The organism is Streptomyces sp. NBC_00448, assembly GCF_036014115.1.
In the GTDB taxonomy this organism is placed as follows: Bacteria; Actinomycetota; Actinomycetes; order Streptomycetales; family Streptomycetaceae; genus Actinacidiphila.
This window is the reverse complement of the sequence record NZ_CP107913.1, coordinates 7,188,173-7,242,500: the sequence shown is the minus strand read 5'-3', so window position 1 is coordinate 7,242,500 and position 54,328 is coordinate 7,188,173. Positions and strand designations below refer to the sequence as shown.

43 protein-coding genes and 1 pseudogene (2 of these 44 cut by a window edge) are annotated in these 54,328 nt (G+C 73.9%); 10 read left to right on the top strand and 34 right to left on the bottom strand.

The window, feature by feature from the left end; all coding sequences use genetic code 11:
- The 3 genes from OG370_RS31320 to thyX form a co-directional block, all read right to left on the bottom strand.
- Positions 1-155: the beginning of a ribonuclease J gene (locus OG370_RS31320; RefSeq protein WP_328470162.1), read on the bottom strand. It extends 1,531 nt beyond the left edge of the window; the window shows 155 of its 1,686 coding nt (coding positions 1-155); it begins with the start codon at positions 153-155; its stop codon lies beyond the left edge, outside the window.
- A 210-nt stretch (positions 156-365) separates the two neighbouring features.
- Positions 366-1,265 carry a 4-hydroxy-tetrahydrodipicolinate synthase gene (dapA, locus tag OG370_RS31315; RefSeq protein WP_328470160.1) on the bottom strand — a complete coding sequence of 300 codons (900 nt, stop codon included), beginning with the start codon at positions 1,263-1,265 and terminating at the stop codon, positions 366-368.
- 182 nt (positions 1,266-1,447) lie between these two features.
- Positions 1,448-2,194: an FAD-dependent thymidylate synthase gene (gene thyX / locus OG370_RS31310; protein ID WP_328470158.1), complete on the bottom strand. Its 747-nt coding sequence runs from the start codon at positions 2,192-2,194 to the stop codon at positions 1,448-1,450.
- A 168-nt stretch (positions 2,195-2,362) separates the two neighbouring features.
- Between thyX and OG370_RS31305 the strand changes: the two genes are divergently transcribed.
- Complete coding sequence (locus OG370_RS31305; protein ID WP_328470156.1) at positions 2,363-2,905, top strand: hypothetical protein; 543 nt, start codon at positions 2,363-2,365, stop codon at positions 2,903-2,905.
- Positions 2,906-3,008: 103 nt separating this feature from the next.
- Here the strand turns inward: OG370_RS31305 and OG370_RS31300 are convergent, their stop codons facing one another.
- From OG370_RS31300 to OG370_RS31275, 6 genes are all read right to left on the bottom strand, one after another.
- Positions 3,009-3,524, bottom strand: a complete 516-nt coding sequence (locus OG370_RS31300) for a hypothetical protein (protein WP_328470154.1) — start codon at positions 3,522-3,524, stop codon at positions 3,009-3,011.
- A gap of 4 nt (positions 3,525-3,528) precedes the next feature.
- Complete coding sequence (gene dapB, locus OG370_RS31295) at positions 3,529-4,326, bottom strand: 4-hydroxy-tetrahydrodipicolinate reductase (RefSeq protein WP_328470152.1); 798 nt, start codon at positions 4,324-4,326, stop codon at positions 3,529-3,531.
- Positions 4,327-4,440: 114 nt separating this feature from the next.
- The gene (locus OG370_RS31290; RefSeq protein WP_328470150.1) at positions 4,441-5,817 is read right to left on the bottom strand and encodes a M16 family metallopeptidase; all 1,377 of its coding nucleotides are present in this window, start codon (positions 5,815-5,817) and stop codon (positions 4,441-4,443) included.
- Positions 5,814-8,033 (bottom strand): polyribonucleotide nucleotidyltransferase, encoded by a 2,220-nt coding sequence (locus tag OG370_RS31285; protein ID WP_328470148.1) that lies wholly within the window; start codon positions 8,031-8,033, stop codon positions 5,814-5,816. Before OG370_RS31285 ends, OG370_RS31290 begins: the two co-directional genes overlap by 4 nt.
- A 345-nt stretch (positions 8,034-8,378) precedes the next feature.
- Complete coding sequence (gene rpsO, locus OG370_RS31280; RefSeq protein WP_033173003.1) at positions 8,379-8,666, bottom strand: 30S ribosomal protein S15; 288 nt, start codon at positions 8,664-8,666, stop codon at positions 8,379-8,381.
- 237 nt (positions 8,667-8,903) lie between these two features.
- The gene (locus tag OG370_RS31275; RefSeq protein WP_328470146.1) at positions 8,904-9,491 is read right to left on the bottom strand and encodes a chloramphenicol phosphotransferase CPT family protein; all 588 of its coding nucleotides are present in this window, start codon (positions 9,489-9,491) and stop codon (positions 8,904-8,906) included.
- 351 nt (positions 9,492-9,842) lie between these two features.
- Here OG370_RS31275 and OG370_RS31270 point away from each other — a divergent pair, with 351 nt between their 5' ends.
- The 5 genes from OG370_RS31270 to OG370_RS31250 all read left to right on the top strand — a co-directional run bounded on the left by OG370_RS31270 (position 9,843) and on the right by OG370_RS31250 (position 17,860).
- The gene (locus OG370_RS31270; protein WP_328470144.1) at positions 9,843-13,529 is read left to right on the top strand and encodes an SCO5717 family growth-regulating ATPase; all 3,687 of its coding nucleotides are present in this window, start codon (positions 9,843-9,845) and stop codon (positions 13,527-13,529) included.
- A 216-nt stretch (positions 13,530-13,745) separates the two neighbouring features.
- Entirely contained in the window at positions 13,746-14,675 is a 930-nt protein-coding gene (locus tag OG370_RS31265) for an ABC transporter ATP-binding protein (protein ID WP_328470142.1), read from the top strand.
- Positions 14,672-15,544, top strand: coding sequence for an ABC transporter permease (locus OG370_RS31260; protein ID WP_328470140.1), 873 nt, complete (start codon positions 14,672-14,674; stop codon positions 15,542-15,544). Before OG370_RS31265 ends, OG370_RS31260 begins: the two co-directional genes overlap by 4 nt.
- Positions 15,545-15,611: 67 nt before the next feature.
- Positions 15,612-17,063: a sensor histidine kinase gene (locus tag OG370_RS31255; protein WP_328470138.1), complete on the top strand. Its 1,452-nt coding sequence runs from the start codon at positions 15,612-15,614 to the stop codon at positions 17,061-17,063.
- Positions 17,064-17,191: 128 nt separating this feature from the next.
- Positions 17,192-17,860, top strand: coding sequence for a response regulator transcription factor (locus OG370_RS31250; RefSeq protein WP_328474603.1), 669 nt, complete (start codon positions 17,192-17,194; stop codon positions 17,858-17,860).
- Positions 17,861-17,938: 78 nt separating this feature from the next.
- On the opposite strand, the gene OG370_RS31245 is transcribed toward OG370_RS31250, so the two are convergent.
- The 15 genes and pseudogenes from OG370_RS31245 to rimP all read right to left on the bottom strand — a co-directional run bounded on the left by OG370_RS31245 (position 17,939) and on the right by rimP (position 35,909).
- Complete coding sequence (locus OG370_RS31245) at positions 17,939-18,502, bottom strand: DinB family protein (RefSeq protein ID WP_328470136.1); 564 nt, start codon at positions 18,500-18,502, stop codon at positions 17,939-17,941.
- An 84-nt stretch (positions 18,503-18,586) separates the two neighbouring features.
- Complete coding sequence (locus OG370_RS31240) at positions 18,587-19,546, bottom strand: bifunctional riboflavin kinase/FAD synthetase (protein WP_328470134.1); 960 nt, start codon at positions 19,544-19,546, stop codon at positions 18,587-18,589.
- Between the two features lie 178 nt (positions 19,547-19,724).
- Positions 19,725-20,525, bottom strand: a complete 801-nt coding sequence (locus OG370_RS31235) for a protein-tyrosine phosphatase family protein (RefSeq protein ID WP_328470132.1) — start codon at positions 20,523-20,525, stop codon at positions 19,725-19,727.
- A gap of 167 nt (positions 20,526-20,692) precedes the next feature.
- On the bottom strand, positions 20,693-21,622 hold the full coding sequence (locus tag OG370_RS31230; protein ID WP_328470130.1) for a hypothetical protein: 930 nt from the start codon (positions 21,620-21,622) through the stop codon (positions 20,693-20,695).
- Complete coding sequence (locus OG370_RS31225; RefSeq protein ID WP_328470128.1) at positions 21,619-23,112, bottom strand: PEP-utilizing enzyme; 1,494 nt, start codon at positions 23,110-23,112, stop codon at positions 21,619-21,621. The genes OG370_RS31230 and OG370_RS31225 overlap by 4 nt, the downstream gene beginning before the upstream one ends.
- Before the next feature lie 322 nt (positions 23,113-23,434).
- Positions 23,435-23,671: pseudogene (locus tag OG370_RS31220) on the bottom strand (PEP/pyruvate-binding domain-containing protein); the annotation flags it as partial.
- A gap of 148 nt (positions 23,672-23,819) precedes the next feature.
- Positions 23,820-24,062 (bottom strand): hypothetical protein, encoded by a 243-nt coding sequence (locus OG370_RS31215; protein WP_328470126.1) that lies wholly within the window; start codon positions 24,060-24,062, stop codon positions 23,820-23,822.
- A 267-nt stretch (positions 24,063-24,329) separates the two neighbouring features.
- The gene (locus tag OG370_RS31210) at positions 24,330-28,406 is read right to left on the bottom strand and encodes a serine protease (RefSeq protein ID WP_328470124.1); all 4,077 of its coding nucleotides are present in this window, start codon (positions 28,404-28,406) and stop codon (positions 24,330-24,332) included.
- 369 nt (positions 28,407-28,775) lie between these two features.
- Positions 28,776-29,672, bottom strand: a complete 897-nt coding sequence (gene truB / locus OG370_RS31205) for a tRNA pseudouridine(55) synthase TruB (protein ID WP_328470122.1) — start codon at positions 29,670-29,672, stop codon at positions 28,776-28,778.
- Positions 29,669-30,196 carry a 30S ribosome-binding factor RbfA gene (rbfA, locus tag OG370_RS31200; protein ID WP_328470120.1) on the bottom strand — a complete coding sequence of 176 codons (528 nt, stop codon included), beginning with the start codon at positions 30,194-30,196 and terminating at the stop codon, positions 29,669-29,671. Before rbfA ends, truB begins: the two co-directional genes overlap by 4 nt.
- A 44-nt stretch (positions 30,197-30,240) precedes the next feature.
- Entirely contained in the window at positions 30,241-30,537 is a 297-nt protein-coding gene (locus OG370_RS31195; protein ID WP_328470118.1) for a DUF503 domain-containing protein, read from the bottom strand.
- Between the two features lie 102 nt (positions 30,538-30,639).
- Positions 30,640-33,789, bottom strand: a complete 3,150-nt coding sequence (infB, locus tag OG370_RS31190) for a translation initiation factor IF-2 (RefSeq protein ID WP_328470116.1) — start codon at positions 33,787-33,789, stop codon at positions 30,640-30,642.
- A gap of 172 nt (positions 33,790-33,961) precedes the next feature.
- Positions 33,962-34,240 (bottom strand): YlxR family protein, encoded by a 279-nt coding sequence (locus OG370_RS31185; protein WP_328470112.1) that lies wholly within the window; start codon positions 34,238-34,240, stop codon positions 33,962-33,964.
- A 104-nt stretch (positions 34,241-34,344) separates the two neighbouring features.
- Positions 34,345-35,328, bottom strand: a complete 984-nt coding sequence (gene nusA, locus OG370_RS31180) for a transcription termination factor NusA (RefSeq protein ID WP_328470110.1) — start codon at positions 35,326-35,328, stop codon at positions 34,345-34,347.
- A gap of 2 nt (positions 35,329-35,330) precedes the next feature.
- Complete coding sequence (rimP, locus tag OG370_RS31175; protein ID WP_328470108.1) at positions 35,331-35,909, bottom strand: ribosome maturation factor RimP; 579 nt, start codon at positions 35,907-35,909, stop codon at positions 35,331-35,333.
- Between the two features lie 140 nt (positions 35,910-36,049).
- Here rimP and OG370_RS31170 point away from each other — a divergent pair, with 140 nt between their 5' ends.
- From OG370_RS31170 to OG370_RS31160, 3 genes are read left to right on the top strand one after another with little or no spacing between them, the layout of a single operon-like run.
- The gene (locus OG370_RS31170) at positions 36,050-36,583 is read left to right on the top strand and encodes a hypothetical protein (RefSeq protein ID WP_328470106.1); all 534 of its coding nucleotides are present in this window, start codon (positions 36,050-36,052) and stop codon (positions 36,581-36,583) included.
- A complete protein-coding gene (locus tag OG370_RS31165) occupies positions 36,549-37,010 on the top strand; it encodes a ferritin-like domain-containing protein (RefSeq protein WP_328470104.1) in 462 nt (153 codons plus the stop codon). The genes OG370_RS31170 and OG370_RS31165 overlap by 35 nt, the downstream gene beginning before the upstream one ends.
- Before the next feature lie 42 nt (positions 37,011-37,052).
- Complete coding sequence (locus OG370_RS31160) at positions 37,053-38,012, top strand: aminoglycoside phosphotransferase family protein (RefSeq protein ID WP_328470102.1); 960 nt, start codon at positions 37,053-37,055, stop codon at positions 38,010-38,012.
- Positions 38,013-38,432: 420 nt separating this feature from the next.
- Here the strand turns inward: OG370_RS31160 and OG370_RS31155 are convergent, their stop codons facing one another.
- From OG370_RS31155 to OG370_RS31110, 10 genes are all read right to left on the bottom strand, one after another.
- Positions 38,433-40,130, bottom strand: a complete 1,698-nt coding sequence (locus tag OG370_RS31155; protein ID WP_328470100.1) for a proline--tRNA ligase — start codon at positions 40,128-40,130, stop codon at positions 38,433-38,435.
- A 65-nt stretch (positions 40,131-40,195) separates the two neighbouring features.
- Complete coding sequence (locus OG370_RS31150; protein WP_328470098.1) at positions 40,196-40,741, bottom strand: GNAT family N-acetyltransferase; 546 nt, start codon at positions 40,739-40,741, stop codon at positions 40,196-40,198.
- Positions 40,742-40,809: 68 nt separating this feature from the next.
- The gene (locus tag OG370_RS31145; protein ID WP_328470096.1) at positions 40,810-41,655 is read right to left on the bottom strand and encodes a GNAT family N-acetyltransferase; all 846 of its coding nucleotides are present in this window, start codon (positions 41,653-41,655) and stop codon (positions 40,810-40,812) included.
- A gap of 130 nt (positions 41,656-41,785) precedes the next feature.
- The gene (ispG, locus tag OG370_RS31140) at positions 41,786-42,940 is read right to left on the bottom strand and encodes a flavodoxin-dependent (E)-4-hydroxy-3-methylbut-2-enyl-diphosphate synthase (protein ID WP_328470094.1); all 1,155 of its coding nucleotides are present in this window, start codon (positions 42,938-42,940) and stop codon (positions 41,786-41,788) included.
- A gap of 101 nt (positions 42,941-43,041) precedes the next feature.
- A complete protein-coding gene (locus OG370_RS31135) occupies positions 43,042-44,361 on the bottom strand; it encodes a M50 family metallopeptidase (protein ID WP_328470092.1) in 1,320 nt (439 codons plus the stop codon).
- Positions 44,358-45,608 (bottom strand): 1-deoxy-D-xylulose-5-phosphate reductoisomerase, encoded by a 1,251-nt coding sequence (dxr, locus tag OG370_RS31130; protein ID WP_328470090.1) that lies wholly within the window; start codon positions 45,606-45,608, stop codon positions 44,358-44,360. Before dxr ends, OG370_RS31135 begins: the two co-directional genes overlap by 4 nt.
- 316 nt (positions 45,609-45,924) lie before the next feature.
- Entirely contained in the window at positions 45,925-47,847 is a 1,923-nt protein-coding gene (locus OG370_RS31125; protein WP_328470088.1) for an acyl-CoA dehydrogenase family protein, read from the bottom strand.
- Between the two features lie 145 nt (positions 47,848-47,992).
- Positions 47,993-49,453 (bottom strand): aldehyde dehydrogenase family protein, encoded by a 1,461-nt coding sequence (locus OG370_RS31120; RefSeq protein WP_328470086.1) that lies wholly within the window; start codon positions 49,451-49,453, stop codon positions 47,993-47,995.
- A gap of 243 nt (positions 49,454-49,696) precedes the next feature.
- Entirely contained in the window at positions 49,697-51,265 is a 1,569-nt protein-coding gene (locus OG370_RS31115) for a PucR family transcriptional regulator (RefSeq protein WP_328470084.1), read from the bottom strand.
- An 85-nt stretch (positions 51,266-51,350) separates the two neighbouring features.
- A complete protein-coding gene (locus OG370_RS31110) occupies positions 51,351-53,714 on the bottom strand; it encodes an ATP/GTP-binding protein (RefSeq protein WP_328470082.1) in 2,364 nt (787 codons plus the stop codon).
- 272 nt (positions 53,715-53,986) lie between these two features.
- Here OG370_RS31110 and gabT point away from each other — a divergent pair, with 272 nt between their 5' ends.
- Positions 53,987-54,328: the start of a 4-aminobutyrate--2-oxoglutarate transaminase gene (gene gabT, locus OG370_RS31105; protein WP_328470080.1), read on the top strand. Its footprint extends 990 nt past the window's final position; only the first 342 of its 1,332 coding nucleotides appear in the window; it begins with the start codon at positions 53,987-53,989; its stop codon lies off the right edge, out of view.

Genomic DNA, 54,328 nt, shown 5'->3' with positions numbered 1-54,328 from the left:
AAGAGGACACCGCAGTCGACGATCAGCAGCCGGCCGGCGTATTCGAAGACGGTCATGTTGCGGCCGATCTCACCCAGGCCGCCGAGCGGTGTGATGCGCAGACCGCCCTCGGCGAGTGCCGGCGGGGGACCGAGTTCAGGGTGCGGATGACTCAAAGGGTTTCTCCTTACCGCGCATGCCAGAGGGCCCCTCGTGGGGGCCGTGGCCGGCGCGACGCTGTTCCGATGTTCGAATGGTGGTGCCGCGTTCGGATTTCTTTTCCGACGTTTTCGTGGTCCGCGCATGATCCGCTCGTGTCAGTGTCCGGCGGATTTCGCGAAGTGCTGCTGTATTCAGTTGTGAAGTCCTGTGTGCTCCGGGCGTGCTCAGAGGTGTACCCCGCCGGCGGCGAGATCCTTCCTGAGCTGCTCGGTCTCCTGGTCGCCGAGGGCGACCAGGGGGAGCCGGAGCGGGCCTGCGGGCAGCCCGCGCAGCGCGAGGGCGGTCTTCGTGGTGATGACGCCCTGGGCGCGGAACATGCCGGTGTAGACGGGCAGCAGGCACTGGTGGATCTCGGTGGCCTTGGCGACGTCGCCGCTGGTGTACGCCTCCAGCAGGGCGCGCAGCTCGGTGGAGACCAGGTGGCCGACGACGGAGACGAAACCGACCGCGCCGATCGACAGCAGTGGCAGGTTGAGCATGTCGTCGCCGGAGTACCAGGCGAGGTCGCTGCGGGCGATCGCCCAGCTCGCGGCGGCGAGGTCACCCTTGGCGTCCTTGTTCGCGACGATCCGGGGGTGGTCGCCGAGCCGCACCAGGGTCTCGGTGTCGATGGGGACGCCGCTGCGGCCGGGGATGTCGTAGAGCATGACCGGCAGGCCGGTGGCGTCGGCGATGGCGGTGAAGTGCCGGTACAGGCCCTCCTGCGGGGGCTTGCTGTAGTACGGCGTGACGGTGAGCAGGCCGTGGGCACCGGCCTGCTCGGCCTGGCGGGCGAGGGTGACGCTGTGCGCGGTGTCGTTGGTGCCGACGCCGGCGATGACGTGTGCGCGGTCACCCACCGCTTCGAGTACGGCTCGGACCAGCCGGTCCTTCTCGTCGTCGCTGGTGGTGGGCGACTCGCCCGTGGTGCCGTTGACGACGAGTCCGTCGTTGCCCTGGTCCACGAGGTGGGCGGCGAGCCGCTGTGCGCCGTCGACGTCGAGCGCGCCGTCGGCGGTGAACGGCGTGACCATCGCGGTCAGCACCCGCCCGAAGGGGGCGTCAGGGGTGGAAGTCGGAGCCATGCATCCCACGTTACTGGGTGTGTGTGCGGCTGTGCAGCCACGGTACCTGCGGGTGCGGGCGGCGGGACCCACGGTGAGGACTCCAGCGCTGCCTGCTCGGGGGTTCAAGCAGCACCGGAGTCCGTTTCCGCAGCCTAGATGAACTTCGCGAATGCCTGCAATCCGAACACTTCGGACATTTTCTACGGGGCGATTCGGCCGTTCGCGTTGAACGCGGCGTGGGTGAGCGGCATCAGCTTCGCCCACTCCGCCTCCATCAGCTCGCCGACCATCTCGATCTCCCGCTGCGGGAACGACGGGACCCGGGCGAGTTCGTGCTGGGTGCGCAACCCGAGGAAATGCATCAGCGACCGCGCGTTGCACGTCGCGTACATCGACGAGAACAGCCCCACCGGCAGCGTCGACCTCGCCACTTCCCGAGCCACACCGGCCGCCAGCAGCTCCTGATACGCCGCGTACGCCTGCTGGTACGACTCTGCCATCACGGCGAGTGCCGCCGTCCGCTGCTCCTCGCGCCCCTGGACGAACTCGTACTTGCCCGGCCGCCCCTGCTGCACCAGCTTCCGATCCGCCCCCGGCAGGTAGAACACCGGCTGAAGCTCGCGATACCTGCCGGATTCCTCGTTGTAAGACCATCCGGCCCTGTGGCGCATGAATTCGCGGAAGACGAAGATCGGGGCGCTGATGAAGAAGGTCATCGAGTTGTGCTCGAAGGGGCTGCCGTGGCGGTCCCGGATGAGGTAGTTGATCAGGCCCTTGGAGCGGTCGGGGTCCTTGGCCAACTCTTCGAGGGACTGCTCGCCCGCCGTGGAGACGCGGGCCGCCCACAGGACGTCGGAGTCGGACGCGCTGTGCTTGACGAGGTCGACGGTGACGTCGTCGCGGAAGCGGGCGGGGGCGGCCTCGGTGGAGGGCGGGTCGGTGGACACCGGCGGGTCCTTCCTGTTGTCTGTTGTGCGCCGCTCAGCTTATGGGGTGGGTCCGACCGGCGGTCGCAGGCACCGGGCCCGCCCCGGAGCTTGGCCACGGTGACCGGGACGGATAACCTCACCGGTCAGAGCCCCCGCACCTGACAGAAGCCGAAGAGGATTCTCCGCGTGTCCTTGCCCTTCCGCTCCGTAGCCACCGTCGACGACGAGTACGCGACCGGCCGTCCGCTGCCGCACGACGTCCGGGACCGCTGGATGCGCCCGTACCGCCCCGGACCCTGGCGGGTCGCGATCGCCGCGCTGGCGCTGATGCTCGCCGCGTATCTGCTGTTCGCCGCCCTGATCATGGTCGCGGCGAAGAGTGTGCAGGGCGGTGGTGTGCTGGTGCTGATCGCGGCGCTGGTGATCGCGGCCACGCTGCGGCTGCTGCGGATGGGGGTGTGGCTGAGCGGGAAGGGCCTGCGGCAGGTCGGGTACTTCGGCACGGTCACGGTGCCCTGGCAGCAGGTGACGTCGGTGCGTACGGCGCAGCAGCCGGTGCGGGTGCTGGGGCTGCCGCGCAGCGTGCAGGGGCAGGCGCTGCTGATCGGCCGGCGCGGGTCGACGCTGCGGCCCCTGATGACCGATCACAACGCGGATTTCCTCGGGCGGTCCGAGGCGTTCGACGTCGCGGCGGACGCGATCGAGGGCTGGTCCCTGGAGCTGCGCTAGCCGCTCCCCCGGTCGAGCCGTCCCGCCGGCGCCGATGCGTTCCCGATCCCCGCTCACCTTTCAGCGGGTGCGGCGCCGGACTCCTGAGGCCCTCGTCGTACGGTTACGCGCCGTTGGGGGTGCGGTCGCCGGTCCGGCCGGCGGCCGGGGACGCGCCAGGTGTGCGGGTGGCGGCGGTTGCCTCGGCGTCGTGGAGCCGAATGGCACGCTGCATCGCCTTGCGGGCACGAGGGGTGTCGCGGGCGTCGAAGTAGGCGACCGCGAGGCGGAACCAGTTGCGCCAGTCGTCGGGGGCGGCCTCGGTCTCGGCCTGGCGTTTGGCGAAGACCGCGTCGGCGGAGGCGCGGTCGATACGGCCGCTGGGGGTGCGGGCCAGTTCGTCGACGGGCAGGCCGCCCTCGGCTTCGAGTTCGCGGCCGAGCCGTCCGGCGTGTCGGGCGAACTGGGTGGTGTGCCACAGGAACCAGGCGCCGATCAGCGGAAGGACCAGGACCGCGATGCCGAAGGCGACGGTGACCGGCCGGCCGTCGGCGATCAGCAGCACCCCGCGGTCGCCGACGAGCACGAAGTAGAAGACGAGGACGACCGCGGAGACGGTGTAGCTGAGCTTGGCGCGCATCGGTTCAGGCTCCCTGGTGCCCGGTGGCCGGGGAGCCGTCCGCCGCGGCGGGCCCGTCGGCCAGGAAGTGCTCCAGGCCGAAGGTGAGGCCGGGCACGCCCGGTACCGTGCGGACCGCGAGCAGGATGCCGGGCATGAAGCTGCTGTGGTGCAGCGAGTCGTGGCGGATGGTGAGGGTCTCGCCGGCGCCGCCGAGGAGGACTTCCTGGTGGGCGAGGAGGCCGCGCAGCCGTACCGAGTGCACCGGGACGCCGTCGACGTCGGCGCCGCGGGCGCCGTCGAGGCCGTGGGTGGTGGGGTCGTGCTGCGGTGGGAGGCCGGCTTCGGTGCGCGCGGCGGCGATGAGCTGGGCGGTGCGGGTGGCGGTGCCGCTGGGCGCGTCGGCCTTGTTGTCGTGGTGCAGCTCGATGACCTCGACGGACTCGAACCAGGGGGCCGCCTGCTGGGCGAACCGCATGGTGAGGACGGCGCCGATGGAGAAGTTGGGGGCGATCAGGGCGCCGGTGCCGGGGGCGGCGTCGAGCCAGCCGCGGAGGGTGGCCAGCCGCTCGGGTGTCCATCCGGTGGTGCCGACCACGGTGTGGATGCCGTGGCCGACACAGAACTCCAGGTTGCCCAGGACGGAGTCGGGGTGGGTGAGTTCGACGGCGACCTGGGCGCCCGCGTCGGTCAGCGCCTCCAGCGGGTCGCCGCGGCCGATCGTGGCGACCAGGTCGAGGTCGTCGGCGGCCTCGACGGAGCGGGCCGCCTCGGAACCGATCCGGCCCTTCGCACCGATGACGGCCACTCGCAGCTTGCTCATCGTTGGGGAGTCCTCCGGGTGTAAGGGTCACGCAGCAGGGTGTGCGGTTGTTACACGGTGCCTGTACGTGCCGGGTGGCGGCCGACGGGCGGGGTGACAGGCGGGGGTGACGGGTTACGCGATCGCTTCGTGCAGTCGCGCGGCCTGCTTCTCCTTCACCGGCCCTATGACCGCCAGCGAGGGACGCTGTCCCAGTACATCGCGGGCCACCTCGCGCACCTCGCCCGGGGTCACCGCGGCGATCCGGGCCAGCAGGTCGTCCACGGACAGCTGCTCGCCCCAGCACAGCTCGCTCTTGCCGATCCGGTTCATCAGGGCGCCGGTGTCCTCCAGCCCCAGCACCGTGGAGCCGGAGAGCTGGCCGATGGCGCGGCGCAGTTCCTCGTCGCTCAGGCCGTGCTCGGCGACGTGGTGCAGTTCGTCGCGGCAGATCTTGAGCACGTCGGGCAGGCGGCGCGGCTGGCAGCCCGCGTAGACGCCGAACATGCCGCAGTCGGCGTAGGAGGAGGTGTAGGAGTACACGGAGTACGCCAGGCCGCGCTTCTCGCGGACCTCCTGGAAGAGCCGCGAGCTCATGCCGCCGCCGAGCGCGGTGTTGAGGACGCCGAGCGCCCAGCGGCGCTCGTCGGTGCGGGACAGGCCGGGCATGCCGAGGACGACATGGGCCTGCTCGGTGCGCCGGTCGAGGATCTCGACGCGTCCGCCGCCGCGGATCGTACGGCTGCCGGTTCGCGGCGGCCTGGGTACGGCGTCGGCGTCGGTCAGGGCGCCGGCGCGTTCGAAGGCGCGGCGGACCTGGCGGACGACGGTGGCGTGGTCGATGTTGCCCGCGGCGGCGACGACGAGCCGGGTGGGGTCGTAGTGCTTGCGGTAGAAGCGGGCGACCTGGTCGCGGGTGAGGCCGTTGACGGTCTCGACGGTGCCGAGGACGGGGCGGCCGAGCGGGGAGTCGCCGAGCAGCGCGGTGGTGAACAGGTCGTGCACCTGGTCGCCGGGGTCGTCCTCGGTCATGGCGATCTCTTCCAGGACGACGCCGCGTTCCGCGTCGATGTCCTCCTGGCGGATCAGGGACCCGGTGAGCATGTCGCTGACCACGTCGATGGCGAGCGGCAGGTCGGTGTCGAGCACCCTGGCGTAGTAGCAGGTGTACTCCTTGGCGGTGAAGGCGTTCATCTCGCCGCCTACGGCGTCGATCGCCGCGGAGATGTCGAGGGCGCTGCGCCGCTCGGTGCCCTTGAAGAGCAGGTGTTCCAGGTAGTGGGTGGCGCCGCCCAGCACGGGGGTCTCGTCGCGGGAGCCGACGCCGGCCCAGATGCCGAAGGTCGCCGAGCGCACGGTGGGCAGCGTCTCGGTGACGACGCGCAGGCCGCCGGGCAGCACGGAACGGCGTACCGTGCCGGTTCCGTCGGTGCCGGGCAGCAGGGTCCGCGTGCGGACGGCCCGCCCCTTGGTGGAGGGGCGGGCCGTCACTGCGGTGGAGCGGGTCGTCACTTGGCCGACTCGTCCTTCTTCTCGTCGTCGCCCTCTTCACCCTCGATGACCGGGATCAAGGAGAGCTTGCCGCGCTGGTCGATCTCGGCGATCTCGACCTGGACCTTGGCGCCGACGCCGAGGACGTCCTCGACGTTCTCGACGCGCTTGCCGCCGGCGAGCTTGCGGATCTGCGAGATGTGCAGCAGTCCGTCCTTGCCGGGCATCAGCGAGACGAAGGCACCGAAGGTGGTGGTCTTCACGACGGTGCCCAGGTACCGCTCGCCGACCTCGGGCATGGTCGGGTTGGCGATCTGGTTGATCGTCGCGCGGGCTGCCTCGGCCTGGGAGCCCTCGGTGGCGCCGATCAGGACGGTGCCGTCGTCCTCGATGGAGATGTCGGCGCCGGTGTCCTCCTGGATCTGGTTGATCATCTTGCCCTTGGGGCCGATGACCTCGCCGATCTTGTCCACCGGGATCTTGATGCTGATGATCCGCGGGGCGTTGGGGGACATCTCGTCCGGGACGTCGATGGCCTCGTTCATGACGTCGAGGATGTGCAGGCGGGCGTCGCGGGCCTGCTTGAGGGCCGCGGCCAGCACCGACGCCGGGATGCCGTCGAGCTTCGTGTCGAGCTGGAGGGCGGTGACGAACTTCTTGGTGCCGGCGACCTTGAAGTCCATGTCGCCGAAGGCGTCCTCGGCACCGAGGATGTCGGTCAGCGCGACGTAGTGCGTCTCGCCCTCGATCTCCTGGGAGATCAGGCCCATGGCGATACCGGCGACGGGGGCCTTGAGCGGCACACCGGCGTTCAGCAGCGACATGGTGGAGGCGCACACCGAGCCCATCGAGGTGGACCCGTTGGAGCCCAGCGCCTCGGAGACCTGCCGGATCGCGTAGGGGAACTCCTCGCGGGTGGGCAGGACCGGGATCAGGGCGCGCTCGGCGAGCGCGCCGTGGCCGATCTCGCGGCGCTTGGGGGAGCCGACGCGGCCGGTCTCGCCGACGGAGTACGGCGGGAAGTTGTAGTTGTGCATGTAGCGCTTGCGGGTCTCGGGCGCGAGCGTGTCGAGCTGCTGCTCCATGCGGAGCATGTTGAGGGTGGTGACGCCCAGGATCTGGGTCTCACCGCGCTCGAACAGCGCCGAGCCGTGCACGCGCGGGATGGCCTCGACCTCGGCGGCCAGGGTACGGATGTCGGTGACACCGCGGCCGTCGATGCGGACCTTGTCGCGGATGACGCGCTGGCGCACCAGCTTCTTGGTCAGCGCGCGGTAGGCCGCGGAGATCTCCTTCTCGCGGCCCTCGAACTGCGGCAGCAGCTTCTCGGCGGCCAGGCCCTTGACCCGGTCCAGCTCGGCCTCGCGGGCCTGCTTGCCGGGGATGGTCAGCGCCTGCGCCAGCTCACCGGTGACCGCGGACTCCAGGGCCTCGAACACGTCGTCCTGGTAGTCCAGGAAGATCGGGAACTCGCCGGTGGGCTTGGCGGCCTTGGCGGCCAGCTCGGACTGCGCCTTGCACAGCACCTTGATGAAGGGCTTGGCGGCTTCCAGACCGGCGGCGACGACCTCCTCGGTCGGCGCCTCGACACCGCCCTCGACCAGCTTGATGGTGTGCGCGGTGGCCTCGGCCTCGACCATCATGATCGCGACGTCGCCGTCGTCGAGCACGCGGCCGGCGACGACCATGTCGAAGACGGCCTCTTCGAGCTCGCTGTGGGCCGGGAACGCCACCCACTGGTTCTTGATCAGCGCGACCCGGACACCGCCGATGGGGCCGGAGAACGGCAGGCCGGCCAGCTGCGTGGAGCAGGAGGCGGCGTTGATGGCGACCACGTCGTAGAGGTGGTCGGGGTTGAGCGCCATGATCGTGCAGACGACCTGGATCTCGTTGCGCAGGCCCTTGACGAAGGACGGGCGCAGCGGGCGGTCGATCAGGCGGCAGGTGAGGATGGCGTCCTCGGAGGGGCGGCCCTCGCGGCGGAAGAAGGAGCCGGGGATGCGGCCGGCCGCGTACATGCGCTCCTCGACGTCCACCGTGAGGGGGAAGAAGTCGAAGTGCTCCTTGGGCTGCTTCGAGGCGCTGGTCGCCGACAGCACCATGGTGTCGTCGTCCAGGTAGGCCACGGCGGAGCCGGCAGCCTGGCGGGCCAGCCGGCCCGTCTCGAAGCGGATGGTGCGGGTGCCGAAGGTACCGTTGTCGATCACGGCTTCGGCGTAGTGGGTCTCGTTCTCCACTATGGGAATTCTCCTCGTCTTTGCCCGCAGGGCGTGTCCCTGCCGGGCCTTCGGTGGAGGTGCGTCGTCCAGCCGGGGCCGGTCTTCGATCGAAGCCTCCGGTGGCGGCTGCCACCCGGGGGCCACTACCGAGGACCGGCGTATGCGGCGGATAGGAGGACGCTCCTCCTCATTCGTTGTCAACAGCCCCATTGCACCAGACGCGGGCCGGATCGCGCACGTCATGTGCGCGGCCCGCGGGCGGGTGCCCCGGAACCGTCGAAGAACCGTCGAACGGTTGCTCGGAACCGCTGTACGGAAAAGGGAGCGGTCCCGTTGGACGGGGACCGCTCCCTGTACGGCTTCCTAGCGGACGCCGGCCGCACCGGCACGGATGCCGAGGCGCTCGCGGAGCTCACGGAAGCGCGTGATGTCCTTCTTGGCCAGGTACTGCAGCAGACGGCGGCGCTGGCCGACCAGGATCAGCAGACCACGACGCGAGTGGTGGTCGTGCTTGTGGGTCTTGAGGTGCTCGGTCAGGTCCGAGATCCGGCGTGACAGCAGCGCGACCTGGACCTCGGGGGAGCCGGTGTCGCCCTCCTTGGTGCCGAACTCGGCGATGATCTGCTTCTTCGTCTCGACGTCGAGCGACATACGGACTCCTCATGGTGTCTACGGCCTCCGAGCGCCCCCGGTCTACATCGCGGGGGAATCTCACATGACTCGCGAGGCGCTGTCACGTGGTGCGTGCACACACGTGACCGTCACCCAGGGTACCAGGGTGCGTCGACCCCCTTACCCGCGGGTCACCTCGGCGGGGAGACGCCGCCGGCAGCCTGCCCGGCGGGCCCGGCACCGGCCGGGTGGGTCACGCGAGGACCGGGTGGTGGGTCACACGAGCGACCTGGCCGCACGTGCCGCGCGGGCCGCGCGCAGCCGCCGGAACGCGGTCGGCGGCCGGCCGCAGGCGACGCGTGACTCGACGTACTCCTTGACGAGTTCCGCGCACTCGCGCGGCGACGCGGTGCCGGTGTCGCACTCGAAGTCGTACAGGCCGTGCGCGTGCACCCGGGTGTACTGGTAGGCGGCCAGGCCCGGCGGGCGGTCGGAGCGGGACTCCTCGCGGCGCTTCAGCTCGGGCAGCGGGCAGTGCACGCCGATCAGGAAGACCTCGACGTCGGTGAGGACGGTCAGGCAGTCGTCCAGCCGCCACGGCTCGCTCAGCACGTGGTCGACGACGAGGTCGTTGCCTCCGGCGGCCATGCCGGCCACGGCGCGGTGGAATCCCATCCGGGTCCGGGTGAGTACGGCGTCGAGCCCGTCGGGCGCGATCTCCTTGGCCGCACGCATGGCGTTGATCCCGTCGAGCGGGAAGTGGAAGTAGGGGTCGCCGTCGAGGATGGCCAGCAGTTCGCGGGCGATGCTCGATTTGCCCGAACTGGACGTGCCGTTGAGAAGGATGATCCGCCCGGGGCGCATGACGACGATCGTATACGCGCGTCGCCGCCCGGATGCCGGCAAGGCCCGGCGGGCGGAGGCACGCGGCGCTGGGTACGGCGCAACGGGGTCCGTCCGCGGGGCGGTTGGGGGCGCGGGCGGCGGACCGCGGTGGTGCGGGGGCGTTACGCGCAGTGGTCCGGGCCGCCACGTGTCCGGGGCGGTTCGGGCGGGAAGGAGCGGAAAGGGTGTCCGAACGGCCTGACGGCGTACGTCGACCGGCTATTAGGCTGTCCGTCAGAGTGGCGGGGCCGTGGGGCGCAGAGGCGTCCGGCGGCGCACGGGGTGGGGAGACGGTGACGTGTGACTCCCCGACGCAGACCTGGAGGCATTGTGAGCAGCGATCGGGACGACAACCGCGTGGGCGGGGCCGCCCCTGTCGAGGGCCCCTCCGGGGGTGAAGTCTCGGACATCACCGGGGAGTACCGCTTCGATTTCACCCCTCCGGCCTGGTACATGCAGAGCGGCAGCGACAGCGGCGCCGACGACGCGGCGGACGCCGACGCGGACCGGGACGCGCACGAGCAGGAGCAGGAGCAGGACGCGCCCGCCGCCACGGGCACGGCGGACCACGCGGGCGACGCTGACGGCGCGGCGCCGCGCGGACCGGTCTGGGAGCCGCGGCCCGCGTCCGACGCGGGAGCGGCGTCGAGCGACGCGTCGTCGTGGTCTGCTGCTTCGCTGCCGCCGGTGCCGGGTCTGGGTTCCGGCTCGGGTTCCGGTTCTGGATCGGGCGCACGGGTGGGTTCGGGCACGCTGCTGGGCGAGGGCGCGGATGCGGGCGCCGACGTGAACAGGGGTACGGACACGGGTGCGCGGTCGGAGCCGGCCGCGGACAAGCCTTCGTGGTCGGCGAGTTCGGTGCCGTCGATCTCGCGTCCGGCGGCCGCCGAGCCCGAGCGGGCGGAGGAGCCCGCGCCGGAGCCGCAGGACGCGAGGCCCTCGTGGTCCGCGTCGGCTGTGCCGTCCATTCCGCCACCCACCGCCGCCCCCGAGCCCGGACCGGTGGCGGCCGAAGCGCCGGAGCCGGAGGACGCGAAGCCGGTGTGGGCCCGTACCGACGCCGCCGACGCGCCCTCGGAGGCGCCCACTTCGGCGCCCGGGCCGACGACGGACACCGGGGCCGACGAGCCGCCGCATGGTGCCGAACCGGAGCGCCCGCGGCCGGCCGACTCGACGCTCCGCTTCAGCGCAGCGGCGATGCGGCGGGAGATCGAGGAGCGGGCGGACGCGATGATGGCAAAGGCGAGCAGGCCCGCGCCGGAACCGGAGGACGCCAAGCCGGCGACCCCCGAGCCCGAGGACGCGAAGCCGGCCGCCCAGCAGGCGCCCGAGGCGCCCTCAGCACCCGCGGCGCCCCCGGTGGAGGACGCGCCGCCGCAGAAGCGCGCCCCGGTGTGGACCCCGCTGCCCGTGCCGCCTACCGCCGACCCGAAGCCGTGGACGCCTGACGCCCCCCGCGGCCCGGTGCCGCCGTTGCCCCCGCAGTTCCAGCGCGCCGAGGAACCGGCACCCGCCGCACCGGCCGCTGCTGCTCCCCTGAACTTCCCGCCGCCGGTCGGCGAGCCGGTGCTCCCGGAGGGCTACGGCTTCCCGCCGCCGGCCGCGCAGCCGAACGAGCCGCCGCAGGGCCCGGGCGGCTACGGCTTCCCGCCGCGCCCGAGCGCACCCGAGGCACCGCAAGTGGCCGCGCCCGCCGAGCAGTCACCCGGTCCGACGGGGTACGCCCAGCCGCAACCGCCCGTTGCTCCCGCCGCACCTGCCGCACCTGCCGCACCTGCCGCACCTGCCGCGGCGCAGAGTCCGCAGCCCGCCCCCCAAGTACCCCAGTCCAGCTACGGACTTCCGGCGCCGACCGGGTACGCGCAGCCGCAGGCCCCGGCCGCGCCCGCGGCATCCGCCGCACCGCAGCACCCCCAACCCGCCCCCCAGCAACCCGGACCCGCCGGATACAGCTTCCCCCAGCAGTACTCCCCCGCCGAGGCACCGCCCGTCGGGCCGACCGGGTACGCGCAGCCGCAACCCCCAACCGCACCCGCGGCACCCGCGGCACCGCAGCACCCCCAACCCGCCCCCCAGCAACCCGGACCCGCCGGATACGGCTTCCCCCAGCAGTACTCGCCGGCGCCGCAGCCGGGCCAGCCGCACGCCCCCGCGCTGCCGGCCGCGGAGAACCCGCAGCCGCACGCCCCGGCGCCGGTGCCGAGCGGGCTGCCCCCGCAGCAGTCCGCGCCGCCCGCCGCCGTACCGCAGCAACCCCAGCCCCAGCAACCGCAGTTCGGGCAGCCGCAGTTTCCGCCGGCCGCCGAGGTCGGACAGCAGCCCGGGCCGGACGGCGGCTACGGCTTCCCGCGGCAGCCCGGACAGCCGCAGCCGGAGGCGGGCTCGCTCCAGCCGCTCCCCCAGCACGGCGCGTACGGCTTCCCGCAGCAGGGCGGCCCCGGGCAGCCGGGCCAACCCGGTCAACCGGGCCAACCCGCCATGCCGGAGGCCGCTCCGGCGGCGCCGGCCGCGCCCGTCGACCCGCGGGCCGGCGGCTGGCCGACCGTGACGCCCGACCAGCGCCAGCGCACCACGCAGGGCGGCGCACCGCTCGGCTACACCGCGGCCGTCGAGCTCAGTTCGGACCGGCTGCTGCGCAACCAGCCGAGGCCGAAGAAGCCCGGTGCCAACGCGCAGCCGTCCCGGTTCAAGCTCGGCGGCAAGAAGGAGGAGGCGGAGCGGAAGCGGAAGCTGGAGCTGATCCGTACGCCGGTGCTGTCCTGCTACCGGATCGCGGTCATCAGCTTGAAGGGCGGGGTCGGCAAGACCACGACCACCACCGCGCTCGGCTCCACCCTCGCCAGCGAACGGCAGGACAAGATCCTGGCGATCGACGCCAACCCGGACGCGGGCACGCTCGGCCGCCGGGTACGCCGGGAGACCGGCGCGACCATCCGCGACCTGGTCCAGGCCATCCCGTACCTCAACAGCTACATGGACATCCGCCGCTTCACCTCGCAGGCCCCCTCCGGTCTGGAGATCATCGCCAACGACGTGGACCCGGCAGTCTCCACGGCGTTCAACGACGAGGACTACCGCCGCGCCATCGACGTCCTGGGCCGCCAGTACCCGGTCATCCTCACCGACTCCGGCACCGGCCTGCTCTACAGCGCCATGCGCGGCGTCCTCGACCTGGCCGACCAGCTGATCATCGTCTCGACACCGTCCGTGGACGGCGCCTCCAGCGCCAGCACCACCCTCGACTGGCTGTCCGCCCACGGCTACGCCGAACTCGTCGCCCGCAGCATCACCGTCATCTCCGGCGTCCGCGAAACCGGCAAGATGATCAAGGTCGACGACATCGTGGCGCACTTCCAGACCCGCTGCCGCGGAGTCCAGGTCGTCCCCTTCGACGAACACCTGGCAGCCGGCGCCGAGGTCGACCTCGACATGATGCGACCCAAGACCCGCGAGGCGTACTTCAACCTCTCCGCCATGGTCGCCGAGGACTTCGTACGGGCACAGCAGGCACAGGGCCTGTGGACACAGGACGGCAGCAACCCGCCGCCGGTGCAGGCGCCGCCGATGCCGGGGCAGCCCGGCTACCAGGGCCAGCAACCAGGCCAACCCGGGCCGCAGCAGTACCCGCCGCCGGGACCGTACGGCGGCCCGCAGGACGGCGGCGCGCAGCCGTACCCGGCCCCGGGGCAGCCAGGACAGCCCGGTCAGTCCGGTCAGCCCACCGGTCCGTACGGGCAACCGGGGCAGCCGGGTCCTTACGGCGCCGCCCAGCCGATGCCGCCCGGCCAGGTCCCGCCGGGCCAGTACGGCGCGGCGCCACAGGGCCCCCCGCAGCCCTACCCGCCGGCGCAGCAGGGGCCGGGCCAGCCGGGGTTCCAGCCGGAGTCCTCCCAGCCCCAGGCGCCGCAGCCCCAGCAGGGCTGGCCGCAGCCGGGCCAGGACGGGCAACCGGGGCAACCGGCTCAGCCCGGACAGCCGCCGCAGTACGGATACCCGGCGCCGCCGCAACAGCACTGACCGCCCGCGCCCGGGACGCCCCGGGACGTCAGGGCGGGCCCCCGGTCGGCGTACGACACGGGTCGTACGCGCCGTCCGCCCGCAGGCGCACACGGCCGTCCGAAGGTCCGCCCGTGGGCCGTCGCCCGGCGGACCGCGGGAAACGACGATGGAAACAGCTCGCATCAGCGGGCGCCCAACCGCCGCACGGCGGCCCATCGTCCGAGGAAGCTTCCGATGATCGAAGCCCATGCCCTGTCCAAGCGGTACGGCGAGCGTGTCGCCGTCGCCGATCTGAGTTTCACCGTGCGGCCGGGCGCGGTGACCGGCTTCCTCGGCCCGAACGGCGCGGGGAAGTCCACCACGATGCGGATGATCCTCGGGCTGGACTCGCCGACCTCGGGCCGGGTGACCGTCAACGGCAAGGCGTACGCCGACCATCCGGCGCCGCTGCGCGAGGTGGGCGCGATGCTGGAGGCCCGCGCCATCCACACCGGCCGCAGCGCCTACCACCACCTGCTCGCTCTCGCCGTGACCACCGGCATCCCCCGCAGCCGGGTGGACGAGGTGCTCGACACCGTCGGTCTGAGCGCGGTGGCCCGCAAGCGCGTCGGCAGCTTCTCCCTGGGCATGGGCCAACGCCTCGGCATCGCCAGCGCGTTGCTCGGCGACCCGGCCACGCTCGTGCTGGACGAACCCGTCAACGGGCTCGACCCCGAGGGCGTGCTGTGGATTCGCACCCTCCTGAAGAACCTCGCCGCCGAGGGCCGTACCGTCCTGCTCTCCTCCCACCTGATGTCCGAGATGGCGCTCACCGCGGAGCACCTCATCGTCATCGGCCGCGGCCGCCTCATCGCGGACACCTCGGTGACGGAGTTCGTCGCGGGCGCGGGCGGCGGTTCGGTACGGGTCCGGTCCGACGAGGCCGAGCGGCTGCGCGGCCTGCTGGGCGGACCGGGCGTGTCGGTGGCCTCCGACACCCGGCAGGTGCTGGAGGTGTCCGGGCTGACCAGCGACCGGATTGGCCGGATCGCGGCCGACGCGGGCATCGCGCTGGCCGAACTCACCCCGCAGCAGGCCTCGTTGGAGGACGCGTTCATGGAGCTGACGAAGGACGCCGTGGAGTACCAGACTCCGCGGCACGAGACCGAGAGGCAGCCGGCATGAGTACGGGTACGGGCACGATCGCGGCCCCGGCGGGCCGGGGCGGGAGCGGCGAGGGCGCGGCCCTCGGACCCGACCGGTCCGGCGGCGGCACCGGCGTCACGCAGGCACGGGTGCTGTACTCGGAGTGGATCAAACTCCGGACGCTGCGGTCCACGTTCTGGACGCTGATCGGCGCGATGGTGGCGCTGATCGGCTTCGGGATGCTCTTCACGGCGATCACCGCGAGCCGCTGGCCGCACCTGGCGCCGCACGAGCGGGCCACGTTCGACCCGGTGGCGACCAGCCTGCGCGGCTTCTTCCTCGCGCAGCTCGCGGTCGGCGTGCTCGGTGTGCTCACCGTCAGCGGCGAGTACTCGACCGGGATGATCCGCTCGTCGCTGTCGGCGGTGCCGCGCCGGCTGCCGGTGCTGTGGGCGAAGGCGGCGGTGTTCGCGGCGGTGGTGTGGGCGCTCATGACGGTGGCCGCGCTGGTGGCGTTCCTCGCCGGCCAGTCCCTGCTGACCTCCCGGCACGTCGGGGTGTCGCTCACCGATCCGGGCGTACCGCGGGCGGTGCTGGGCACGGCCCTGTACCTGACGGTCGTCGGGCTGCTCGGGGTGGCGATCGGCGCGCTGATCCGCAACACGGCAGGCGGCATCGCCACGCTCTTCGGGGTGCTGATGATCCTCCCGGTGCTCGCCGAGGCGCTGCCGACCTCGTGGAGCGACCATGTCAGCCAGTGGTTGCCCAGTACGGCCGGGCAGTCGGTGTTCGCCATCCATCAGGAAAGTCACACGCTCGCCCCGTGGCCGGGTTTCGTGGTCTTCTGTGCGTACGCCGCCGCCGCGCTGGCCGGTGCGGCGGTCCTGCTGAAGCGCCGCGACGCGTAGGCCCGGACTCTTCCGTGCCCGCTCCGCCGCAGTTCCTCCCCCGGAAATCCCGTCCCCGGAGTGCCCGATGAGCCTGCCGACCGAATCGGTCCCGATGATCCGCCCGCCCGGCCGGGGACGGCTGCGCGGTGCGAAGCGGCTGACGGGTGCCGAACGCTCGTCGGGTGCGGGACGCGTGTCGGGTGCGGGACGCGTGTCCGGTGCGGGACGCATGTCCGGTGCGGTGCGGGCCGTCGCGGACCGGTTCGGGTGGGGTCCGGCGAGGCGGCGGAGGCCGGCCGAACACCTGCCGGTGGACGCGCTGTTCGCGCTCGGGATGTTCCTGTTCTTCACCGCGCTCCAGCACGGCGTGCTGCGCCACGCCCCGATTCCGACGCTGCTCGTGCAGAGCGGACTGGTCGTACCGCTGGCGTGGCGGCGGCGGACACCGATGGTCGTGTTCGGCGTGGTGGCTGGGGTGGCGTTCGCGCAGTGGCTGGCCGGCGTGAAGACACCGGCGGACGGGGTACTGCTGGTCGCGCTCTACACGGTGGCCGCCCAGGTCAGCGGCCTGGCCCGCCTGCTGGCCGCGTTCGCGGTCCTGGAGTCGGGCATCGTGCTGGCCACCGTGCGGTGGTCGATGCACGACCGCGCGGTGGCGAGCTTCGTCTCGCTGTCGGCGATGTCCGTCGCGGCCGCGGTGATCGGCACCAACATGCGCTCCCGGCGGCAGCACATGGAGTTCCTCGAGGATCGCGCGGTGCGGCTGGAACGGGAGCGGGACCAGCGCGCCCAGCTCGCGGTGGCCGGCGAACGCGCCAGGATCGCCAGGGAGATGCACGACATCGTGACGCACAACCTGTCGGTGATGGTGGCCCTCGCGGACGGCGCCGCGTTCGCCATGGAGCGGTCACCGGACCGGGCCGCGGCGGCGATGCGGCAGACGTCGTCGACCGGCCGGCAGGCGATGACCGACATGCGCCGCTTCCTGGGAGTGCTGCGGGCCGACGAGCCGGACGCGCTGCGGCACCCGATGCCCGGGATCGCCCAACTCGACGCGCTCGCCGAGCAGGTGCGGGCGGCGGGGCTGCCGACCCGGCTGGAGGTCGCGGGCGAGCCCGCCGTGGTGCCGGCCGCGGCGCAGCTGACCGCCTTCCGGCTGGTGCAGGAGGCGTTGACGAACACCCTGAAGCACGCGCCCGCGGGTGCCCGGGCGGAGGTGCGGCTGTCCTGCGAGCCCGACGCGCTGGCGGTCAGCGTCATGGACGACGGCGCGGGCGCGACGCCTCCCGCACCACCGCCCGGCTCTTCCGACCCGCACGAACCGTATGGGCCACACGAACCGTACGGACCTGACCGGCCGGGCCGGGCGCCCCAGCCGGAATCGCCGTCCACCACCGCCCGGGCCGCCGGGCACGGCCTGGCCGGCATGCGCGAGCGGGCCGCGGCCTACGGCGGGCAGCTGACCGCGGGCCCGCGCCCCGGCGGCGGCTGGCAGGTCGCGACGGTGCTCGCGCTGGCCACGCCCGAGGCGCTGTGAACGGGCCGGGCGCAACAGGCGGCGCAGGCGGCACCGGCGTGGGTGGCACCGGCGTGGGCACGGGCCACCCGGACAACAGCAGCGGCAACGGCAGCAGCAGGGACGACACTGGTACGGCGTCGGCGCCGATCCGGGTGCTGCTCGTGGACGACGAGCCGCTGCTGCGGATGGCGTTCACGATGGTGCTCGACGCCCAGCCGGACATGACGCCGGTCGGCGAGGCGGGGGACGGCACGCAGGCGGTACGCCAGGTACGGGCGCTGCGGCCGGACGTGGTGCTGATGGACGTGCGGATGCCGGGCATGGACGGCATCGAGGCGACGACGCGGATCGTGGAGAGCTGCCCGCGGTCACGAGTGCTGATCCTCACCACCTTCGACCTGGACGCGTATGCCTTCGCCGGGCTCAAGGCGGGCGCCTCGGGCTTCCTGCTGAAGAACGCGCTGCCCGAGGAACTGCTGGCCGCGATCCGCGCGGTGGCCGCGGGCGACGCGGTGGTGGCGCCGCGGATCACCCGGCGGCTGCTGGAGCGCTTCGCCCACCAGCTCCCGTCGGCGGACGACCGCACCGGCCACCCGTCGGGCGACGACCGGCTGGCACGGCTGACCGCCCGCGAGCGCGAGGTCCTGGTCGAGGTCGGCCGCGGCCTGTCCAACACGGAGATCGCGGGCACCCTGCACCTGGCGGAGGCCACGGTGAAGACCCACCTGAGCCGCATCCTGGTCAAACTCGAACTGCGCGACCGCGTGCAGGCCGTGGTCTACGCCTACGAGGCCCGCCTCGTCCGCCCGGCCTGACCGCTCCCCGGCCCCGGCTCTTCCCCCGGCCCGTGGCCCCGGCGTCCGGCCCCCCGCCCTCGGGCCCGGCCCCCCCGGTCAGAAGCCCGTCGCACCGTCTATCCGCTCGCGCAGCAGGTCCGCGTGGCCGTTGTGCCGGGCGTATTCGGCGATGAGGTCGACCAGGATGAAGCGCAGCGACATCTCCTCGCCCGTCACCAGGGAACGGCAGGTCGCGTCGAGCGAGGGCGCGGCGGCCACGATCCGGCGGGCGTGCTCGCACTCGCCGCGCCAGAGCGCGAGCGCCTCGGCCACGTCGCCGTCGAGCCACTCGAAGTCCTGGTCGGGCGCGTCGTCGGAGTAGTGCAGCGTCGGCAGGTCCTCACCGGCGAAGTGCTGCCGGAACCACCAGCGCTCGACCCCGGCGAGGTGCCGGACCAGGCCGTGCAGGCTCAGCCCCGACGGCGGGACCGCCTTCTCGGACATCCGGTCCGCGGCGACGCCGGCGCACTTCAGCGCGAAGGTCTCCCGGTGCCAGTCCAGGAAGGCGGTCAGCGTCGCGCGCTCGCCATCCGTCCGGGGCAGCTCGGGGCGGCCGGTGCGCTCCGACGCCGACGCGAGCTGGATGTGCCGGGCGAGCTGCGTGTAGTCCTTCGCGGTCATACCCGAAGTCTCGCAGCGACCACTGACAGCCGGCAGGAGCGTCAACGCCTGCCGTGCCCCCACCGGTTGCCGGGCGCGGCGCCCTCAGGCGCGGGGCGGTTCCGCCGCTTCGACCAGTTCGCGGGCGCGCTTGACGTCGTCGGCCATGCGTTCCAGCAGCGCTTCGACGGTGTCGAACTTCTCCATGCCGCGCAGGTAGGCGAGGAAGTCGACGGCGACGTGCAGGCCGTAGAGGTCGAGCCCGACCCGGTCGATGGCGTACGCCTCCACGGTGCGGGCGGTGCCGTCGAAGGTGGGGTTGGTGCCGACCGAGATCGCGGCGGGCATCGGCTCGCCCTCGACGTGCAGCCAGCCCGCGTAGACGCCGTCGGCGGGGGTCGCGGTGTGCGGGAGCGTCTCCACGTTGGCGGTGGGGAAGCCGAGTTCGCGGCCGCGCTGGGCGCCGCGCACCACCACGCCCTCCACCCGGTGCGGGCGGCCCAGCACCTCGGCGGCGCCCGCGACGTCGCCCTCGGCGATCAGCCGCCGGGTCAGCGAGGAGGAGAACGGCTCGCCGCCGCCGGCCGTACCGCGCACGAACAGGTCCACCACTTCGAGGTCGTAGTCGTACTTCAGGCCGAGCGCGGACAGGAAGTCCACGTCGCCTGCGGCCTTGTGGCCGAAGCGGAAGTTGGGCCCCTCCACGACGAGTTTGGCGTGGAGGCCGTCGACCAGCACCGTGCGGACGAACTCGCTCGGCGTCAGCTTGGAGAACTCGCTGGTGAACGGGAGGATCAGCAGCGCGTCCACGCCGAGTTCCGCGACGAGTTCGGCCCGGCGGTGGTGCGCGGACAGCAGTGGCGGGTGGCTGCCGGGGCGGACCACCTCGCTGGGGTGCGGGTCGAAGGTGACCACGACCGACGGCAGCCCCAGCTCGCGGGCCCGCTGCACCGCCCGCCCCATGATGAGCTGGTGGCCGCGGTGCACACCGTCGTACGACCCGATGGTGACGACGCTGCGGCCCCAGTCACCGGGAACGTCCTCCAAGCCCCGCCACCGCTGCACCTTGACGCTCCGCTTCTGCTGTTCGACTGCTGTCCGGCCGTGTCTTCGCTGTCTTCACGCTGGTTCGCGCGCTTGTCTTGGCCCTGCTCTTCGCGCTGTCTTCCGTCACCGCGTGCCCGCGGCCCACGCGGCACGCGCCCGCGCTACGGACAAGCCTGCCATGCCGCCGGGCGCCGCCTCACAGCGACGCCTTGATCCGGCGGGGCGCGTCGAGCAGCCGGCTGATCCCGCTGACCAGGGCGGGCGGCTGCCGGCTGCCGTGCCGCCCCGCGTGCAGGACGTAGTAGACCTGCTCGATGGAGGGCGGGCCGACCGCCACCGTCCGCACCGCGGCCTGCTCCGCGGTGGCCTGCCCGGTCCACACCAGGTAGGCGGCGATCATCACACCGGTCCGGCCGACACCCGCGCCGCAGTGCACGTAGACCGGTCCGTCGGACGCTTCACGATCCGCAGGAAGTCGTCGACCTGCCGCTCGGTGGGAGTCTGGCCATCGCGGATCGGCAACCGTACGGCGGTCGGCCCGGGCGGGGAGCGCGGACTCCCGGGCGGACAGGTCCTCGGCGCGCAGGTCCACCACGGTGCGGATGCCGTCGGCGGCGAGTTCGCGGTAGCCGGCCGCGGTGGGCGCGGACCCGCGGTAGACCTTGCCGTCGACCTTGAGGAAGTGGTTGATCCCCGCGGGGGTGTGCCGGCCGCCGGACGCGTCGTGGCGGGCCCACGCGGTCAGCGCGAGCATGCCGCCGGCCGCCCCCGCCCACAGCACGCCGTAGCCGAGCAGGCAGCAGACCAGCACCTTGGCGGCGCGGCGGACCAGCGCTCGCCCGGACCAGGCGACCGGGATCGCCGCGACCCCCGGGACCGGCAGCGTGGGAGCGGCCGCGAGCGGTGGGCCCGACGACGGAAACGGGGGCGCCGACGACGGCGAGGCGGAAGGTGACGGGGAAGGCGAAGGAGGGGCCTGGGACAAGGCGCTGTTCACCACCTGGGTGGAAAACGGGGGACGGTGGCCGCCGTCCCTCCCCAGGGGCGACGCCGTACGAGCAGGCTACCCGCTGCCGGCCCGGGGGCGGCCGTGTCCAGGCCGGGCTGTGCCGAGGGGCTGTACCGGCGCGGGGCCGTGCCCAGGTGAGGCCAGGTGAGGAGGCGTCAGTGCGGGAGGGCAGCCTGGCCGTCACCCAGGATCTTCGCGGTGGCGCGGTTCGCGGTCGCGTCGGTCAGGCAGCCGCGCAGACGCATCACGTCGCGCGGGCTCAGGGCCGGGCGGATCACGCCCGCGTAGACGCCGTCGGAGAGCACGCCCAGGCGCGCGTCGGGGCTCGGCGCGGAGGTGGAGCGCCGGCAGCCCTCCCACAGGTCGCGGGCGGCCAGTTCGGGGGCGGCGGCGCCGGAACTGCCGTGCACCTTGACCTGGAAGACGACGGTGGTGGCCGCCGCGCTCGGCCGCGCCTCCTCCCGCGTCTCGGTGGCGTCGGCGAGCGCGTGGACGCCCCAGATCAGCAGGGCCACCGCGGCCACCGCGCCGACCACGGACAGCAGCACGCGCAGCCTGCGCGCGGGCGGCACCGCCGGCTGGTCCTCCAACTGCGGGACGGCGCCGCGCACTCCGCCCGCGGGCGCGGCCAGCGGCGCCAGCCGCCCGGCGAGGCGGCGCTCGGCCCCCGGCCGGGCGGTGGCCGCCGCGATCCGCTGGATCACCCAGGCCACGCCGGACAGCGCGGCACCGGTCACCATCAGGATCGGCACGAAGACGAACGTCCCCGTGCTGCCGTCGCCGCGCCCGGCGCCGTCCCGCTGGTCCGCCCCCAGCCAGCGGAAGGGGTGCGTGGCGGACTGCTCGCGGGAGTGCTCCAGCCGCCGTCTTATCTCCTCGGCGCGGGCGTCCGAGTCGTTCAGCCGGCGCTCCAGCCGTCCCATCCGGCCGAGCAGGATCACGCACACCAGGAAGCCCTCCACGGCCAGCAGCAGCACCCCGCAGAGCACGGCGCGCTGCCACTCCCACCGGTGGAGGTAGACGACGAGGTAGATCGCGGCGGCGAGGGTGGACAGGCCGCCGAACAGGTAGCTGACGTACTTCATGCCGCCGCTCCCTCTCCCTTGCCCCGCGCATCGCCGTCGGGACCGGTGGGCCCGGTGGAATCCGGCGGTGGGGCGGTCCGGGCGGCCACGGCGACGGGTTCGGCGGGCTGCTCGGTCGGCGGCTCGGATACGGCGAGGGGTTCGGAGCGGGGTCCGGTGACGGCTACGGCTTCAGGTACGGGGCCGGCCGCGGATTCGGCCCCGGACGCGGCTCCGGGTGCGGGATCAGCTACGGGTTCGGGTGCGGCCTGCCCGGCGTACGGCGCCTCGACCGTCTCCACCGCACCGGTCCCGCCGTCCACCGTGAGGACCGTGCCCGGGGTGAGCCGCTCGACGGCCCGCGAGACCCCCACGGCGGTCGGCAGGTGATACTCGCGGGCCGGCACCGCCAGATGGGACAGCACGCTGCCGGTCTCGGCGACCAGCCCGGTGAGGCCGGGCAGCAGCGGCGCGAGCGCGGGGTCGAGCGTGCGGACCACCAGCACCGGGTGCGGCGGGCGCGGCCCCTCGCCGTCCCACGCCGTACCGGTGCCGTGGCCGCCGCCCGCGCCCTGACCGCCGCCGTCGGCACCGCGACCCCCGCCGCCGCGACCGATGCGCACCGCCTGCGGACTCCCGTCGGCGGCGATCCGGAAGGCCGCCGGCAAGGGCGCGCTCTCCGGCCGCGGCGAGCGCTCGGCGAGGCCGGTGGGGCGGGCGCCGCCGTCGGCCACGGCCATGAGTTCACGCCAGCGCAGTTGGGCGATCCGGCCCCGCTCATCGGGCGCGTAGTGCGCGTCGATCCGGCTGCCGATCTCGCGCACCATCGACGTCTGCATCTCCTGCACCCACCGGATGCGCAGCCGCAGCCCCTCCCGTACGGACAGGAAACCGACGCCTCGCGGCACGCCGTTCCAGCCGACGTGCTCCGGCAGGTCGGGGCGCTTGCCGAGCGAGGGTGGCAGCAGCGTCAGCAACACCGGGTGCCGGCGGACCGGTTCGTGGTCGGAGCGGCCGCTCTCACGGCCCTCGGCGAGCACGGCGAGCGCCTCGCCCGCGGCGGTGCTCCCGGCGTCGGTGTCCAGCAGGGCGCCGGCCGGCGACTCCTGCGCGTGCAGCGACGCGAGCACCGTACGGCCCCAGGCGACCGCGGTCAGCAACTCGCCGCTGAGCATCTGCCGGAGCGCGGTGAAGTGGTGCAACTGGCGGTCGACGTCGGCCATCAGGTCGCGGGCGAGCAGCGGCAGCGCCGTACGCAACCGGCCGACCCGCCAGGCCGCGGCGGCCCGCCGAGCGCCGGGAGCGGGGTTGACGAAGTTCAGCACCGGGTGGGCGGCGGGCACCGCGCCGAGCAGCCGCAGGTCGGCGGCGGCCCGGCCGTCCACGGCGGTGGCGACCGGCAGCCTGCGCAACTTGCGGCGGGGCGCGGCGCCCGCGATGTCCAGGGCGAGGGTCAGGCCCTGGTTCATCGGGGCCAGCCACAGGTCCTCCTCCAGGGGTTGGGAGGACACCCGGCAGTGTCTCGGCGGCCGGTCCGGGGCCTAGCAGCCGCGCTCCCCTGGGCGGGCGGGCCGCCATCGCCGTGATCGGCCGGGCCGGGAAGAGCCACAGCCGCCCGCCGTCGTCGAAGCCGAACTCGACGTCCTGCGGGCCGCCGTAGACCTTCTCGGTACGGCGGGCCAGCCGGACGAGATGGGCCAGCCGGCGGCGGCCGAGCGGGCCGGTGCCGTGCGGTGCGGCCGGCTCGGTGCGCAACAGCCTTCCGCGGCGGGTGAGTTGGTAGCGCACGCCCGGGGTGCTGCCGTCCACGAGCCGGTCGGGGCCGCCGGTGACCGCGCTGACCAGGACGTGGTCGTACCTGCCCTCCACCGGGTCGGCACCGAGCATCACGCCGCCGGCGGCCGCCTTGAGCATCGGCTGCACCAGCACCGCCATCCCGTGCAGCGGGTCGGCCGTGCCCGCGCCGCCGTCCGGCGCCGCCCGCAGCGCGGAGTCCAGCACCTGCCGGACCGCCCGCGTGAACGCCTCCCAGCCGCGTACGTCGAGCACCGAGTCGAACCGGCCCGCCATCGAGGAGCCCTCGGTGTCCTCGTGCGCGGAGGAGGAGCGGACCACCAGCGCGGCCGGGTCGTGAGGTCCCGGACCGCCGCAGCCCGCCGTGGGCGCCGTGTCGATGCCTGTGCGGCCGGCGCTGCCCGTGCGGCGCGCACCGCCCGTGTCACCCGGGCCGCCCGTACTGTTCCCGCTCGCCTCGCTCGCCACCAGCAGTTCCCAGGCCGCCCGCAGCGCGTCGTCCCCGCCGGGGCGCCGGGGCGCCCGGCGCCCGGTCGGCGGCAGCCCGCGCGAGGTTCGCCGCCTTCGCCCCGGCCACGGAAGGATCGGCGGCCACGGCGCTGTCCAGCGGCGCCACCGCCAGCGCCATGGCGTCGATCCCCGCGATCCCCTCGATCCCCATGCCCATTGCCAGCTCCTTCCGGCGGCCGCCACCCCCAGGGGGTTGCTCCGGGAACCGGTCGCGGGTCACGCGACCGCCCTCAACGGCCCTTACCCGTAAGGGCAACGCTTCTTCACCGCCCAGACTTTCCGCCGTCGCCGACGTGTCGCCTCCGGCGCCGTCCGACCGATCCGTTCCGGCCATCCCCACCGTCGGGACGGAGAACTCACCGGTCGGCGCGGGTAGTTGGGCGCGCGAGGGCCGCGATGTCCACGGTGACCGCGTTGGCCGGGCTCAGGAGGCGACGAGGAGGTCATGGCGGGCGCTCGGGCCCAGCAAGGTGTCCCAGGTGGTGTCGGTCAGCCAGGTGCGCAGCAAGTGGGCGAAGGAGGGGTGCTCGGCGGCGAGGGCGACCACGGTGCGGTCGAAGCGGGCGGCGCCCTGGGGGGTGCGGGTGAGCAGCAGGGCGAGGCGGTGGACGAGGTCGCGGGTGAGCAGGGGGTGTTGCGTGGGGGCGGCGAGGGCCGCGGCGGAGAGGAGCGCGGCGAGCACGTCGGGGTCGCGCTCGGTCTCCAGGGCGGCGTCGAGCAGTTCGTGGCGCAGCGGCTGGGACAGGTGGGTGCCGGGGGTGGCGAAGACCGGCAGCAGGGCCGACCTGATCGGTGCGGGGTGGTCGCGCAGCAGGGCGGCGGTGAGGGTACGCAGCAACGGCCTTGCGCCGGGGCCGTGTTCGAGCCGCAGGTCGAGGTAACGGGCGACGTCGGGCGCGGCCTCCGGGTGCTGCTGGAGGTGGTCCTGGACGAGGACGGCTGCCCTCCGCGCGAGCACCGGTTCCCTGACGGCGGCGAGCGCGGCCAGCACCTCGGCAGCACGCAACGCCGTACGACGCCCGGGCGCGGCGCCCGCCGAACCCTCCCCGACGCCCGCGCCCGTGCCCGCGTCTTCGCTCCCGCCCCCGTCACCGCCCGCGGCGCGCAACCTCGTCCGAAACGCGTCGAGCACCATCTCGGGGTGGGTGTCCATCGCTTCGACCAGCGCGTCGGGCGCGAGGCCCGGATCGCCCGCGGCGAACCCGCGCAGCGCCGCCGGCAGATAGCGCACCCGGGTCGCGGGGTCGCGGACCAGCACTCCCAACGCCGCGCCGTGTAGACCGGTTTCGTCGGCCCGGGCGAGCAGCGCGAGGGCCGCGTACCGGAGCAGTTCGCGATCGGCGGGCCCGCGGGCGAAGGGCGCGACCCGGGCGCCGTACGTGGCGGCGGCGACCCGGCGGTCCGGGCGCGGGTCGTGCGCCCAGCGGTCGACGGCCCGGCAGATCGCACCCGGATGGTCCTCGGCGAGCGCGACGAGCACCGCGTCGGCGCCGGGGTGCCCGGCGTCCACCAGCGCCTCGGTCAGCGCGTCGGGGGCGCGGCGGCTGTGGGTGTGCAGGAGCGCCTGCGCGGCGGAGGCGACGGTGAGGCGCCCGCCGACCGCGAACGGGTGCGCCGCCTGGAGCGGCCGGTCGTCGTCGAACCACCCGCACACCTCGGGCACCGCCTGCCCGCCCTGCTCGCGCACCAGATCCGCCACCACGCTCAGGAAGCGGTCCTCCCGCCCGGCGCCGGGCGGCCCGTCCGCCGGGAGCAGCACCCGCAGCAGTTCCAGCCGGTCCGGCTCGGCCAGTGGCACCGCCCGCCAGAACCACGGCCCGAACTCGCCCAGCGCGCCCAGGCGTTCAGGGACGAAACCGCCGGCCGCGATCGAGCGCACCACGATCCGCCCGGCCAGCGCGCGCAGTACGGGCAGCAGGGGCCCGGCGTCCTCCACCCGCAGCAGCGCCTCCCGCAGCAGGTGCGCGGCCCACCACTGGGCCTCGATCCGGCGCCGGTCCGCGCCGGGCGCCACCGCGGGCACCAGCGACGCCCGCCCGGCCCCCCAGGGCTCTCCCGGCGCCGGCTCCGCCACCCGCGCGGGGACGAGCGCCCGGCCCCGCACAGTGGGCACCGTGTCCGCGTCCAGGTCCGCGCCTTCCGGCTCCGGTCCGGCCGGATGGCGGCCCCAGGCCGCGGTCGCGGCAGCGGCCGGCGGGCCCACCGGCCGCACCGGCGGGCGAGCAGGTCCCGGCCACCCGGGCCGCCCGTCGTCCAGCACCTCGACCAGCGCCCCGAGATACGCCGCGCGCGACTCCGGCGCCGCGAGCAGCAGCGCGCCCACCACCGGCCCGGCACGGTGCCTCGGCACGGGCAGCGAGCGGGGGCGGCCGGAGGGGCCGACCGGCGGCGCGGGCGGCACCGGCGGCACCGGCACCGACCGGCCGTACGCCCCGCCGGCCCCCGAGCCGCGGCCGGCCCCGGCGGACCGCCCACCCGCCCGCGACGGGAGCCGCACCGGCGCGTCTCCGGGCACGAGCGGCGGCACGGGGTGCCCGGCGGACGGCGACCAGCGGTGCACCAGGGCGTTCAGGGCCGTCGCCAGATCCAGGTGGAGGGACTGGACCCAGTCGCCGAACTCCTCGTGTGCGAAGCGGTATCCCGCTCCGGCCGGCACCAGCAGGCCCTCGGCGAGCACCGCGGACGCCCATCCCGTACGCCACGGGAACAGTTCCTCGAACGCCTCCCGGTCCAGCTCCCCCTGCCCCGGGCCCAGGCAGCGCCGGGCCGCTTCGTGGGCCTGCCCGGCCACCCGGGCGGCCAGCCGGCGCAGCCCCCGGCCGCGTACCGGCGGCGAGGTCGGTGTCGCGGCGCCCAGCCGCACCGCGATCCGCAGGCACGCCGCGTCCAGGTACGCGGCGAACACCTCCGCGCGGCTCGGCGGCGGCCCCTCCTCGGCGAGTTCGCCGAGCGCGGCCCGCACCTGGGACAGCAGCCGCAGCGTGAGCGGGTGCCCGGCGTCCCGGGGGCGCAGGGCGGCGTCGGGCAGGCCGTGCCGCTCGCGGGCCTCGGCCGCCTCCGTCCCGGCCAGGTCCCCCAGCCGCACGCAAGGCGGCAACGGCCGTACGGGCGCGCCGGGTTCGGTTTCCGTGCCCTCGCCCCCGCGCGCCCCCGGCACGTACAGCAGCTCGGCGGGCAGCATCGCGCCGGCCTGCTCCCAGAACTCCGGGCGGCACGCCACCACCAGCCGGGCCCGGCTGATCCGCAGCCAGCCGGCGGTGGCGGCGGCCCACCCGGCGATTTCGTGGGCGAGGACGGGCGGCATCTCCTCGGGTGCGTCCAGCAGGACGACCAGGGGGCGGCCGGCGGCGTGGGCGAGGACGGCGACGTCCTCGGTGGCGTCGGCCATGCCGTACGCGAGCGGGGCGTACTGCGACTCGCCGGGGGCGTGGCCGGCCGCGCTGACCACCCGGGCGGCGGTGCGCAACGCGCGTTCCACGGCGTCCTTGACGCTGCCGTCGCCCGGGCGCAGTTCCGCACCGCGCAGCCAGACCGTCGGGGCCGGGTGGGCGGCTTCGTGGCGGCGGGCGGCCAGCGCGGCGAGTTCGGTGCTGCGGCCGGTGCCGGGCTCGCCGACCAGGCCGAGGGCGAGCGGGGCGGCCTCGCCGCGGCGGCCGAGGAAGTCGTCGAGCGCGGCGGCGATCCGGGGTCTGGCCACCGGGTCGCGCCAGGGTTCCGGGGCGCTGCCGGCCGAGCCGACGCTGGTGTCGGCCAGGTGCAGGGCGCCCGCGAGGTTCAGGTGCGGGCCGTACGCCGGCACGGTCGCGGCGGCCCGGGCGACCAGTTCGGCCAGCGGAGCGGGCGGGGACGCGGCGTGCAGCGGCACCGCGAAACCACCGGCGCGGTGCCCGGCGTGCAGGGCGGTCACCACCACCGCGAGGACGGCGCCGGTCGCCGCGTCGACCACCGGGGTCCCGGACGCCTGCGGGCCCGCCTCGGCCAGGTCGGCGCCGTCGAGCGCCAACTCGTAGACCCCCTCGATCAGATGGAAGCGGTCGGTGGCGGTGTACGTGACCGCGGTGGTGCCCAGCACGGTCGCCGCGGCCGCCTGCGGCAGCCGCAGCACGGCCCGCCGCTCGGGATGCCCGGGACCCGCGGGCGCGATCGGCAGGGGGCGTACGTCGAGGCCCTCGGTGGCGACCAGCGCGAGCCCGCACCCGGGCAGCGGGGTGACCGCCTCGGCCTCGACCAGGCACACCTGCTCGCCGGGGGCGTGCAGCACCAGTCGCGCGAGGCCGTCGACCGCCTCGTGACTGGTGATCAGCGTGCCGTCGCGGTCGGCGAGGAAGCCGGTGCCGCGCGTCCGTCCGGCCAGGTCGCAGACCCGGATCAGCGCGCCCGCGCCACCGCCGGCGCCGCCCGCGCCGTCCTGCGCGCCGGTTCGTCCGCCGGCCTGTTCGCCGGTATGCCCGGCCCACCCGGCCCACGCCCGGGTCCTGCCACCACTGCGCACCGCTGCCATGACCGGCTCTCCCCCACTCCGCCCGCGCCCCCCTGCGCCCCGTTTCGTCCCGCTATCGACGGTAGGTGGCGGAAGATCCGGCGCCAAGATCGCCGGACGAACGCGCCCCCCGTGCGACCCTCCGTTCACTCCGAGCGCCCGGCCATCCGGGTGATTTCGGGGGCTCGGATGGACAAGGACAGCTCAGGGGGGTTGGAGGGGGTCGTGGGGCGGGGCCGCCAAGGGGACAGGCGGTCCCGTCGCACGGCAGGGCAGACGTACGGCGGAACCTCCCCGCGCACGGCAGAGCAGGCGTACGGCCGGGACCTCCCCGCGCACGGCAGGTCAGACGTACGGGAAGACATCCCCGTACCCGCCCGCACCTGCCGGCTACTGCGCGAAGCCCGCCACGATCTTCGCGTGGCCCTGCTGCTCCTCGACCAGCGCGAGGAACCGGCCGTCGGGCCCGAAGGCCGCGTGAGTGCCGGAGCCGAGCGCCGGAGTGCCGATCCTGACCCCGTTGCCGAGCAGCCGGGCCTGGTCGGCGTCGACGTCCCAGCGGGGGAAGGCGGCTGCCGCGGCCCGCTCGATCGGCAGCACCTCGAAGGACTCCTCCAGCTGCTCCAGCGTGCGCGCCCCCGTCAGGTCGTACGGCCCCACCCGGGTGCGGCGCAGCGCCGTGAGGTGGCCGCCGACACCGAGGCCGGCGCCCAGGTCGCGGGCGAGCGCGCGGATGTACGTGCCGGAGGAGCAGGTCACGGTGACGTCGAGGTCCAGCAGGCCGGGCGCGCCGTCGGGCACCCGCATCTCCCGCACGGTGAAGGCGCTGACCGTCACCGGCCGGGCGGCCAGCTCGAACTCCTCGCCCTCGCGCACCCGGGTGTAGGACCGCACCCCGTTGACCTTGATGGCGCTGACCTTGGACGGCACCTGGAGGATCGCCCCGGTGAGCGCGGCGACCCCCGCGTCCACGGCCGCCCGGGTCACCTCGGCGGCGGACGCCTCGGACGTGACGTCGCCCTCGGCGTCGTCGGTGACCGTGGACTGGCCGAGCCGGATGGTGGCGGCGTACTCCTTCTCGGTGAGCGCGAGATGGCCGAGCAGCCGGGTGGCGCGCTCCACGCCGATCACCAGCACACCGGTCGCCATCGGGTCGAGGGTGCCCGCGTGGCCGACCCGCCGGGTGCCGGCCAGCCGGCGCATCCGGGACACCACGCCGTGCGAGGTGAGCCCGCCGGGCTTGTCGACGACGACCAAGCCCGACGGGCCTTCCTTCCTGGGACTCATGCCTGGGTGCGACCGTCCTCGTCGCCGGCCGCGGTGGCCGGGCCGTCGTCGTCCGAAGCGGCTTCCGCGCCCTCGGTGCCGGCCTCGTCGTCGAGGTCGTCGTCCTCGGCCGGCTTGCGGTACGGGTCCGCCTCGCCGGCGTACTGGGCGTCGGTGGCGGTCTTGCGCACCTCTTCGTCGGCCGCGCGGGCCTTGGCCAGCAGGTCGTCGATGGTGCGGGCGTTGTCGGGCAGCGCGTCGGCGACGAACGCCAGGCTCGGGGTGAACCGCACCCCTGTCTGCCGGCCGACCTCGGAGCGCAGCACGCCCTTGGCGCTCTCCAGGGCGGCGGCGGAGGCGGCGCGCTCCTCGTCGTCCCCGTAGACCGTGTAGAAGACCGTCGCCTCCCGCAGGTCACCGGTGACCCGGGTGTCGGTGATCGTCACATACCCCAGCCGCGGGTCCTTGATCCGCCGCTGAAGGGTCTCCGCGACCACGACCCGGATGCGGTCCGCCAGCTTTCGCGCCCGCGCGGTGTCGGTCATCGTGTTCTTCTCTCTTCACTCGGTTGGTTCGGTCCGTCGTCCGGTCAGTCGTCGTCGCCGCCGTGGATACGCTGCCGTGTCGACAGCAGATCCACCTCCGGGCGGGCGACCATCCAGCGCTCGCACCGGTCGAGTACGTCCTTGACGTGCCCGAGGTCGCCGGACACCGTCGCGATCCCTATCTCGGCCCTGCGGTAGAGGTCCTGGTCGCCGGTCTCGGCCACGCTCACCGCGAACTTGCGGTGCAGCTCGGCGACGATCGGGCGGATGACGGACCTCTTCTCCTTCAGCGACCGTACGTCACCGAGCAGCAGGTCGAAGCGGAGTGTTCCTACATACATGACTGTGAACGGTACAGGCGACGGCCGGGGCCGATCGACGGCTTTTCTGCCGTCGACCGGCCCCGGACCGGTGGTGCTGCCCGCCGTCGGCGAGCCGTGGGATCAGCCGCGCGGCTTCTCCCGCATCTCGTAGGTGGCGATGACGTCGTCGATCTTGATGTCGTTGTAGTTGCCGAGGTTGATACCGCCCTCGTAACCCTCACGAATCTCGGTGACGTCGTCCTTGAAGCGGCGCAGGCCCTCGATGTTGAGGTTCTCCGCGATGACCTTGCCGTCGCGCAGCAGGCGGGCCTTGGTGTTGCGCCGGACCTCGCCGGAGCGCACCAGCACACCGGCGATGTTGCCGAGCTTGGAGGAGCGGAAGACCTCGCGGATCTCGGCGGTGCCGAGCTCCACCTCCTCGTACTCGGGCTTGAGCATGCCCTTGAGCGCCGCCTCGATCTCCTCGATGGCCTGGTAGATCACCGAGTAGTAGCGGACGTCGACGCCTTCGCGTTCGGCCATCTGGGTGGCACGCCCGGCGGCGCGCACGTTGAAGCCGATGACGATGGCGTCGGAGCCGGTCGCCAGGTTGATGTCGGACTCGGTGACCGCACCCACGCCACGGTGCAGCACGCGGATGTCGACCTCCTCGCCGACGTCGAGCTGGAGCAGTGCCGATTCCAGCGCCTCGACCGAACCGGACGCGTCGCCCTTGATGATGAGGTTGAGTTCCTGCACCTCACCGGCCTTGAGCGCCTCGTCCAGGTTCTCCAGCGAGAACCTGCGGCCCTTGCGGGCGAACGCCGCGTTCCGCTCGCGGGCGGCACGCTTCTCGGCGATCTGCCGGGCGGTGCGGTCCTCGTCGACGACGAGGAAGTTGTCGCCCGCGCCGGGCACGTTGGTCAGACCGAGCACCAGCACCGGAGTCGACGGAGCCGCCTCCTCCACGCTGGCGCCGCTGTCGTCGAGCAGGGCCCGGACCCGGCCGTACGCGTCGCCGACCACCATGGTGTCGCCGACCCGCAGGGTGCCGCGCTGGACCAGGACGGTCGCCACGGCGCCGCGGCCGCGGTCGAGGTGGGCCTCGATCGCGATGCCCTGCGCGTCCTGCTTCGGGTTGGCCCGCAGGTCGAGCGAGGCGTCCGCGGTCAGGACCACGGCCTCCAGCAGGCTGTCGATGTGCAGGCCCTGCTTGGCGGAGATGTCGACGAACATGGTGTCGCCGCCGTACTCCTCGGCGACCAGGCCGAACTCGGTGAGCTGACCGCGCACCTTCGTCGGGTCGGCGCCCTCGACGTCGATCTTGTTGACCGCGACCACGATCGGTACGTCCGCGGCCTTGGCGTGGTTGAGCGCCTCGATCGTCTGCGGCATCACACCGTCGTTCGCCGCGACCACGAGGATCGCGATGTCGGTGGACTTCGCACCACGGGCACGCATGGCGGTGAACGCCTCGTGACCAGGGGTGTCGATGAAGGTGATCGCGCGCTCTTCGCCGTTGACCTCGGTGGCGACCTGGTAGGCACCGATGTGCTGGGTGATGCCACCGGCCTCGCCCGCGACCACGTTGGTCTTGCGGATCGCGTCGAGCAGGCGGGTCTTACCGTGGTCGACGTGACCCATGACGGTCACCACCGGCGGACGGGAGACCAGGGCGTCCTCGCCGCCCTCGTCCTCGCCGAACTCGATGGAGAACGACTCGAGCAGCTCGCGGTCCTCCTCCTCCGGGCTGACGATCTCCAGCACGTAGTTCATCTCGCCGGCGAGCAGCTCCAGGGTGGAGTCGGACACCGACTGGGTGGCGGTGACCATCTCGCCGAGGTTCAACATCACCTGGACGAGCGACGCCGGGTTGGCGTTGATCTTCTCGGCGAAGTCGGTGAGCGAGGCACCGCGCGACAGGCGCACGGTCTGGCCGTTGCCGCGGGGCAGCAGCACGCCGCCCACGGACGGGGCCTGCATGGCCTCGTACTCCTGGCGCCGCTGACGCTTGCTCTTACGGCCTCGGGCCGGACGGCCACCGGGGCCGCGACCGAAGGCGCCCTGCGTTCCGCCACGGCCACCCGGGCCGCCCGGACGTCCGCCGAAACCGCCGGGGCGCGGACCGAAGCCGCCACCGCCGCCGGGGGCACCGCCACCGGGACGGGGACCGCCGAAGCCGCCACCGCCACCACCGGGACGACCGCCGCCACCGGGACCGGCCGGACGGCCGGCGAAGCCGCCGCCGCCACCGGGACGCCCACCGGGACCGCCGGGACGGCCACCGGGGCCGCCGCCGGGACGCCCACCGGGACCGCCGGGACGGCCGCCCGTGGAGGGCGCGGGACGCTGCGGCATCATGCCCGGGTTCGGGCGCGGGCCCGAGGACTGCGGGCGGGGCATGCCGCCCGGGGACGGACGGGAGCCGCCGGGGCCGCCCTGACCGCCACCGGGACGCGGGGTGCCGCCGGGGCGCGGAGCACCGCCGCCGGGACCCGCGGGACGCGGGGCACCGCCCTGGCCGCCGCCGGGACGCGACGCGCCACCGGGGCGCGGCATGCCGGTGGAGCCGGACGTGAACGGGTTGTTGCCGGGACGCGGACCGGCCGGGCGCGGAGCGCCGGGACGGGCACCGCCCTGGCCGCCCTGCCCGGACGCGGGGCGGTTGCCGCCGGGGCGGCCGCCGTCACGCTGACCGGCGTCGCGCTGACCGCCGGCCGGAGCCGGACGGGCCGGGCGCGGACCGGGCGCGGCGCCACCGGGACGCTGGCCCTGGGCTGCCTGCCCCTGACCCTGACCCTGGCCTGCGGCCGGGGTCGTGGGCGCGGACGGGGGTGCCTGGAACTCCGCGGCGGGCACGGGTGCGGCCGGCGCGGGCTTGGGCGCGGGGGCCGGCTTGGGGCCGGGCCGCGGGCCGGAACCGGACGGCGGCGTGGCGCCACCGCTCGGGGCGGCCGGGGTCACCGGACCGTCGGCCGGCTTGGGCGCCGCCGGGGCAGCCGGACGGGCCGGCGCACCCGGGGTGGGGCCGGCCGGCTTGGGGGTGCCTCCCGGGCGGCCTGCCGCCGGGGAGGGCGCCGTCTTGCGCGGCGCGGACGGCTTCGCAGCGGACTTGCCGGCGTTACCGCCGCCGGGTCCCTGGAAAGCGTCAGTCAGTTTGCGGACAACCGGCGCCTCGATCGTCGAGGACGCCGAACGGACGAATTCGCCGAGTTCCTGGAGCTTGGCCATGACGACCTTGCTCTCGACTCCCATCTCCTTGGCGAGTTCGTATACCCGGACCTTAGCCACTTCGCTCCTTTTAGGTCCGGGGTGATCGTCCGCCGGACCGTCGCTACTTCATGGGCGTACTCATCGCGTACTCATCGAGTGCTCATCGCAATCTCGACCTACTTCCATCTCGCGAGGTACCTGACCGCACGGTGCATCCGTGCCGTTCTGCTTCTTACGGGTTCTACCGGTTCTACGGGGCTGCCTGCTCGACGCACCGGCGCAACTCCGCGGTGTCCGGCGCGACCGGTCCTTTGAAGGCCCGGGCGAACGCCCGACGGCGGACCGCCAGGTCGAGGCAGGCAAGGGCAGGATGCAGATACGCACCCCGACCGGGCAGCGTACCGCGAAGATCGGGAACGCACGCGCCCCCGCTCACCGCCACACGCAGCAGATCGCTCTTGGCCGCGCGTTGACGGCAGCCGATGCACGTTCGCTCCGGGCATGCTGACGTCAGCGTCCGACCAGACACCCTTTAGTCTACCTCCCCGCGCCAACCTCACTCCTTCGAGTGGGTCAACGGACGCTTGTTCGTCCGGAACTCACAGCCTCGCCGGTCCGGCGGAGGCCGCCGACTCAGTCCTGCTGCTCGGTGTCCGGCCTGATGTCGATCCGCCACCCGGTCAGCCGCGCGGCGAGCCGGGCGTTCTGGCCCTCCTTGCCGATCGCCAGCGAGAGCTGGTAGTCGGGCACGGTCACCCGGGCGGACCGGGCGGCGGCATCCACCACCTCGACGTGGGAGACCCGGGCCGGCGACAGCGCGTTCGCCACCATGTCCGCGGGGTCGTCCGACCAGTCCACGATGTCGATCTTCTCGCCGTGCAGCTCGGCCATCACCGCGCGCACCCGGGCGCCCATCGGGCCGATGCACGCGCCCTTGGCGTTCAACCCGGAGCGGGTGGAGCGCACCGCGATCTTCGTACGGTGCCCGGCCTCGCGGGCGATCGCCTCGATCAGCACCGAGTTGTCGGCGATCTCGGGCACCTCCAGGGCGAAGAGCTTCTTCACCAGGTTCGGGTGGGTGCGCGAGAGGGTCACGGAGGGACCGCGGGTGCCCTTGGCGACGCGCACCACGTAGGCGCGCAGCCGGGTGCCGTGGGCGTAGTCCTCGCCGGGGACCTGCTCCTGCACCGGCAGGATCGCCTCCAGCTTGCCGATGTCGACCAGCACGTTCTTGGGGTCCTTGCCCTGCTGGACGACGCCGGTGACGATGTCGCCCTCCCGGCCGGCGTACTCCCCGAAGGTGACGTCGTCCTCCGCGTCGCGCAGCCGCTGCAGGATCACCTGCTTGGCGGTGGAGGCGGCGATCCGGCCGAAGCCGCTGGGGGTGTCGTCGAACTCGCGCGGCTCGGCGCCCTCCCCCGCCTCCTCCTGGTCCTCGGTCGCCCATACGGTGATCTGGCCGCTGGTCCGGTCCAGCTCGACCCGGGCCCGGCGGTGGCTGCCCGGCTCGCGGTGGTACGCGATGAGGAGTGCCGACTCGATCGCCTCGACCAGCAGGTCGAACGAGATCTGCCGTTCGGTCACCAAGCCCCGCAGGGCCTTCATGTCGATGTCCACGGCTACGCCTCCTCAGTGCTCTCGTCGTCTTCGTCTTCGACGGTCTCGTCGCCGCCGTCCATCTCGTCGTCCACCTCGTCGTCGGCGCTGTCGTCGGCGCCGCCGCTCTTGCGGTTGAACTCGACCTCGACCCGCGCCCTGGCGATCTCGGCGAAGTCCGCCCGGGCCGGCTTGGGCTTGCGGCCCTTGACGCCCGGGACCTCCAGGTCGAGGCCCTCGTCGTCCACCGCCATGATCCGCGCGATCAGCTCTCCGCGCTCCTTGAGCTGGAGCTTGACCAGGCGGCCGGCGTTGCGGCGGAAGTGCCGCGGCTCGGTCAGCGGACGGTCGGTGCCGGGTGAGCTCACCTCGAGGACGTACTCGGTCTCGCCCATGGCGTCGGACGCGTCGAGGGCCTGCGACATCGCGCGGCTCAGCTCGGCCACGGCGTCGAGCTGCACGCCGTCCGCCGCGTCCACGACGACCATCAGCTGCCGGCGCTTGCCCGCCGCCGACACCGTGACCTCTTCCAGCTCCAGTCCCGCCTCGCCGACCAGCGGCTCAAGCAGTGCGCGCAGCCTCTCGCTGTGGGTGGTGCTCATCCGGGTGACTCCTCGGCCGCGTCTGCTGTTGTCATGGAAGGTCGCGTGTTGGACCGCACTTTACCCGAGTTCGACCACCCCCCGAACGCGCTGCGGGGCGGCCGCCCGGACGCCGCCGCGTCACCCCTACACTCCCTGTCATGATCCCGAAGCTGACCCGGCGTAGCGCCGTGGCCATGGCAACCGTCGGTGTGGTGGCGGGGTGCTCCGGCGGCCGGGGCAGCGCCTCGACCGCCGTGCGGGCCGACGACGAGCCGGAGGCGGCGCGGCAGGCACGCGAGGCCCGGGACAGCACCGCACTGGTCGCGCGGTACGACGCGGTGATCGCGGCGTACCCGACGCTGGCCGCGCGCCTGGCACCGCTGCGGGCGGACACCGCCGCGCATGTGCGGGCCTTCGGCGGCCGGACCCCTGCCGCCCCGTCGTCTCCCATGTCCGGCAACGGCAACAGCACGGGGTCGCCGGCGACTCCCACCTCCACGGGCTCGGCGTCCGCCGTGCCCGCCACCGCCGACAAGGCCCTGGCCGCACTCGCCGCCGCCGAGCGCGCGCTCGCCGACCGCCGGTCCGCCACGCTGCTCGACGCGCCGGGTGCCCTCGCCCGGCTGCTGGCCTCGGTGGCCGCAGCGGGCGCGGGCCATGTCGTCCTGCTCGGCCGCCCGGCCGGAAAGTGAGCGCACGGTGAGCACGATCGTCGACGCCGCGCAGGCCGCCCTCGCGGCAGAACACGCGGCCGTCTACGGCTACAGCGTGGTCGGCGGCAAGGTGGCCGACTCCCGCAAGGCCGAGGCGCGGCAGGCGTACGACGCGCACCGCGCCCGCCGGGACTCGATGGCCCGCACCGTGACGGACCTGGGCGCGGTCCCGGTGGCCGCTGCCGCCGGCTACCGGCTCCCCTTCACGGTGACCGGGTCCGCCGACGCGCTGCGGCTGGCCGGGTACCTGGAGGAGCACGTCGCGGGCGCCTACGGCGACCTGGTGGCGGCGGCGATAGGCGGGATACGGCAGGACGCGGCGGGCGCGCTGCGCGAGGCGGCGGTGCGTGCCGTGCGCTGGACCGGCGGCGGCGTAGCCTTCCCGGGGTTGACCGAGGAGCGCTGACCGGCGGGCCGCAGGGGCGTACGACGGAGGGAACGCGACACGATGAGCGCAGCGGCGCACGAGGGCGGCGGCGAGGGCGACCGGCCGGCGGACCTGGCCCTCGAACCGCCCGAGCGGCTCACCCGCACCGTCACCGCCTGGGAGGGCGAGGCCGGTCGCGCGTGGCTGGCCCGGCTGCCGGAGACCGTCGCCGGCTACCTCGACCGGTGGGGGCTCACCGCGGAGCGGGTCTTCGCCGCGGGCGGCCAGATCAGCATGATCGTGCTGGTCCGCACGGACGACGGCACCCCGGCGGTGCTCAAGGTCGGCATGGTCAACCGGGAGACCGCGCAGGAGCACGCGGCGCTCGCGCACTGGGGCGGGCGCGGCGCCGTACGCCTGCTGCGGGCCGATCCGGAGCAGGGCGCGATGCTGCTGGAGCGGCTGCACGCCGACGTGTCGCTGCGCTCGCTCGCCGAAGCGAAGGCGATGCTCGAAGCCGCCGGGGTGCTCCAGCGGCTGTGGGTGGCACCCGCCGACGAGCACCCGTTCACCACGGTCGAGGAGTACACCGGCGCGCTGGTGCCGCTGCTGCGGGAGCGGCGCGGGCAGCCGTACGCCGAGGACGCGCGGCCGCTGATCGACGAGGCGCTGGCCCGCTGGGAGAGCCTGGTCGGCACCGCCCCCGAGGCCGTGCTGCTGCACGGCGACTACCACCACGGGAACGTGCTGGCCGGGGACCGCGTGCCGTGGCTGGCGATCGACCCCAAGCCGCTCGTCGGCGAGCGGGCGTACGACCTGGCGTGGCTGGTACGGGATCGGCTCTCCACGCTCGCCGCGCAGCCGGGTTCCCGGGCGGCGGCCCGGCGGCGACTGGCGAAGCTGGCGGATTCTCTCGAGGTGGACCCGGAGCGGCTCCGCGGCTGGGCGTTCTTCCGTGCGGTCGAGGCGGGCGTGTGGGGGTTGGCGGTCGGTGGCCGCGAAGAGGGCGAGCTGCTCCTGGAGTTCGCGACCTGGTTGTAGGCGGTGCGGCTCCCCGCCGCGGGGTGCCGCGCGCCGCTCCCGGGTGCCGCCCGGTGGCCGGTTGCCCGCGCAGTTCCCCGCGCCCCTGGGTGGTTGCCCCTCGCGGTGGGGCCTTCGCCATCCCGCCGGTGAGTGGCTGGTCGCGCGGTTCTCCCCCTGGCTTCGCCGGGAGGTACCCCCACCCCCAGAGCTTCGCCTGGGAGGTGCCCCCAGCGCCCCTCGGGGGTCGGCGTCCTTTCGTGGAAGGAGCCGCACAAACCAGGGGCGCGGGGAACTGCGCGACCAGCCACCGACCGGCCTGCGGCCGGGGACAGGCGTCGGCCAGGACGGCGCGTTGCCGAAGGGGCGCGGGGAACTGCGCGGCCGGCTCACCACCGGGGGGTGGTCCCTGAACCGGCAGGACACCGGACCCCGGGGGGGTCAGGCGCCCCGGAGACGGGCGACCGCGTCGGGGAGGGGGAGGTCCTCACGGGTGCCGGTGCGGCGATCGCGGAGTTCGAGGATGTTGTCGGCCGCGCGACGGCCGGCAACGAGCACACGGGGCACCCCGATCAACTCGGCGTCCGTGAACTTCGCGCCCGGTGAGACCCCGTCGCGGTCGTCGAGGAGGACCCGCAGCCCGGCGGCGTCGAGTTCGTCGGCCGCGCGGGCGGCCAGCGCGACCGCGCCCCCCTTGCCGGCGGCGACCACGTGCACGTCGGCGGGGGCGACCTCGGCGGGCCAGCACAACCCGTGGGCGTCGGCGGTCTGCTCGGCGAGGGCGGCGACGGCGCGGGAGACCCCGATGCCGTAGCAGCCCATGGTGACGCGGGCCGGCTTGCCGTCGGGGCCGAGGACGTCGAGGCGGAAGACGTCGGCGTACTTGCGGCCGAGCTGGAAGATGTGGGCGATCTCGATGGCGCGGTCCAGCCGCAGGCCGGCGCCGCAGCGGGGACAGGGGTCGCCGGCCTCGACGGTGACGACATCGAGGTGGCGGTCGACGGTGAAGTCGCGGCCGCACACCACGTTGACGGCGTGCCGGCCGGGCTTGTTGGCGCCGGTGACCCAGGCGGTGCCGGCGGCGACCCGGGGATCGGCGAGGTAGCGGATGCCCAGCGTGCTCAGGCCCTGCGGGCCGACGTAGCCGCGTACCAGGTCGGGCCGGGCGGCGAAGTCCTCGGCGGTGACGATCTCGACCGTGGCGGGGGCGAGGTGCTCGGCGAGCTTGCCGAGGTCCACCTCGCGGTCGCCGGGCACGCCGACCGCGGTGATCTCGCCGTCGACCTTCACCAGCAGGTTCTTCAGGATCGCGGCGGCGGGGACCGAGACCGCGGCGGCCAGCGCCTCGACGGTGGCGGTGCCGGGGGTGTCCAGTTCCTCGACCGGGCCGGGGTCGGCCGCCGCGGGGACCTGCGCGGTGAAGACGACCGCTTCGGTGTTGGCGGCGTAGTCGCACTCCGGGCAGTCCGCGAAGGTGTCCTCGCCGGCCGCTGCGGGCGCCAGGAACTCCTCGGACGCGGAGCCGCCCATCGCCCCGGACACCGCGGAGACGATCCGGAAGTCCAGGCCGAGCCGGCGGAAGATCCGGGTGTACGCCTCGCGGTGCAGCCGGTACGCCTCGGCGAGCCCCTCCGGCGCGAGGTCGAAGGAGTAGGCGTCCTTCATCTGGAACTCGCGGCCGCGCAGCACTCCGGAGCGGGGCCGGGCCTCGTCGCGGTACTTGGTCTGGATCTGGTACAGGATCACCGGCAGGTCGCGGTAGGAGGAGACCTGGTCCTTCACCAGCAGGGTGAAGCTCTCCTCGTGGGTGGGCCCGAGGACGTAGTCGGTGCCCTTGCGGTCGGTGAGCGTGAAGAGCAGGTCGCCGTACTCGTCGGCGCGGCCGGTGGCGTCGTACGTCTCGCGGGGCAGCAGCGCGGGCAGCAGCACCTCCTGGCCGCCGATCGCGTCCATCTCCTCGCGGACGATCCGGGACACGTTGTCCAACACGCGCTTGCCCAGCGGCAGCCAGCTCCACACCCCCGCCGACGAGCGGCGTACGTACCCGGCCCGGACCAGCAGCTTGTGGCTGGTGGTCTCCGCGTCGGCCGGGTCGTCACGCAACGTCTTGAGCAGCAGCCTGGACATGCGCAGGACCATCGTGTTCTCCGTGTTCCTCGAAGGTCCGGCGAGGATATCCAGCGGGAGGGCGGGGGCCGTAACGGTTATTCCGGGCGGCGCGACAGCGGCAGCGGGGCGCCCATCACGGCGTAGGGGCGGGGTGCGCTGGGGAAGTGCACGGGGCGGGCCAGGTCGCGGTAGCCGAGCGCGCGGTACAGATGGCGGGCGGGGCTCTCGCCGTCGATCGCGGAGAGGATGCTGCGCGGCTCGGTGGCGGTGTCGGTGATCTCGGTGATCAGCCGGCGGCCGATGCCGCGGGACTGGAAGTCGGGCAGCACATGCAGTTCGGTGATCACGAAGGAGTCGTCGAGCCAGCCGTCGTTGCCCTGCGCGCGCAGGTACGGCTGGACCACGCTCGACCACCAGTGCGCGCGGTCGTTGGGCAGGCCGTAGACGAAGCCGACCATCCGGCCGTCGGATGTGCTGTGTGCGGCCAGCGCCCGCGCGCCCGTGCACGCCAGGTGCCGCAGTACGATCTGCCGGCGGATCGCAACCTCCTCCGGCCCGAGCCCGAACGCCACCGCCTGCACGCCCAGCGCCTCGTCCACGTGCTCGCTCAGCGCACACGGGCCGACCACCACGTTCTCCATGACGCGCGACCCTATCGCCTCCCGCCCGCCCCCTCCTCCCGGGCACCGGGCGAGCTCTCCTCCGAGGCTCAGAACAACACGGACATCAGGGCGCCGACTTCCGTGAAGCCGACGCGGTGGTAGGAGGCGCGGGCGGGGGTGTTGAAGTCGTTGACGTAGAGGCTGGCGACGGGGGCGACGTCGCGCAGGGCGTAGTGCAGGACCGCGGCCATGCCGGTCTCGGACAGGCCGCGGCCGCGGTGCGAGGGGGCGACCCAGACGCCCTGGATCTGGCAGGTGTGCCGGGTGACGGCGCCGATCTCGGCCTTGAAGACCACCTCGCCGTCCTCGATCCGGGCGAACGCCCGCCCCGCGGAGACGAGTTCGGCGACCCGCGCCTGGTACAGCAGCCCACCGTCGCCGGCCATCGGCGAGACGCCGACCTCCTCGGTGAACATGGCCACGCAGGCGGGCATGATCACCTCCATCTCGTTGCGCTGGACCCGGCGGACGAGCGGGTCGGGGGCCACGTCGGCGGGCAGCGCGCGGGTGGTCATCAGGGGCTGCCGGGCGCGCACCTCGCGGGCGGGACCCCAGTACGGTTCGAGCCGTGCCCACAGGTCGGCGGTGGCGTCGACCGGGCCGACGATCGACGAGCAGCGGCGGCCGGCCCTGCGGGCGCGGTCGGCGAACGCGCTGACGGCCTCGGGGGTGGCGCAGATCGGCACGAGATTGGCGCCCGCGTAGCAGAGCGAGGTGAGGCGGCCGGCGGAGTACCAGCCCCACATCTCGCCGCCGAGCCGCCAGGGGTCGAGGCCGGCGATGTTGACCCGCGAGGTGACGAACGCGTTGGCGACCGGGTCCCGGTCCAGGACCGCGAGGGCGGCGTCGAGGTCGCCCGGTTCGAGGACGCGGGCGGTCGGTTGGGTCAGCACGGGCGCGCCTGACCGTACGGTCCGCGCTCCTCGGCGGACGAGGTCAGCGGGCACCGCGGGCGGCTGCGGTCGGATGCGCCGGGTGCCGCGTTCGGTGCCCCGAACGCGGCACCCGGCCGGAGACGTGCGGTCAGGAGACGCTCACCTGCGGCTCACCGGACGCGGCACCGGCCGCCTCCATCTGCTCGGCCAGCTTCATGGCCTCCTCGATCAGGGTCTCGACGATCTGCGACTCGGGCACGGTCTTGATGACCTCGCCCTTGACGAAGATCTGCCCCTTGCCGTTGCCGGAGGCGACGCCGAGGTCGGCCTCGCGGGCCTCGCCGGGGCCGTTGACGACGCAGCCCATCACGGCGACCCGCAGCGGGACCTCCATGCCGTCCAGGCCGGCGGAGACCTGGTCGGCGAGCTTGTAGACGTCGACCTGGGCGCGGCCGCAGGACGGGCAGGAGACGATCTCCAGGCGGCGCTGGCGCAGGTTCAGCGACTCCAGGATCTGGATGCCGACCTTGACCTCCTCGGCGGGCGGCGCGGACAGCGAGACCCGGATGGTGTCGCCGATGCCCTCGGCGAGCAGCGCGCCGAAGGCGACCGCGGACTTGATGGTGCCCTGGAAGGCCGGGCCCGCCTCGGTGACGCCGAGGTGCAGGGGGTAGTCGCACTGCTGCGCGAGCTGCCGGTAGGCGTTGACCATGACCACCGGGTCGTTGTGCTTCACGGAGATCTTGATGTCGCGGAAGTCGTGCTCCTCGAAGAGCGACGCCTCCCACAGCGCGGACTCGACCAGCGCCTCGGGGGTGGCCTTGCCGTACTTCTCCAGCAGCCGGCGGTCCAGCGAGCCGGCGTTGACGCCGATCCGGATCGGCACGCCCGCCGCCGAGGCGGCCTTGGCGATCTCCTTGACCTTGTCGTCGAACTGCTTGATGTTGCCGGGGTTGACCCGGACCGCCGCGCAGCCCGCGTCGATCGCCGCGAAGACGTACTTCGGCTGGAAGTGGATGTCGGCGATGACCGGGATCTGGGACTTCCGGGCGATGGTGGCGAGCGCGTCGGCGTCGTCCTGGGTGGGGCAGGCGACCCGGACGATCTGGCAGCCGGACGCGGTCAGCTCGGCGATCTGCTGGAGGGTGGCGCCGATATCGGAAGTGCGGGTGGTGGTCATCGACTGCACGGAGACCGGCGCATCGCCGCCCACCGCGACGCTCCCGACCTGGATCTGACGGCTTTTGCGGCGGTCGGCGAGTTTGGTCGGAACATCCGGCATACCGAGCGAAATCGCGGTCATCTGCGTGGCATCCCCAAGGTGTGGAACGAGGTCCCGTCGTGGGCGGGCTCCAGCATCGAGATTACGACACCCCGCCCACGACTCTCACCCGGCTCGGGCCATTACGAACTCAGTTTGACCGGGTTGACCACATCCGCGATCAGAACCAGCAGCGTGAAGCACACGAAGATTCCGGCCACGACATAGGCGATCGGCATGAGCTTGGCCACGTCGAACGGTCCAGGGTCGGGACGGCGGAAGACCCGGGCGGCGTGTCGCCGGATCGCCTCCCACAGCGCGCCCGCGATGTGGCCGCCGTCCAGCGGCAGCAACGGGAGCATGTTGAACAGGAACAGCGACAGGTTGAAGCCGGCCACGAGCATGACCATCGTCACCACCCGGTCGATGGCGGGCGCCTTCATCGCGAAGACCTCGCCGCCGACCCGGGCCGCGCCGACCACGCCCATCGGCGAGTCCGCCTTGCGCGGCGCGTGGTGGAAGGCCGCGTTCCACAGGTCGGGGATGCGCTTGGGCAGCGAGACCAGCGAGTCGACGCCCTGCTTGGCCATGTCGCCCATGTGGTCGACGGAGTCGGCGAAGCCGAGCGGCTGGATGTGGCTGGCCGGGCTGAAGCCGAGGAAGCCGGCCTTCACCGGGTTGCCGTCGGTCGGGTTCCCGTCGCTGTCGGTCTTGGCCACCGTGTTGGTGGTGATGTCCGGGTGCAGGGTGACCCGCTGGCCGTGCCGCAGCACCACGATGGTGGCCGGTCCCGCGCCCTTGCGGATGTCCTCGGACAGCTCCGACCAGTTCTTCACCGGCTTGCCGTTGAACTCCACGAACTTGTCGCCCGCCTTGAGCCCGGCGGTCTTGGCAGGCGCCACCGGGTCGGAGGCGCGGCACGGGTTGTTCGCGTCGCGGTGGGAGGTGTCGGCCTGCGAGATCACGCAGTCGCTGACCTGGCCGACCACGGTGGTCGACATGCTGATGCCGAAGCCCATGAAGACGGTGAGGAACAGCGCGACGGCGAGCACGAGGTTCATGAACGGCCCGGCGAACATGACGATGACGCGCTTCCACGGCTTGCGCGTGTAGAACATCCGCGTCTCGTCGCCCGGTTGGAGCTCCTCGTACGCGGCGCTCCTGGCGTCCTCGATCATGCTGCGCCACGGCGAGGTGGAGCGGGCGGTGATCCGGCCGTCCTCACCGGGCGGGAACATGCCGATCATCCGGATGTAGCCGCCCAGCGGGATCGCCTTGAAGCCGTACTCGGTGTCGCCCTTCTTGCGCGACCACAAGGTGGGGCCGAAGCCGACCATGTACTGCGGTACGCGGATCTTGAAGATCTTGGCCCAGGTCAGGTGGCCCAACTCGTGCCACGCGATGGAGATCATCAGACCGACGGCGAAGACGACTATGCCGAGGACCGTCATGAGAGCCGTCATACGCCTGCTGCCTCCGTTGCTTGCGCCAGTTCACCGGCCCGGGCCCGCGCCCAGGTCTCCGCTTCGAGGACGTCCTCGACCGTCAGTCGAGTTCCCGACGCCGGCGTGCCGTGCTCCTCGACGACCCTGGCCACGGTGTCCACGATCCCGGTGAACGGCAGCCGGCCGGTGCGGAAGGCTTCGACGCATTCCTCGTTGGCGGCGTTGAACACCGCGGGCGCGGTGCCTCCGAGGCTACCGACATGTCGGGCCAGTGCGACGGAAGGGAACGCGTCGTTGTCGAGCGGGAAGAACTCCCAGGTGGCCGCTTTCGTCCAGTCGACGCCCGGCGCGGCGTCCGGCACCCGGTGCGGCCAGCCCAGGCCCAGCGCGATCGGCATCCGCATGTCCGGCGGGCTGGCCTGCGCGAGGGTGGAGCCGTCGGCGAACTCCACCATCGAGTGGATGTAGGACTGCGGGTGGACGACGACCTCGATCCGGTCGAACGGCACGTCGAAGAGCAGGTGCGCCTCGATCACCTCGAGGCCCTTGTTGACCAGGGTCGCGGAGTTGATCGTCACCACCGGCCCCATGTCCCAGGTCGGGTGGGCCATGGCCTGCTCGACGGTGACGCCGGCCAACTCGGCGCGGGTCCGGCCGCGGAACGGCCCGCCGGAGGCGGTGACCACCAGCTTGCGGACCTCGGCCCGGCTGCCGCCCAGCAGTGCCTGGAAGAGCGCGGAGTGCTCGGAGTCGACCGGCACCACCTGGCCGGGCCTGGCGAGCGCCTTCACCAGCGGCCCGCCGACGATCAGCGACTCCTTGTTGGCGAGAATCAGCACCCGGCCGGCGGCCAGCGCGGCGAGCGTGGGGCGCAGGCCGATGGAGCCGGTGATGCCGTTGAGCACGGAGTGGCACTCCAGGCCGGCGAGTTCGGTGGCGGCCTGCGGCCCGGCGAGGATCTCCGGCAGCGGCCGGCTGCCGTACCGCTCGGCCAGCGCCTCGCGCAGCGCGGGCACCGCCTTCTCGTCGGCGACGGCGACGGTGCGCACCTCCAACCGGTGCGCCTGCTCGGCCAGCAGCGCGACCCGCCCGCCCGCGGCCGACAGCGCGACCACGCGGAACCGGTCGGGGTTGCGCAGCACCACGTCGATCGCCTGGGTGCCGATCGACCCGGTCGAACCGAGGATCACGATGTCCCGGGGCCCGTCGTCGGGTCCGGCGGGGACGTGCGGGCGGTAGTGGGGGTCTGCGAGAGCGTCCGTCATGGGGTCATTCTGTCCTGCCCGGCCCCTTGTCCACGCACGGGCCCGGGTCGGGCGGGGTCGCGGCGGGTGGCGGGCGGTGTACGGCGGGTGGTCGGTGCGCGGGCCGGTGCGGCGGTCCGCACGGGGCGGTGGTCCGCACGGGGCGGTGGTCAGGGTACGCCCGGCGGCTGTGGAGAGCGCCGGACGCGCGTGGGCCCGGTGGGAACTGGTGGGAAGGGGCCGCGGAGCGGGTGCGGGGCGGCGGGTTGACGCCCCTGGCCCGCTCCGGCGCCCGCCGCGGCCGGCCCGCCACGCGGGCGAGCCGACCCGCGGTGGTTCAGCGCACCGGGCGCCGTACGTTGTCGGCCGTGGACGGCCCGGGGGTCGCGTCGGCGATCCACGCCCCGTCCCGGACGGGGTCCACGATGCCCTCCTCCAGCCACTCGACCTTGCCGTCGAGGACGGCCTTGGCCAGGTGCCGGTCGGGGCCGTCGGTGTTGGCCCACAGCCGGGCGAAGAGCTCCTCCACCCGGACCCGGGACTGGCGGCAGAACGCGTCGGCCAGGCCCCGGGCGGCCGGGCCGTGCTCGCCCTCGGCGGCCAGGTACTCGGCGCGCACGCACACCGCGCTCATCGCGAACAGCTCGGCGCCGATGTCCACGATCCTGGCCAGGAAGTTCTGCTTCAGCTCCATCCGGCCCTGCCAGCGGGACATGGCGTAGAAGGTGCTGCGGGCGAGCTTGCGGGAGGTGCGCTCGATGTACCGCAGATGCCCGGCGAGGTCGCCGAACTCGGCGTAGGAGGTGGGAAGTTGGCCGGGGCCCGCGACGAGCTTCGGCAGCCAGCGGGCGTAGAACCCGCCGGCCTTGGCGCCCGCCCTGGCCTTGTCGGCGAGCGTGCTGTCGGGGTCGATGAGGTCGCCGGCGACCGACAGGTGGGCGTCGACGGCTTCGCGGGCGATCAGCAAGTGCATGATCTCGGTGGAGCCCTCGAAGATCCGGTTGATCCTCAGGTCGCGGAGCATCTGCTCGGCGGGAATCGCGCGCTCACCGCGGGCGGCGAGCGAGTCGGCGGTCTCGAAGCCGCGGCCGCCGCGGATCTGCACCAGCTCGTCGGCCATCTTCCAGGACGCCTCGGAGCCGAAGAGCTTGGCGAGCGCGGCCTCGATCCGGATGTCGTTGCGGTCCTCGTCGGCCATCTGCGAGGACAGGTCGACCACGGCCTCCAGCGCGAAGGTGGTGGCCGCCATGTACGCGATCTTCGAGCCGACCGCCTCGTGCTCGGCGATCGGCTTGCCCCACTGCTCGCGGGCCGCCGACCACTGACGGGCCACCTTCAGGCACCACTTGGCCGCGCCGACACAGGCCGCGGGCAGCGAGAGCCGGCCGGTGTTGAGGGTGGTCAGCGCGATCTTCAGGCCGGCGCCCTCGGGGCCGATCCGGTTCGCCGCGGGCACCCGCACCTGGTGGAGCCGGGTGACGCCGTTCTCGATGCCGCGCAGCCCCATGAAGGCGTTGCGGTTCTCCACGGTGATGCCCTCGGAGTCCGCCTCGACCACGAAGGCGCTGATGCCGCCCGGGTGGCCCTCGGAGCGCGGCACCCGGGCCATCACCACCAGGAGGTCGGCGACGACGCCGTTGGTGGTCCACAGCTTGACGCCGTCGAGCAGGTAGTCGTCGCCGTCGGGCACGGCGGTGGTGGCCAGCCGGGCCGGGTCCGAGCCGACGTCCGGCTCGGTGAGCAGGAAGGCGCTGATGTCGGTACGGGCGCAGCGCGGCAGGAACGCGTCCTTCTGCTCCTGGGTGCCGAACATCTTCAGCGGCTGCGGCACGCCGATCGACTGGTGGGCCGACAGCAGCGCGCCGACCGCGGGGCTCACCGAACCGACCATGGCCAGCGCCTTGTTGTAGTACACCTGGGTGAGGCCGAGACCGCCGTAGGACTCGTCGATCTTCATGCCGAACGCGCCCAGTTCCTTCAGGCCGCGCACCACCTCGTCGGGGATCAGCGCGTCGCGCTCGATCCGGGCGCTGTCCACCTCGGCGCGCAGGAAGTCGCCGAGCTGCGCCAGGAACGCCTCGCCCTTGGCCACCGCCTCGGGCGCGGGCAGCGGGTGGGGGTGGATCAGGTCGAGCCGGAACCGGCCGAGGAACAGCTCCTTGGCGAAGCTGGGCTTGTGCCAGTCCTGCTCGCGGGCGGCCTCGGCCACCTGTCGGGCTTCGCGTTCTGAGACGTTGCGTGTTGCGGTGGGTGCGGACACGGTGTGTGTCACCTCCGGGTAGGCCGGCTACGAACCGGTGCTCCGTGTCCGTACTACCCCATGTCCGGCATACCAGCCACAGAAGGACGGCCGGGCCGCTGACGTGCTGTCAACGGCGGCCGTACCGCGGTGGCGCCCGGTGGCGCTACAGGTCGAGCCCTGTCAGCACCAGCACCCGCTCGTAGGTGTAGTCGTCCATCGCGTACTTCACGCCCTCGCGGCCGTGCCCGGAGTCCTTCACCCCGCCGTACGGCATCTGGTCGGCGCGGTAGGACGGCGCGTCGCCGATGATCACACCGCCGACCTCCAGGACCCGGTGGGCCCGGAAGGCGATCTGGAGGTCATGGGTGAACACGCCGGTCTGCAGGCCGAACCGGGAGTCGTTGACGGCCGCGAACGCCTCCTCGGCGCCGTTGACCCGGTGCAGTGACAGCACCGGCCCGAACGCCTCCGCGGTGGCCAGCACCGCGTCGCCCGGCAGGTCCGCCAGGACGGTCGGCGCGTAGGTCGCCCCGTCCCGGGCGCCGCCGGTGAGCAGCTTCGCGCCCTTGCCGACGGCGTCGTCCACCCACTGCTCGACGCGCTCGGCGGCGGCCTCGCTGACCAGCGGGCCGACGTCGGTGGCGGCGTCGTTGGGGTCGCCGGTGACCTGGGCGCGCACCTTGGCGACGACCTTCTCGGCGAGCGCGTCGTACACGGCCGCGTCGGCGATGACCCGCTGCACCGAGATGCAGGACTGGCCGGCCTGGTAGTTGGCGAAGGTGGCGATCCGGGTGGCCGCCCACTCCAGGTCCTGCTCGCTCGACCAGTCCGCGAGCACGACCGCCGCGGCGTTCCCGCCCAGTTCCAGCGTGACGTGCTTGCGCGGCACGGAGTCCATGATCTGGTACCCGACGGTGTCGGAGCCGGTGAACGAGATCACCGGCAGCCGCGGGTCGCGCACCAGCTCGGGCATCCGGTCGTTCGGCACCGGCAGCACGCTCCAGGCGCCCTCGGGCAGCCCCTCGGTCTCGGCGAGCAGTTCGCCGAGCAGCAGCGCCGACAGCGGGGTGGCCGGTGCGGGCTTGAGGATGATGGGCGCGCCGACCGCGAGCGCCGGGGCGACCTTGTGCGCGACCAGGTTCAGCGGGAAGTTGAACGGCGCGATGCCCAGCACCGGGCCGCGCGGGAAGCGGCGGGTCAGCGCGAGCCGGCCGACGCCGCCCGGGTCGGTGTCCAGCCGCTGCGCCTCGCCGCCGTTGAAACGGCGCGCCTCCTCGGCGGCCCAGCGGAACACCGACACCGCGCGGCCGACCTCGCCGCGCGCCCACTTCAGCGGCTTGCCGTTCTCCGCGGTGATCAGGGCGGCCAGTTCCTCGGCCCGCTCCGCCAGCCGCTTCGCCACGTGGTCCAGGGCCGCGGCCCGTACGTGGGCGGGGGTCGCCGCGAACGCGTCGGTCGCCGCGGCCGCCGCGGCGACGGCCTGCTCGACCTGGTCCTGGTCCGGCACGCTGACCCGGCCGACCAGGCCGCCGTCCCACGAGCTGGTCACGTCGAACGTCTCCTCGCCGCGGGCCGGGCGGCCGGCAAGCCAGAACGCGTACGGGGCTGCGCCTGTGGTGGTCACGGTGATCCCGCCCTTTCGTCGGATGCGCGACCAAAGTAGTCGGCGCCGTCGCGCCCCTCCCTTGTCCACGGCGGAGCACGCCCGCCACCCTCCGCTACAACTTGGCCAGGGCCCCGATGCCGCCGGAGTGCCTCGGCCCGCCGGTCGAGGGACCGCCTGCCGCAGAGAGCCCGGCCACCCACCCACTCACCGCAAGGTTCCGCGACCACGGGGCCGGGCACCTCAAGGTGTCAGGGCGCCTGGCTACGCTTCCGCTTTGAGGGCGAGCCACAGCTCCATACGGACGTCCGGGTCGTCCAGCGAGCGGCCGAGGATCTCCTCGACCCGCCGCATCCGGTACCGCAAGGTGTGCCGGTGCACGCCGAGGTCCGCGGCGGCGGCATCCCACTGGCCGTGGTGGGCGAGCCACGCGGCGAGCGAGGCCACCAGGTCCCCGCGCGACGTCGCGTCGTGCTCCCGCAGCGGCCGCAGCAGCCCCTCGGCGAAGGCCCGCACCGCGTCGTCGGCGAGCAGCGGGACGACCGAGCCGACGCCGACCTCGCCGTGCTCGACCAGGTTCACCCCGCGCCGCCGGGCGACCGCGAGGGCGCGCTCGGCCTGGCCGCGGGCGGTGGGCGCGTCGGCGGGGTCCAGCGGCCCGGACAGGCCGGCCGCGAGCCCGTCCTCGGCCTCGGCCAGGTCGGTGGCCGCGGTGAGCGCCGCGGCGCCCTCGGCGGCGAGCACGATCAGCCGCTCGCCCTCGGAGACGACCAGCAGGGGCTCGGCGGCGCGGACGGCCGCGGCCTCCGCGCGCTCGGCGAGCAGGGCCAGCGCGTCCGGCACCTCCGGCGTCTCCGGCCCGGGCCCGGCGGCCGCGGAGGCGCCGCTCGACTCGGCGATGAGCATTCGCACCGGAGCGTCCAGGAGCGTGCCGTACAGCGGACCCGCGGTGTCCCGGGCGTGCGCCGCCTCGCCCGCCAGCAGCATGCGCAGCAGCGCCGCGGAGAGCCGGCCCTGCGCGGCGACCAGGGCGCGGGACTGTTCCAGCGAGAGCGTCAGCAGCGCGACGGCCGCGTGCACCACGTAGCGCGCGGCGGTGTCGAGGCGCTCCTCGGTGCCGACCGCGAGGAAGCCGCGCGGGCGCCGTCCGGTGCCCAGCGACTGCAGTTCGACCCGGTCCTCGCTGCCGGCCGGACCCGCCACCGCCGCGCTCGCCGGCGCGGCGACGGCCCGCAGCCGGTCGATCTCGCCGCCCAACCGCGCGGCCCTGCGGCCCGCCCACTCCGGCGCCACGGCCAGCACCGCGCCGGACGCGTCGTACAGCGCCGCCCAGCCGTTCAGGTGCGCCGCCAGCCGTGCCAGCAGGGCGCCGGTGCCGTCGGAGGCCAGCGCGGCCCTGGTCAGCTCGCGCTGCGCCTCGAACCCGGCCGTCACCGCCTGGTACTGGTCCGCGGCCACCGCCGCCGACACCGCCTTGCTGATCGCGATGAACGGGGTCGCCCGCGGCACCTCCAGCAGCGGCAGCCCCACTTCGTCCGCCGCCGCGACCAGTGCCCGCGGCACCTCGTCGTGTCCCACCCCGACGCCGAAGCCCAGCCCGACCACGCCCGCCGCCGCCAGCCGCCGTACATATCCGGCCACCGCCTCGGGGTCGGCCGTGTCCAGCTTCAGCCCGGTGGTGAGCAGCAGTTCCCCGCCCTCCAGATACGGCGCCGGGTCCTCCAGCTCGCTGGTGTGCACCCAGCGCACCTCGGCGCCCAGCCGGCCGCCCGCGGCGAGCACGGTGAGCTTGAGGGACGTGTGGTGCGCGAGCGCCGCGAGCGTGAGAGACATGCCTACCTGGTGCCGTTCAGAGACGGAGATCTGCCGACCGGTCGCCGACACCCTGGATTCCCCCGCACCGTACCTCAACCCTCGCTCAGGCTCGCAGATCGACCAGAACCGGCGGCGCGTGCTCTCCCGAGGTGGTCGTCAACGACACCACCGCGTGTCCCACGGGCACCTGCTGGGCCAGGTCGGCGGCGCTCCAGCGCTCCCGCTCCACCTCACGGACGGTCACCGACTCGGTGGTGACGACCTCGCCGGTGAACAGCCGCCGCACGCCCCGGCTCAGCCGCCGGGGCAGCCCGCCGGACTGGTCGGGGGTCCGGGTGATGTCGCGGGTCTGCACCCGCATGGTGCCCCACGTCTCGGAGAAGAACCGGCCGTCGCGAGGTGAGACCCCGGCGAACACCATCCGGCAACCCACCGCGCCGACCACGGCGCCGCGCAGCCCCTCGGGCAGCGCGTCCAGCGAGCTGAGCCCGAACATCGCGCCCGCGTTCAGGCCGCGCAGCGACGGCAGCGCGCGCAACGTGCCCTCCGACAGCGCGTGGGTGGCGTCGTCGACCACGATGCAGGCGAACAGCGAGCGGTCCCGGCGCGCGGTGACCGCGGCGGTGAACTGGGCGAGGAGCAGCCGGACGAGTATCCGGGACGCCTCGGTGTGACCGTGCTCGGGCAGCACGACCCGGACCCGCACCGACCGGGCCAGCGCGGGCATCGAGAACGACGGGCGCTGCCCCGATCCGTCGAAGAACCCGGCGAACGCGGGCCGGTCGAGCAGCCCGACCCGGTCCGCGAGTTCGGTGCCGACGTCACCGGGCCGGGCGCTCTGCCGCACCCGCGCGTCGAGTTCGCGCACCAGGCCCGGCATGCCCACCGCGTCGACCGCCTCGCGCAGCTCGGCGACGGCATGCGGCAGGCCCTCCAGCAGTTCGCGCAGCACGGGCACGGTGGGGAACCGGCCGTACGCGGCGGCGTACGGGGCGAGCAGTTGGCCGAGCGCCGTGGCCGCCCGGCGCTGCTCGTTCTCCGGCCCGTCGGTGAGCGCTTCGGCGAGCACCCAGGCCGCCAGGTCGGGGTCGGTGGTGCCGCCGTACAGATCGAGGCCGCACGGCGAGCCGGGGTCGGCCAGCGAGACCACCATGTCGTACGACTCGGTCGGGCCGAGGTCGACGTCGGCGCCCGCGACCGCCACCACCGCGGCGCGGCCGGCGAGCGCCTGCAGGCACAGCGACTCCACGACGGGGCGCATGAGCAGCCGGCCCTTGTCCGCGCCCGGCGGCCCGACAGCCAGCAGCCCGGTGCCGAGCACGCCCGGGTCGAGGGCGACACCCGCGCCGCGGTACTGGTAGCCGTTACGCGGGTCCTCCACGCCCCGGCCGATCCGCACCTGGCCGGCGAGCAGGTCGTGGTCGGCGGTCCGCCGCGGCAGGTCCCGATGGCCGGACGGGTGCGCCATCGCCGCCCCGCCGAGTTGCAGCACCACGTCCGCGAACTCCTGCGCGCCCTCGGGCCGCCCGTGCACCGCCTGCCACGACTGCCGCACCCGCACGCAGTCCACGTCGTTCATCCGCCCGGTCCGCACCTCCTGCGCCAGCCGGTCGGCCACCAGGCCGTACCCTGCCTGGCGCAACTCGGACCACTCGGCGGGGCCGGGGAGCGCCGCGTGGCCGCCGGGGCCCTGCTTCGGCACGGGCCCGGCGCCGTACGGCTGCTGCCCGCTCACGGCACCGCGACCGCGCAGCAGTTCGATCCAGCGCCCGTACCTGGCGGCGACCACCGCCACGAGCACCGCGACGATCACGTCAACCTCGTACTCCACCCGCAGGGCCGCCTGCTCGCCGTGCTGGAACGACGAGGGCGGATAGAACGGCAGGATCAGCGACATCAGCGGCAGGAACTTCTTGTCGCTCAGCACCCACACGCACACGCCGATCACCGCGGCAGCCGCCGCTCTGGCACGGGGCTCGTGCAGATAGCGCCTGCCCACCTCCCGCCAGCTGCCGATCCTGGCGAAGTAGTGGGTGAGCAGCGCCAGCCAGAGGCACTGGTAGAGCGCCGCGGCGAACTGGCCCAGCCGGGACGGGGGGGTGCTGTGCCACCACGTACCCGGGGTGACCAGGGTCAGCGGGCGCTTCCAGAGCGGAATGTAGCCGTCGCGCATCAGCGACCACAGCAGTAACCCGCACACCAGCGCGAGCACCGCTCCCCCGATCAGCCGGCGATCGGTCATCCGGTCGGGGTCGTCCGGCGGCCGGGGCACGTGCCCGTAGGCGTAGATGCCGGGCGCGTCGGACACCCTCGGGGTGCGCAGCCAGCGTTCGACCGCGGACAGCGGCGGCGCCTGCGCGGGTGCGGGCGGTGGCACGGCCGGCCGCCGGACCGGGGTGTTCGGGGGCCTCGGCGGAGGGGGCGGGCCGTAGGGGGCGCCCTGGGTGTTGCGGTCCTTGGCATCCATCGCGTGCCTGCCCCTCGCCCCTCCATCACCGCCGATGCGCACAATGTAGTCGAGCCGCTACGCCGACAAAAGGATCTTGGCGTATTACGGCGCCGCCACCCGCACTGTCCGAACCGGCGAAACCGCGGGCGGCAGTGTTACCTATCGGCGTATGCGGGTGCGCCGGGGCCCGGCCTACTCTCCGGGAGGACTCGGAAGACCACAGAAGACCACGGAAGACGTCGCCACGTTGCCGTAACAGCGTCAGAGCGTAAGTAAGGAGAGCGCCCGTCATGACCGAAGTGCCGCAGGAGCGCAGGCTCGTCACGGAAGTACCAGGACCGAAGTCGCGGGAGTTGGCGGCCCGGAAGTCGGCCGCGGTGGCCGACGGGGTGGGGGTGACGCTGCCGGTGTTCGTGGCCCGCGCGGGCGGCGGCGTCGTGGAGGACGTGGACGGCAACCGGCTGATCGACTTCGGCTCGGGCATCGCCGTGACGTCGGTCGGCAACAGCGCGGAAGCCGTGGTGCGGCGCGCCTCGGCGCAGCTCGCCGACTTCACCCACACCTGCTTCATGGTCACCCCGTACGAGGGTTACGTGGAGGTGTGCGAGGAGCTGGCGCGGCTCACCCCGGGC

Excerpts from the sequence above, each read along its gene's own strand:
- OG370_RS31195 (WP_328470118.1), bottom strand. The coding sequence starts at position 30,537 with ATGTATGTAGGAACACTCCGCTTCGACCTGCTGCTCGGTGACGTACGG.
- OG370_RS31115 (WP_328470084.1), bottom strand. The coding sequence starts at position 51,265 with ATGTCTCTCACGCTCGCGGCGCTCGCGCACCACACGTCCCTCAAGCTC.
- OG370_RS31300 (WP_328470154.1), bottom strand. The coding sequence starts at position 3,524 with ATGCGCGCCAAGCTCAGCTACACCGTCTCCGCGGTCGTCCTCGTCTTC.
- OG370_RS31155 (WP_328470100.1), bottom strand. The coding sequence starts at position 40,130 with ATGGTCCTGCGCATGTCCAGGCTGCTGCTCAAGACGTTGCGTGACGAC.
- dxr (WP_328470090.1), bottom strand. The coding sequence starts at position 45,608 with ATGACGGACGCTCTCGCAGACCCCCACTACCGCCCGCACGTCCCCGCC.
- OG370_RS31245 (WP_328470136.1), bottom strand. The coding sequence starts at position 18,502 with ATGACCGCGAAGGACTACACGCAGCTCGCCCGGCACATCCAGCTCGCG.
- OG370_RS31215 (WP_328470126.1), bottom strand. The coding sequence starts at position 24,062 with ATGGGCATGGGGATCGAGGGGATCGCGGGGATCGACGCCATGGCGCTG.
- OG370_RS31165 (WP_328470104.1), top strand. The coding sequence starts at position 36,549 with ATGTCGTCCTGCTCGGCCGCCCGGCCGGAAAGTGAGCGCACGGTGAGC.
- ispG (WP_328470094.1), bottom strand. The coding sequence starts at position 42,940 with ATGACCGCGATTTCGCTCGGTATGCCGGATGTTCCGACCAAACTCGCC.
- OG370_RS31160 (WP_328470102.1), top strand. The coding sequence starts at position 37,053 with ATGAGCGCAGCGGCGCACGAGGGCGGCGGCGAGGGCGACCGGCCGGCG.
- OG370_RS31265 (WP_328470142.1), top strand. The coding sequence starts at position 13,746 with ATGATCGAAGCCCATGCCCTGTCCAAGCGGTACGGCGAGCGTGTCGCC.
- OG370_RS31150 (WP_328470098.1), bottom strand. The coding sequence starts at position 40,741 with ATGGAGAACGTGGTGGTCGGCCCGTGTGCGCTGAGCGAGCACGTGGAC.
- OG370_RS31170 (WP_328470106.1), top strand. The coding sequence starts at position 36,050 with ATGATCCCGAAGCTGACCCGGCGTAGCGCCGTGGCCATGGCAACCGTC.
- rimP (WP_328470108.1), bottom strand. The coding sequence starts at position 35,909 with ATGAGCACCACCCACAGCGAGAGGCTGCGCGCACTGCTTGAGCCGCTG.
- OG370_RS31110 (WP_328470082.1), bottom strand. The coding sequence starts at position 53,714 with ATGGATGCCAAGGACCGCAACACCCAGGGCGCCCCCTACGGCCCGCCC.
- truB (WP_328470122.1), bottom strand. The coding sequence starts at position 29,672 with ATGAGTCCCAGGAAGGAAGGCCCGTCGGGCTTGGTCGTCGTCGACAAG.
- OG370_RS31255 (WP_328470138.1), top strand. The coding sequence starts at position 15,612 with ATGAGCCTGCCGACCGAATCGGTCCCGATGATCCGCCCGCCCGGCCGG.
- rbfA (WP_328470120.1), bottom strand. The coding sequence starts at position 30,196 with ATGACCGACACCGCGCGGGCGCGAAAGCTGGCGGACCGCATCCGGGTC.
- dapA (WP_328470160.1), bottom strand. The coding sequence starts at position 1,265 with ATGGCTCCGACTTCCACCCCTGACGCCCCCTTCGGGCGGGTGCTGACC.
- dapB (WP_328470152.1), bottom strand. The coding sequence starts at position 4,326 with ATGAGCAAGCTGCGAGTGGCCGTCATCGGTGCGAAGGGCCGGATCGGT.
- OG370_RS31135 (WP_328470092.1), bottom strand. The coding sequence starts at position 44,361 with ATGACGGCTCTCATGACGGTCCTCGGCATAGTCGTCTTCGCCGTCGGT.
- OG370_RS31230 (WP_328470130.1), bottom strand. The coding sequence starts at position 21,622 with ATGAAGTACGTCAGCTACCTGTTCGGCGGCCTGTCCACCCTCGCCGCC.
- OG370_RS31260 (WP_328470140.1), top strand. The coding sequence starts at position 14,672 with ATGAGTACGGGTACGGGCACGATCGCGGCCCCGGCGGGCCGGGGCGGG.
- rpsO (WP_033173003.1), bottom strand. The coding sequence starts at position 8,666 with ATGTCGCTCGACGTCGAGACGAAGAAGCAGATCATCGCCGAGTTCGGC.
- OG370_RS31210 (WP_328470124.1), bottom strand. The coding sequence starts at position 28,406 with ATGGCAGCGGTGCGCAGTGGTGGCAGGACCCGGGCGTGGGCCGGGTGG.
- OG370_RS31275 (WP_328470146.1), bottom strand. The coding sequence starts at position 9,491 with ATGCGCCCCGGGCGGATCATCCTTCTCAACGGCACGTCCAGTTCGGGC.